54 protein-coding genes and 3 tRNA genes (2 of these 57 only partly in view) are annotated in these 56,260 nt (G+C 62.9%); 21 read left to right on the top strand and 36 right to left on the bottom strand.

Annotated elements, in window-relative coordinates:
* The 4 genes in view from mrdA to ACFOKF_RS10540 are tightly spaced (at most 17 nt apart) and all read right to left on the bottom strand, a layout consistent with a single transcriptional unit that may run on beyond the window.
* Positions 1–563, bottom strand: the beginning of a protein-coding gene (gene mrdA / locus ACFOKF_RS10555) for a penicillin-binding protein 2 (RefSeq protein WP_380795529.1). The gene continues 1,513 nt to the left of window position 1, outside the view; only the first 563 of its 2,076 coding nucleotides appear in the window; its start codon is at positions 561–563; its stop codon lies beyond the left edge, outside the window.
* Entirely contained in the window at positions 560–1,087 is a 528-nt protein-coding gene (gene mreD, locus ACFOKF_RS10550) for a rod shape-determining protein MreD (protein WP_380795528.1), read from the bottom strand. Before mreD ends, mrdA begins: the two co-directional genes overlap by 4 nt.
* Positions 1,084–1,998, bottom strand: a complete 915-nt coding sequence (mreC, locus tag ACFOKF_RS10545) for a rod shape-determining protein MreC (RefSeq protein WP_380795527.1) — start codon at positions 1,996–1,998, stop codon at positions 1,084–1,086. Before mreC ends, mreD begins: the two co-directional genes overlap by 4 nt.
* 17 nt (positions 1,999–2,015) lie before the next feature.
* Positions 2,016–3,062: a rod shape-determining protein gene (locus ACFOKF_RS10540; RefSeq protein WP_298397054.1), complete on the bottom strand. Its 1,047-nt coding sequence runs from the start codon at positions 3,060–3,062 to the stop codon at positions 2,016–2,018.
* Positions 3,063–3,220: 158 nt separating this feature from the next.
* On the opposite strand from ACFOKF_RS10540, the gene mutL reads away from it, so the two are divergent.
* Positions 3,221–5,011 (top strand): DNA mismatch repair endonuclease MutL, encoded by a 1,791-nt coding sequence (gene mutL, locus ACFOKF_RS10535; RefSeq protein ID WP_380795525.1) that lies wholly within the window; start codon positions 3,221–3,223, stop codon positions 5,009–5,011.
* Between the two features lie 26 nt (positions 5,012–5,037).
* Positions 5,038–5,361, top strand: coding sequence for a hypothetical protein (locus ACFOKF_RS10530; RefSeq protein WP_380795524.1), 324 nt, complete (start codon positions 5,038–5,040; stop codon positions 5,359–5,361).
* A gap of 8 nt (positions 5,362–5,369) precedes the next feature.
* On the opposite strand, the gene ACFOKF_RS10525 is transcribed toward ACFOKF_RS10530, so the two are convergent.
* The 5 genes from ACFOKF_RS10525 to ychF all read right to left on the bottom strand — a co-directional run bounded on the left by ACFOKF_RS10525 (position 5,370) and on the right by ychF (position 9,603).
* Positions 5,370–5,996: a LysE family translocator gene (locus ACFOKF_RS10525; RefSeq protein WP_380795523.1), complete on the bottom strand. Its 627-nt coding sequence runs from the start codon at positions 5,994–5,996 to the stop codon at positions 5,370–5,372.
* 87 nt (positions 5,997–6,083) lie between these two features.
* Complete coding sequence (locus tag ACFOKF_RS10520; protein WP_380795522.1) at positions 6,084–6,548, bottom strand: MaoC family dehydratase; 465 nt, start codon at positions 6,546–6,548, stop codon at positions 6,084–6,086.
* 63 nt (positions 6,549–6,611) lie between these two features.
* Positions 6,612–7,892: an alkaline phosphatase family protein gene (locus tag ACFOKF_RS10515; protein ID WP_380795521.1), complete on the bottom strand. Its 1,281-nt coding sequence runs from the start codon at positions 7,890–7,892 to the stop codon at positions 6,612–6,614.
* 81 nt (positions 7,893–7,973) lie between these two features.
* Positions 7,974–8,495: a DNA-deoxyinosine glycosylase gene (locus tag ACFOKF_RS10510; protein WP_380795519.1), complete on the bottom strand. Its 522-nt coding sequence runs from the start codon at positions 8,493–8,495 to the stop codon at positions 7,974–7,976.
* A 7-nt stretch (positions 8,496–8,502) separates the two neighbouring features.
* Entirely contained in the window at positions 8,503–9,603 is a 1,101-nt protein-coding gene (gene ychF, locus ACFOKF_RS10505; RefSeq protein WP_380795517.1) for a redox-regulated ATPase YchF, read from the bottom strand.
* Positions 9,604–9,740: 137 nt separating this feature from the next.
* Between ychF and ACFOKF_RS10500 the strand changes: the two genes are divergently transcribed.
* Entirely contained in the window at positions 9,741–10,172 is a 432-nt protein-coding gene (locus tag ACFOKF_RS10500; protein WP_380795516.1) for a DUF983 domain-containing protein, read from the top strand.
* A 3-nt stretch (positions 10,173–10,175) separates the two neighbouring features.
* On the opposite strand, the gene ACFOKF_RS10495 is transcribed toward ACFOKF_RS10500, so the two are convergent.
* The 3 genes from ACFOKF_RS10495 to ACFOKF_RS10485 form a co-directional block, all read right to left on the bottom strand.
* Positions 10,176–10,556: a hypothetical protein gene (locus ACFOKF_RS10495; protein WP_380795515.1), complete on the bottom strand. Its 381-nt coding sequence runs from the start codon at positions 10,554–10,556 to the stop codon at positions 10,176–10,178.
* 30 nt (positions 10,557–10,586) lie between these two features.
* Positions 10,587–11,270, bottom strand: a complete 684-nt coding sequence (locus ACFOKF_RS10490) for a DUF2490 domain-containing protein (protein ID WP_380795514.1) — start codon at positions 11,268–11,270, stop codon at positions 10,587–10,589.
* Between the two features lie 126 nt (positions 11,271–11,396).
* The gene (locus ACFOKF_RS10485) at positions 11,397–13,025 is read right to left on the bottom strand and encodes an alpha-D-glucose phosphate-specific phosphoglucomutase (protein ID WP_380795513.1); all 1,629 of its coding nucleotides are present in this window, start codon (positions 13,023–13,025) and stop codon (positions 11,397–11,399) included.
* Positions 13,026–13,291: 266 nt separating this feature from the next.
* Between ACFOKF_RS10485 and ACFOKF_RS10480 the strand changes: the two genes are divergently transcribed.
* A complete protein-coding gene (locus ACFOKF_RS10480; protein WP_380795512.1) occupies positions 13,292–14,287 on the top strand; it encodes a hypothetical protein in 996 nt (331 codons plus the stop codon).
* A 4-nt stretch (positions 14,288–14,291) separates the two neighbouring features.
* Here ACFOKF_RS10480 and pth read toward each other — a convergent pair whose 3' ends face one another.
* Entirely contained in the window at positions 14,292–14,861 is a 570-nt protein-coding gene (gene pth, locus ACFOKF_RS10475) for an aminoacyl-tRNA hydrolase (RefSeq protein WP_380795511.1), read from the bottom strand.
* Positions 14,862–14,948: 87 nt separating this feature from the next.
* A complete protein-coding gene (locus ACFOKF_RS10470) occupies positions 14,949–15,563 on the bottom strand; it encodes a 50S ribosomal protein L25/general stress protein Ctc (RefSeq protein ID WP_380795510.1) in 615 nt (204 codons plus the stop codon).
* Between the two features lie 273 nt (positions 15,564–15,836).
* Between ACFOKF_RS10470 and ACFOKF_RS10465 the strand changes: the two genes are divergently transcribed.
* Positions 15,837–17,993, top strand: coding sequence for a TonB-dependent receptor (locus ACFOKF_RS10465; RefSeq protein ID WP_380795509.1), 2,157 nt, complete (start codon positions 15,837–15,839; stop codon positions 17,991–17,993).
* Positions 17,994–18,037: 44 nt separating this feature from the next.
* On the opposite strand, the gene ACFOKF_RS10460 is transcribed toward ACFOKF_RS10465, so the two are convergent.
* Together ACFOKF_RS10460 and ACFOKF_RS10455 are read right to left on the bottom strand one after the other, a co-directional pair.
* Entirely contained in the window at positions 18,038–18,922 is an 885-nt protein-coding gene (locus ACFOKF_RS10460; RefSeq protein ID WP_380795508.1) for a TraB/GumN family protein, read from the bottom strand.
* 4 nt (positions 18,923–18,926) lie between these two features.
* Positions 18,927–19,820: a TraB/GumN family protein gene (locus ACFOKF_RS10455; RefSeq protein ID WP_380795507.1), complete on the bottom strand. Its 894-nt coding sequence runs from the start codon at positions 19,818–19,820 to the stop codon at positions 18,927–18,929.
* Positions 19,821–19,954: 134 nt separating this feature from the next.
* Between ACFOKF_RS10455 and ACFOKF_RS10450 the strand changes: the two genes are divergently transcribed.
* From ACFOKF_RS10450 to ppdK, 3 genes are all read left to right on the top strand, one after another.
* Positions 19,955–20,827, top strand: coding sequence for a glycine--tRNA ligase subunit alpha (locus ACFOKF_RS10450; protein ID WP_380795505.1), 873 nt, complete (start codon positions 19,955–19,957; stop codon positions 20,825–20,827).
* Between the two features lie 116 nt (positions 20,828–20,943).
* Positions 20,944–23,211, top strand: coding sequence for a glycine--tRNA ligase subunit beta (glyS, locus tag ACFOKF_RS10445; RefSeq protein WP_380795504.1), 2,268 nt, complete (start codon positions 20,944–20,946; stop codon positions 23,209–23,211).
* 141 nt (positions 23,212–23,352) lie between these two features.
* Positions 23,353–26,049 (top strand): pyruvate, phosphate dikinase, encoded by a 2,697-nt coding sequence (ppdK, locus tag ACFOKF_RS10440; protein WP_380795503.1) that lies wholly within the window; start codon positions 23,353–23,355, stop codon positions 26,047–26,049.
* 52 nt (positions 26,050–26,101) lie between these two features.
* Here ppdK and ACFOKF_RS10435 read toward each other — a convergent pair whose 3' ends face one another.
* A complete protein-coding gene (locus tag ACFOKF_RS10435; protein WP_380795502.1) occupies positions 26,102–26,593 on the bottom strand; it encodes a hypothetical protein in 492 nt (163 codons plus the stop codon).
* Positions 26,594–26,711: 118 nt separating this feature from the next.
* On the opposite strand from ACFOKF_RS10435, the gene ACFOKF_RS10430 reads away from it, so the two are divergent.
* From ACFOKF_RS10430 to ACFOKF_RS10420, 3 genes are all read left to right on the top strand, one after another.
* Positions 26,712–26,788 (top strand) — tRNA-Arg (locus ACFOKF_RS10430).
* A 54-nt stretch (positions 26,789–26,842) separates the two neighbouring features.
* Positions 26,843–26,919 (top strand) — tRNA-Arg (locus tag ACFOKF_RS10425).
* 54 nt (positions 26,920–26,973) lie between these two features.
* Positions 26,974–27,050, top strand: a tRNA-Arg gene (locus ACFOKF_RS10420).
* 58 nt (positions 27,051–27,108) lie between these two features.
* Here the strand turns inward: ACFOKF_RS10420 and ACFOKF_RS10415 are convergent.
* The 11 genes from ACFOKF_RS10415 to ACFOKF_RS10365 form a co-directional block, all read right to left on the bottom strand.
* Complete coding sequence (locus ACFOKF_RS10415) at positions 27,109–28,557, bottom strand: cobyric acid synthase (RefSeq protein WP_380795501.1); 1,449 nt, start codon at positions 28,555–28,557, stop codon at positions 27,109–27,111.
* Between the two features lie 46 nt (positions 28,558–28,603).
* On the bottom strand, positions 28,604–30,211 hold the full coding sequence (locus ACFOKF_RS10410) for a pilus assembly protein TadG-related protein (RefSeq protein WP_380795499.1): 1,608 nt from the start codon (positions 30,209–30,211) through the stop codon (positions 28,604–28,606).
* Complete coding sequence (locus tag ACFOKF_RS10405; RefSeq protein ID WP_380795498.1) at positions 30,211–30,606, bottom strand: TadE/TadG family type IV pilus assembly protein; 396 nt, start codon at positions 30,604–30,606, stop codon at positions 30,211–30,213. The genes ACFOKF_RS10410 and ACFOKF_RS10405 overlap by 1 nt, the downstream gene beginning before the upstream one ends.
* 264 nt (positions 30,607–30,870) lie before the next feature.
* Positions 30,871–31,740 carry a PAS domain-containing protein gene (locus tag ACFOKF_RS10400; RefSeq protein WP_380795496.1) on the bottom strand — a complete coding sequence of 290 codons (870 nt, stop codon included), beginning with the start codon at positions 31,738–31,740 and terminating at the stop codon, positions 30,871–30,873.
* Between the two features lie 195 nt (positions 31,741–31,935).
* Positions 31,936–32,151, bottom strand: coding sequence for a hypothetical protein (locus ACFOKF_RS10395; RefSeq protein ID WP_380795494.1), 216 nt, complete (start codon positions 32,149–32,151; stop codon positions 31,936–31,938).
* Positions 32,152–32,174: 23 nt separating this feature from the next.
* Complete coding sequence (locus ACFOKF_RS10390; RefSeq protein ID WP_380795492.1) at positions 32,175–33,437, bottom strand: N-succinylarginine dihydrolase; 1,263 nt, start codon at positions 33,435–33,437, stop codon at positions 32,175–32,177.
* Complete coding sequence (locus tag ACFOKF_RS10385; protein WP_380795491.1) at positions 33,434–34,453, bottom strand: arginine N-succinyltransferase; 1,020 nt, start codon at positions 34,451–34,453, stop codon at positions 33,434–33,436. Before ACFOKF_RS10385 ends, ACFOKF_RS10390 begins: the two co-directional genes overlap by 4 nt.
* On the bottom strand, positions 34,450–35,706 hold the full coding sequence (locus tag ACFOKF_RS10380) for a hydrolase (protein WP_380795490.1): 1,257 nt from the start codon (positions 35,704–35,706) through the stop codon (positions 34,450–34,452). Before ACFOKF_RS10380 ends, ACFOKF_RS10385 begins: the two co-directional genes overlap by 4 nt.
* Positions 35,707–35,800: 94 nt before the next feature.
* Positions 35,801–36,076 (bottom strand): acylphosphatase, encoded by a 276-nt coding sequence (locus ACFOKF_RS10375; protein ID WP_380795488.1) that lies wholly within the window; start codon positions 36,074–36,076, stop codon positions 35,801–35,803.
* A complete protein-coding gene (locus ACFOKF_RS10370; RefSeq protein ID WP_380795486.1) occupies positions 36,076–36,858 on the bottom strand; it encodes an NYN domain-containing protein in 783 nt (260 codons plus the stop codon). The genes ACFOKF_RS10375 and ACFOKF_RS10370 overlap by 1 nt, the downstream gene beginning before the upstream one ends.
* A gap of 4 nt (positions 36,859–36,862) precedes the next feature.
* Positions 36,863–37,507 (bottom strand): carbonic anhydrase, encoded by a 645-nt coding sequence (locus ACFOKF_RS10365; protein WP_380795485.1) that lies wholly within the window; start codon positions 37,505–37,507, stop codon positions 36,863–36,865.
* Positions 37,508–37,515: 8 nt separating this feature from the next.
* Between ACFOKF_RS10365 and lipA the strand changes: the two genes are divergently transcribed.
* Together lipA and ACFOKF_RS10355 are read left to right on the top strand one after the other, a co-directional pair.
* Positions 37,516–38,526, top strand: coding sequence for a lipoyl synthase (lipA, locus tag ACFOKF_RS10360; protein WP_380795484.1), 1,011 nt, complete (start codon positions 37,516–37,518; stop codon positions 38,524–38,526).
* Between the two features lie 7 nt (positions 38,527–38,533).
* Positions 38,534–39,004: a type II toxin-antitoxin system RatA family toxin gene (locus tag ACFOKF_RS10355; RefSeq protein WP_380795483.1), complete on the top strand. Its 471-nt coding sequence runs from the start codon at positions 38,534–38,536 to the stop codon at positions 39,002–39,004.
* On the opposite strand, the gene ACFOKF_RS10350 is transcribed toward ACFOKF_RS10355, so the two are convergent.
* Together ACFOKF_RS10350 and ACFOKF_RS10345 are read right to left on the bottom strand one after the other, a co-directional pair.
* Complete coding sequence (locus ACFOKF_RS10350; protein WP_298397165.1) at positions 38,956–39,468, bottom strand: CinA family protein; 513 nt, start codon at positions 39,466–39,468, stop codon at positions 38,956–38,958. The two genes, ACFOKF_RS10355 and ACFOKF_RS10350, sit on opposite strands and share 49 nt — an antisense overlap.
* Before the next feature lie 4 nt (positions 39,469–39,472).
* Positions 39,473–40,654 (bottom strand): bifunctional 2-C-methyl-D-erythritol 4-phosphate cytidylyltransferase/2-C-methyl-D-erythritol 2,4-cyclodiphosphate synthase, encoded by a 1,182-nt coding sequence (locus tag ACFOKF_RS10345; protein WP_380795481.1) that lies wholly within the window; start codon positions 40,652–40,654, stop codon positions 39,473–39,475.
* A 100-nt stretch (positions 40,655–40,754) separates the two neighbouring features.
* Between ACFOKF_RS10345 and dusB the strand changes: the two genes are divergently transcribed.
* The 8 genes from dusB to ACFOKF_RS10305 all read left to right on the top strand — a co-directional run bounded on the left by dusB (position 40,755) and on the right by ACFOKF_RS10305 (position 51,184).
* Complete coding sequence (gene dusB / locus ACFOKF_RS10340; RefSeq protein ID WP_380795480.1) at positions 40,755–41,777, top strand: tRNA dihydrouridine synthase DusB; 1,023 nt, start codon at positions 40,755–40,757, stop codon at positions 41,775–41,777.
* Complete coding sequence (locus tag ACFOKF_RS10335; protein ID WP_380795479.1) at positions 41,774–42,883, top strand: two-component system sensor histidine kinase NtrB; 1,110 nt, start codon at positions 41,774–41,776, stop codon at positions 42,881–42,883. The genes dusB and ACFOKF_RS10335 overlap by 4 nt, the downstream gene beginning before the upstream one ends.
* A complete protein-coding gene (ntrC, locus tag ACFOKF_RS10330; protein ID WP_380795477.1) occupies positions 42,883–44,328 on the top strand; it encodes a nitrogen regulation protein NR(I) in 1,446 nt (481 codons plus the stop codon). Before ACFOKF_RS10335 ends, ntrC begins: the two co-directional genes overlap by 1 nt.
* A 111-nt stretch (positions 44,329–44,439) precedes the next feature.
* Positions 44,440–46,707 (top strand): sensor histidine kinase, encoded by a 2,268-nt coding sequence (locus ACFOKF_RS10325; protein WP_380795476.1) that lies wholly within the window; start codon positions 44,440–44,442, stop codon positions 46,705–46,707.
* On the top strand, positions 46,697–48,067 hold the full coding sequence (ntrX, locus tag ACFOKF_RS10320) for a nitrogen assimilation response regulator NtrX (RefSeq protein WP_380795474.1): 1,371 nt from the start codon (positions 46,697–46,699) through the stop codon (positions 48,065–48,067). The genes ACFOKF_RS10325 and ntrX overlap by 11 nt, the downstream gene beginning before the upstream one ends.
* A gap of 192 nt (positions 48,068–48,259) precedes the next feature.
* Positions 48,260–48,742 carry an RNA chaperone Hfq gene (gene hfq / locus ACFOKF_RS10315; RefSeq protein ID WP_298397177.1) on the top strand — a complete coding sequence of 161 codons (483 nt, stop codon included), beginning with the start codon at positions 48,260–48,262 and terminating at the stop codon, positions 48,740–48,742.
* 63 nt (positions 48,743–48,805) lie between these two features.
* A complete protein-coding gene (gene hflX, locus ACFOKF_RS10310) occupies positions 48,806–50,137 on the top strand; it encodes a GTPase HflX (protein WP_380795472.1) in 1,332 nt (443 codons plus the stop codon).
* A gap of 36 nt (positions 50,138–50,173) precedes the next feature.
* Complete coding sequence (locus ACFOKF_RS10305; RefSeq protein ID WP_380795470.1) at positions 50,174–51,184, top strand: 2-hydroxyacid dehydrogenase; 1,011 nt, start codon at positions 50,174–50,176, stop codon at positions 51,182–51,184.
* On the opposite strand, the gene mazG is transcribed toward ACFOKF_RS10305, so the two are convergent.
* From mazG to metG, 6 genes are all read right to left on the bottom strand, one after another.
* Positions 51,185–51,964: a nucleoside triphosphate pyrophosphohydrolase gene (gene mazG / locus ACFOKF_RS10300; protein ID WP_380795468.1), complete on the bottom strand. Its 780-nt coding sequence runs from the start codon at positions 51,962–51,964 to the stop codon at positions 51,185–51,187.
* A 167-nt stretch (positions 51,965–52,131) separates the two neighbouring features.
* Positions 52,132–53,433 carry an MFS transporter gene (locus ACFOKF_RS10295; RefSeq protein WP_380795467.1) on the bottom strand — a complete coding sequence of 434 codons (1,302 nt, stop codon included), beginning with the start codon at positions 53,431–53,433 and terminating at the stop codon, positions 52,132–52,134.
* The gene (locus ACFOKF_RS10290) at positions 53,430–54,059 is read right to left on the bottom strand and encodes a retropepsin-like aspartic protease family protein (protein WP_380795466.1); all 630 of its coding nucleotides are present in this window, start codon (positions 54,057–54,059) and stop codon (positions 53,430–53,432) included. Before ACFOKF_RS10290 ends, ACFOKF_RS10295 begins: the two co-directional genes overlap by 4 nt.
* The gene (locus ACFOKF_RS10285) at positions 54,059–54,850 is read right to left on the bottom strand and encodes an MBL fold metallo-hydrolase (protein ID WP_380795464.1); all 792 of its coding nucleotides are present in this window, start codon (positions 54,848–54,850) and stop codon (positions 54,059–54,061) included. The genes ACFOKF_RS10290 and ACFOKF_RS10285 overlap by 1 nt, the downstream gene beginning before the upstream one ends.
* Positions 54,847–55,620: a TatD family hydrolase gene (locus ACFOKF_RS10280; RefSeq protein ID WP_380795462.1), complete on the bottom strand. Its 774-nt coding sequence runs from the start codon at positions 55,618–55,620 to the stop codon at positions 54,847–54,849. Before ACFOKF_RS10280 ends, ACFOKF_RS10285 begins: the two co-directional genes overlap by 4 nt.
* Before the next feature lie 4 nt (positions 55,621–55,624).
* A protein-coding gene (metG, locus tag ACFOKF_RS10275) for a methionine--tRNA ligase (RefSeq protein WP_380795461.1) crosses the window boundary here: on the bottom strand, positions 55,625–56,260 show its 3' end. The gene runs 933 nt beyond the window's last position; 636 of the gene's 1,569 nt are visible here — the last part of the coding sequence; its start codon lies off the right edge, out of view — the gene reads right to left on this strand; its stop codon occupies positions 55,625–55,627.

Below are 56,260 nucleotides of genomic sequence, written 5' to 3'. Positions count from 1 at the left end.
TCCGCCGTCGCCGCGCCGACATAGCCCAGCAGATGCCCCACGGTCGCGCCGGCGGGATAGTTGCGCGAAAAGCCCTGGCTGGGCGCCACGCCCGGCAGGTCGGGCAGGCGCACGCTGATCGCGGCATATTGGTCATAGGTCAGCTTGTCGGCCACCTGCACCGGGCGGAAGCCGGCCGACTTTTCGAGATCCTCGCGGATGCGGTCGACCTCGTCCGGCTCCAGCTTCAGCAGGCGGGCCAGTTCGGTGATCGTCGCTTCGGGATTGATCACCCGTTGCGGGATCAGGTCGACGCGAAAATCGGTGCGGTTGTCCGCCAGCGCCTTGCCATGGCGATCGAGTATCCAGCCCCGGCGCGGCGGTATCAGCGTCATGTTGACGCGATTGCTCTCCGACAACAGGCTGTATTTTTCATTCTGGACCACGCTGATCCACGCCATGCGCCCCACCAGCATCGCGCCGACAGCCCCCTGCAACCCGCCAACCACCATCGCGCGGCGCGAAAAGGTGAAGGACTGGGCGGCTTCGGTGACGATCTTGCGCTTGGGCGTCAGAAACTTCATGCCATCACGCGCCAGCGGTCGATCCGCGCGCATTGGCGGACGACAAAGGGAAATAGCAGGATCGTCCAGACCATCTGGGGCGCGACCAGGGAAAAGCTCACATGACCTCCGCCGGTGATCCGTGCAAAGAACCAACCACCGGAAATGCAGAAGATAGTCGCGACGGCGGCAATTAGCCAGTCCTGCCGGTATCCCCGCCACACCATGCGATGTTCGATCCAGTCGATGCAAACCAGCGCTAGCGTCCAGAGGAACACCGCAGAGCCGATCGGCTGGCCGCTCATCATGTCGTCGAACAGACCCAGCGGCAGCGCGATCCACGCGCGCCACAATTCAGGACGCAGCAGTCGCCAGGACAGCAGGATCAGCAGGCCGAAAGGCGGCAGAATCGCGGACTGGGCGATCACCGGCAAAGCGGTCAGGAAGGATCCCAGCATGACGGTGATGACCGGCGTGCCGGCCAGCCGGAACCGGGAAGGGTAACGGCCCAGGCGCGGCACATGGTGCAGATGCGGGTCGATCATGGCGCGGCGGCGTTGCCCGGCGGCGGCCCTTCCGCAATCGGGGGGGCAGTGGGACCGGGCCGGGTGACGGCCTCCTCGAAAATGCGCTCCACCACGACGGCGTCGACGCGTGCGGGGTTGGCGAGCGGCACGCCATAGGCGATCTCACCCTGCGCCCGCACCACAACGGCGACCGGGATATTGGGCTGATAAACGCCGCCAATGCCCGACGTCACCAGCAGGTCGCCGGGCTTGAACGGATTGCGGCCCGCTGTCAGCGCGCGCACTTCGACCGATCCGTCGCCCATGCCGGTGGAAATGGCGGGAATATTGTCGCTGGCCCGGCGCACCGGCACGATATTGCTGGTGTCGGTCAGCAACAGCACGTCGGCGCTATTGGGGCTGGTGATGTGGATGCGGCCGATCAGCCCTTCGGGCGCGCGCACCGGCATGCCTGCGCGGACCCCCTGCCAGCTTCCCGCGTTCAGCCGCGCAAAGCGGCGCGCGCTGGACGAAGAGGAGGCGATCAGCCGTGCGGTCAGCAGGTCGCTGCTATCCTCGTCCACCAGCTTCAGCAATTTCTTGAGGCGGATATTTTCCTGCGCCACCGCCTTCGCCTCGATGATGCGATTACGGTCGGCTTCCACCTGTCGACGCAGGCCAACATTTTGCGACCCGGCGCGCCAATAGGCGACCAGCACTTCGTCGATCGAACTGACGCCGCTCACCATGGACTTCATCGTCACCGATGCCGGACGGCTGATTTCGGCGGCGGCAATGCGCAACGCCGCAAAGCCGGTGGGGTCGAAGATTGCGACCACCACCAGCAGCAAGCCTACGACAGCCCCGGTGAGCGCCACGACATAGCTGGCGAACAAGCTATATTGCGCCCTCCGGTTGATGCCGGGGCGTCGGCTGGGTGGCCGCGCCATATCTCAGGCCCCTTCGATCAGGCGGTTTGCAGCACGCCCCGGAAGATCGGATCCTCCATCGCGCGGCCGGTGCCGATCGCGACGCAGGTCAGCGGATCTTCCGCGATGGTCACGGGCAGGCCGGTCTCGTCGCGCAGTTCATCGTCCAGCCCCTTGAGCAGCGCGCCGCCGCCGGTCAGGACGATGCCCTGATCGACAATGTCGGCCGCCAGTTCGGGCGCCGTGTTTTCCAGCGCGATGCGCACGCCCTCCACGATGGTGCCGATCGGTTCGGCCAGCGCGTCGGCAATCTGACCCTGATTGATCGAGATTTCCTTGGGCACGCCGTTCACCAGATCGCGACCCTTGATGTGGATCGTTTCGCCAACGCCGTCTTCGGGCGGCTGGGCGACGCCGAACTGCTTCTTGATGCGCTCGGCCGTGGCTTCGCCGATCAGCAGATTATGGTGACGGCGCACGAAGGACACGATCGCTTCGTCCATCTTGTCGCCGCCCACGCGCACGCTGGTGGTGTAGGCCAGGCCGCGCAGCGACAGCACGGCGACTTCGGTCGTGCCCCCGCCAATGTCGACCACCATGGAGCCGATCGGCTCGGTCACGGGCATGTCGGCGCCGATCGCGGCGGCCATCGGCTCCTCGATCAGGAAGACCTGGCTGGCACCAGCGTTGCTGGCGGCGTCGCGGATCGCGCGGCGCTCGACGCTGGTCGAACCACTGGGCACGCAGATCACGATTTCCGGCGCGCGCCAGGGGCTATGCTTGCCGCCATGAACCTTGCGGATGAAATGCTTGATCATTTCTTCGGCGACATCGATGTCGGCGATCACGCCGTCGCGCAGCGGACGGATGGCTTCCACCGAATCCGGGGTCTTGCCCATCATCAGCTTGGCGTCGACGCCAACGGCCTTGACCCGCTTGATGCCGTTCAGTGTCTCCATGGCGACCACCGACGGTTCGTTCAGCACGATGCCGCGACCGCGCACATAAACCACCGTATTGGCCGTGCCCAGATCGATGGCCATGTCCTGTGAGGAGAATTTGAAGAGACGCGAGAAGATCGACATGCCTTATCCTGTTTCGCCCGCCGTCCCCGCGACGCGATAAGGGGATCGTCGGAAAGCTGTTCTGCCCGACCGCTGGTTCGTCCTTCTTGCCCCTTGCAGTGCAAAAAATTCGGCTTCGCGGCTCGCGGAAAGCGCTCGCTTGGGCTAGTCCCTAATCAATGTCAATACGCCGTCTGCCCGAACATCTGGTCAATCGTATCGCCGCCGGTGAAGTGGTCGAAAGACCCGCCAGCGCGCTGAAAGAGATCGTTGAAAACGCTTTGGATGCGGGCGCGACTCGCGTCGCCGTTCGCCTGTCCAATGGCGGCCTCGACCGGATCGAGGTCAGCGATGATGGCTGCGGCATGGATTCGGCCGACATGGCGCTGGCGCTGGAGCGGCACGCTACCTCCAAAATGCCCGACGATGCCATTGAAAATGTGGCTACTTTGGGCTTCCGGGGGGAGGCGCTGCCGTCCATCGCCAGTGTCGCCCGCCTCTCCATCGACAGCCGCCCGCGCGGGGCCGATGGCTGGAACCGCACCGTCGACAATGGCCAGCTGGTGGCGGAGGGACCAGCCGCCCTGCCGCCGGGCACCCGCGTCGCCGTGGACCAGCTGTTCGGCAAGGTGCCGGCCCGGCGCAAATTCCTGCGGTCGCCCAAGGCGGAATATGCCGCCTGTCTCGATGTCGTACGTCGTCTCGCAATGGCACATCCGGCCGTCGCCTTCTCGGTCGAACATGATGGGCGGCGGGTGCTGGGCGTGCAGGGCGACGAAGGACGGGAGGATCGCGTCGCGTCGCTCACCGATCGGCAACTGGCCGACAATCATGTGATCGTTAGCCTTGAGCGGGACGGGGTGCAGCTTTCGGGCGTCGCTTCCCTGCCGACCTACAACCGGGGCGTGGGCGATCATCAATATCTGTTCGTCAATGGCCGCCCGGTGAAGGACCGCCTGTTGATCGGTGCGCTGCGCGGCGCCTATGCCGACATGCTGGCGCGCGACCGGCATCCGGTGGTCGCCCTGTTCCTCGATGTTCCGCCGCATGAGGTGGATGTGAACGTCCACCCCGCCAAGACCGAAGTTCGCTTTCGCGATCCGGCGCTGATCCGGGGCATGATCGTATCCGGCCTGCGCCGCGCGCTCGATGCGGAAGGCTTCCGTTCGGTGCAACAGGCCGATGCGGCGGGCCTCGCCGCATGGAAGCCCGAACCCCTGTCGCCGACGCCGATCAGCGCCATGCCGATCTTCGAGGCGGGGGCGTCATCACCCGTCAGCTACAACCAGTTCACGCAATCTTCCTTCGCCGATCGCCGCCCCTCCTTCCTGACGCCACCACCGCAGGCCCGCGCCGAACCGGCCGCCGCGCCCGCGCCGGAAGCGCACAGCTTTCCGCTCGGCGTCGCACGCGGACAGGTGGCGCGCACCTATATCGTCGCCGAAGCGGAAGATGGCCTCGTCATCGTCGACCAGCATGCCGCGCATGAGCGGCTGACGCTGGAACGCATGCGCCGGGCGATGGAGGGGCAGGGTGTGGCCTCTCAGGCGCTGCTGCTGCCCGAAGTGGTCGAACTGGACGAACCGGCCTGCGACCGTCTGGAGGCGCGCATCGCTGAACTCAAGGATTTCGGCCTCGATCTGGAGCGCTTCGGTCCTTCCGCCATGCTGGTCCGCGCGGTGCCGGCGATGCTGGGTCAGTCGGATGTGCAGGGGCTGGTCACGGATCTGGCGGACGATCTCGCCGCCTATGACAGTGCCCTGTCGCTCAAGGAACGGCTGGACCTCGTCGCCGCAACCATGGCCTGCCACGGCTCCGTCCGCGCCGGCCGCGTGCTGAGCGTCGCGGAAATGAACGCCCTGCTGCGAGAGATGGAAGTCACGCCCCGCTCAGGCCAGTGCAATCACGGGCGGCCGACCTGGGTGAAGCTGGGCCATGGGGATATTGAGAAGCTTTTTGGTAGAAAGTGATGTGTAGATCGGCAATTCCGTTCTTATTGGTAGCCATCTTCGCATTGCCGGGCTGCAAAGAAAGCTCGAAGCGGGAAGGCGAAGAGATGATGGCGAAAATAGAAGCGAAAATTGCCATGCCGCAAAGGGCTTGGCCACTGAAGGACTATAGCCGTTATTATTATTGGGCTTCAGATACCGACCATCGCAAGATTTATGGCGTGCTTTCTATAGATCAAAAACCGGGGCGATGGTGGGTTGAAGTCGATGAAGCGCCACAAATCATGGACGGCGGGTGCAGCGTCATCTCGTTGACCTATGATGTTCCATCGGATCGTGTAGTTTCAATTATTTGTAACGGCGAAGCCTGACGTAATTCCTACCGCTCCACCGCCATGCGCACGGCCAGTCCGCCCAGCACCGTGCCCATGAACCAGCGCTGGATCGTCAGCCAGCGCGGGCGGCCGTGCAGGAAGCCGGCGATCGATCCGGCGAGGCAGGCGATGACGGCGTTGACGGACAGGCTGATGACGATCTGCGTTGCGCCCAGAACCAGCGACTGGCCCAATATATGGCCGCGCGCTGGATCGACAAATTGCGGCAGCAGCGACAGATAGATCATCGCGACCTTGGGATTGAGCAGGTTCGTGACCAGCCCCATGGTGAAGAGGCGGCGCGGACTATCCTGCGGCAGGGCGCGAACCTGAAAGGGCGATCGCCCGCCGGGCCGCACCGCGCTCCACGCCAGCCAGAGCAGATAGAGCGCTCCACCAATTCGCAGCACATCATAGGCGAAGGGCACTGCCATCAGCAGCGCGGTGATGCCGAACGCCGCGCTCACCATGTAGAACAGAAAGCCGCAGGCCACACCCAGCAGGGAGATCATGCCGGCCGTGCGCCCCTGCGCAATGGAGCGCGAGATCAGGTAGATCATGTTCGGGCCGGGCGTCAGCACCATGCCCAGCGAGATCAGCGCGAAGGCGAGGAGATGGGCGGTGCTGGGCATGGGCGGCTTTCCCCGATTGCTGGCATGCCGGTCCCTACCGCCAACCATCCGGGCCGCGCAGAGCCACTATGCAGAATTTGGCCCTGATTATGCGGGCCGTGTCCGCCACATGGCGATCGGGATCATGGTCAGCACCGGCTTGTCGTCCTGATTGAAGATCGTCACCTTGTTGTGGACGATGCCCATTTCCGGGCGGCTTTGCGATGCTTTCTTGGCGATGACTTCGTTACGCCCACGCAGCGTATCGCCGGGGCGCACCGGGAGCAGCCAGCGCAGTTCGTCCACGCCCACCGCGCCAAGGCTGGCGGCCTGCCGTCCCGGACGCGCCTGCATTTCCGCCACGAACATCTTCATGAACAGGGCGGTCGTGTGCCAGCCGCTGGCGGAAATCGTGCCGAAATGGGTGGTCGCCGCCGCTTCGTCCGACAAATGGAAGGGCTGGGGATCGAACTCTGCGGCAAAGGCGACCGTCTCGTCGCGCGAGACGGTCAGCGGCCCGAAGTCGAAGCTGTCGCCGATCGCAATATCCTCGAAATAGACAATCTCTTCCATCCTCACCCAACTCCGATTTTGCAATGAATGCGGATGTAGGAGCCGTTTCCGTTTACGTCAATGTTAGGGCTTGACCAGTCCCCGCAATGCCGCCGCATTGCCGTCCGACGCGACCGGAGTCACGCCCAGCAGGCGGGCGAGCAGCGGATAGACATCGACATTGGTGAAGTCCGCAGACGGACGGAAGCTGGTGTTGAAGGCCGGCCCATTGGCGATGAACAGCGCCTGCATTTCGGGCGCACGATCGTCCCAGCCATGGTCGCCGCCGCTGATCGGCTTGGATGGCGTCGTATTCTGAAACACCCAGCCGGTCTCGGCCAGACAGAAATAGGGCGGGATGCGGCGATGCGTGCCATAATGGAAACGCGCCGGAATCTCCCCCTTGCGCCAGCATTGCATATGGTCGCGCGGCTTGAACAGCGCCGCTTCCAGCGCCTTTTCATGGCCCGGAATGGCGGCCAGGCTGGCATAGGGGCCAGTTTCGACGGTGCGATAATCGGCCGGATCGGCGATCTTGTCGAGTATGATCACCCGGTCATTCGCTTTGGCGGCCATGCCATGGTCGGACACGATGACGATATTCGCCGGCTGACCCAGCGCCTTGAGGCCGACAATAAGATCGCCGATATGCGCGTCGACGTCTGCGACCGCCTGTGTCGTCTGCGCCGCATCCGGCCCGTTGACATGGCCGGCGGTGTCGACCTCATCGAAATAGAGGGTGACGAAGCGTGGGCGAATGTCGGCCGGGCGGCGCAGCACGTCCAGCACCCCATTCACGCGCTGCGTCGGGCTGATCGCTTCATTGAACTGCGCCCAGTCGCTGGGGCGCGATCCGTTGCTGATGACATGGGGCCATTCCGCCGCCTTGGTGCCGCCCCAGGCGACATTGGAGCCGGGCCAGAACATGGTGGCGGTGCGCACGCCCTGCTTTTCGGCGGTGATCCAGATCGGCTCGGCCTCGTTCCACCAATAGGGATCATCGCTGGCCATGGTGAACTTGTCCTTGGGCCGGCTGTCATCCTCCATATTATTGGCGACGATGCCGCTGCGATCGGGCCGGTCGCCGGTGACGATCGCCCAGTGATTGGGGAAGGTCTTGGTCGGGAAAGAGGGACGCATCGCGGATTCGACGCCGCCCGCCGCCAGCGCATTGAGGTTGGGCGACACGCCGCGCTTCAGATAATCGGGGCGAAACCCGTCGATCGACACCAAAATGGTCACGGGCGCGCGTTGCTCCGCCTGCGCCGTCGTCGCTGCGGGCGCGGAACGGACGGTCTGGACGGACACGCAACCGCTCAATGCGGTGACGGCGAGCAGGGCGGCGGCAAGGGATCGGATCAGCATGGCGACTCTTGTTTTCAATCTGTGCAATAAACCTCGCTTAGCAGCGATGCTATGACGGTAAAGTGACGTTTTGGTAGGGTTTCATGCCAGCGCGTCGCGCAGCACCATCCACGCCTGCCGCTTCGCCTCGCGCGACAGGCTGGCATAGGCGCCGCTGGAGGAGGGCAGGTCGATCAGCGTCAGGCCGGGCCGCTCGCCCAGTTGCCGCCGCCCATGGGTGGCCGCCGTCTTCCCGTTGAAGCCGATCGCGCGCAGCGCCGGCAGCCGCTCCACGAACAGGCCCAGATCCCGCAACTCCGCGCCCCTTATGCTGCTGTCCAGACTGCCGGGCCGCTCGGCGCTTTCGATCACGTCCCACAGGCCAATGCCCAGCGCGCGCAACCGCTTCAGCCGCATCGCATAGGGCTGTCCGCGCAAGGCTTCCCCCAGCACATCGCCCAGCAAGTCCCAGAAGGCATTGCCGCGATGCGCATAATATTCGCCCTGCTTGATCGAGGCATCACCCGGCAGGCTGCCCAAAATCAGCAGCTTCGTATGCGCGTCCACGCTGGGCGGAAAGGCCGCCTTGCGCTGCGCAGACATTTGTCCCGGACGCAGCGCCATGGGGAGATCAGACGTTGAAGCGGAACAGCATGATGTCGCCGTCCTGCGTCACATAATCCTTGCCTTCGGAGCGCCACTTGCCCGCTTCCTTGGCCCCGGCTTCGCCATTGAATTGGACATAGTCGGCATAGGCCATGGTTTCGGCGCGGATGAAGCCCTTCTCGAAATCGGTGTGGATCGCACCGGCCGCCTGCGGGGCCTTGCTGCCCTTGTGCACGGTCCAGGCGCGGGCCTCCTTCGGCCCGACGGTGAAGAAGGTGATGAGGCCCAGCAGTTCATAGCCGGCGCGGATGATGCGGGCGAGGCCGGCTTCGGTCAGGCCCAGCGCTTCGAGATATTCGGTGCGCTCCTCGATCGGCATCGTCACCAGTTCCGCCTCGATCGCGGCGGACACGATCACCGCCTTGGCGTTTTCGGCGGCGGCCTTCTCGAACACGCGGGCCGAATGAGCATTGCCTTCCGAAGCGGCGTCTTCCTCGACATTGCAGACATAGAGGACTGGCTTGGCCGTCAGCAGTTGCGCCTGCGCGAACAGCCGTTCTTCCTCCACGTCGCGCGGCACGGTGAGGCGGGCGGGCTTGCCGTCGCGCAGCAGGTCGAGCGCCTGACCCAGCACGGCGGCCGCCGCCTTGGCTTCCTTGTCGCCCTGCGCCGCCTTCTTGGCGAGGTTGGGGACGCGCTTTTCCAGGCTTTCCAGGTCCGCCAGCATCAGTTCGGTTTCGACCGTCTCGGCGTCGGCGATGGGATCGACCTTGCCCTCGACATGGGTGATGTCGCCATCCTCGAAACAGCGCAGGACATGGACGATAGCGTCCGTCTCGCGAATGTTCGCGAGGAACTGGTTGCCAAGGCCTTCGCCCTTGGATGCGCCTCGGACAAGGCCGGCAATGTCGACAAAGCTCAGCTGCGTTTCGATGATCTTCGCGCTGCCGCCGATCTTCGCGATCGTCTGGAGCCGGTCGTCGGGCACGGCGACCCGGCCTTCGTTCGGCTCGATCGTGCAGAAGGGATAATTGGCCGCCTGCGCCGCCTGCGTTTCGGTGAGCGCATTGAACAGGGTGGACTTGCCCACATTGGGAAGACCGACGATACCGCAACGAAAACCCATCTGACTGCCTTACAAGATCGAAATGAAGAATTGCCGCGCCCGATAGCGCTTTGTCGCGCGAAAGGCCAGCCTTGGACAAAAGGCGCAATCGACACGGGGCATGACCGGGCGCAAGAGATGCGCAGACAGGAGACGACATGGAAGAGGATGGTCACGCCTATTGGACCGACGAGGCCGGCGGCCGCTGGAAAAAGCGCCCGGCGCACGAAACCGGCGTCCTGGGCCGTTGCCCCCGCTGCGGCGAGGGGCATATCTTCACCGGCTTCCTCACGCTGCGCGACCATTGCGAAGTGTGCGGCCTTGATTACAGCTTCGCCGACCCGGCCGACGGCCCGGCTGTCTTCGTTCAGCTCTTCGCCTGCGTGCCGGGCGTCATCTTCATCCTGATGCTGGAAATCATGGCGCGGCCGCCGCTCTGGGTGCATCTGGCCGTGGGCGTGCCAGTGCTGATCCTGACGACGGTGCTGCCGATGCGCCCGATCAAGGGCTGGCTGGTCGCAGCACAATTCACCACCCGCGCGCAGGAGGCCGGGACGAGCGCCCTCTGGGCGAAACTGCACGAGAAATAGGCCTCACCCCAGGCATCGCAGCAGCGCCGCCCGATGTAGCCGGCGCAACTCGCGATCGGGCGGACGCTGCACCGTCACCTGCGCGCCGCTTCCTTTCGGCGTGATCGTGATCAACAGGCGCTGGACGATATTGGTGACTATGATCCCGTCTCCGGCCTGCAACTGGTGAAGGTTGAGCAGGCTGGGCGGGATCGCCAGCATACAGTCCCTGATCGCTTCGGGCTTGGCGGTGGATGCACGCCGCATCACGACCTGCGTGCTGATGGCCGCCAATGCGCGATAGTCCTGCTGGTCCTCATCTTCCCACGGCCCGGTCGCGATGTGAAAAGCGGAAAAGACGCCGATAAAGGCCAGCGCCGACAGGGTTCTCGATCGCCACGACATGCCTTGTCCTAGGACAGGCCGTCCGCGCCCTCAATGGCGGAAAAACAATGTCACCGACGCCACATGATTGACGCGCGTGTTGCCGCCGCGCTGATTGATGAGCTGATTGAGATAGCCGACCTCCAGTGTGGAGGCGCCGGGCAGACCCAGTTCCGCGCCAACGAAGCTGCGCAACTGATCGAAGCCGCTGCGCGCGCCCCAGTCGGTGTCGTTGAGTGCGGCAAAGCCTTCGGCATAGACCAGCGCATTCACCGCATCGCTATTCGCCTTCAACGGCTTTTCGTAACGGAGCATCTCGCGCACCCGCCATCCCATATCGTCGCCATTGGACCGCCAGCGTTGCTCCAGCCGCGTGCGGGAGGACAATTCGCCGCCCAAAGGCTTGCCCATGATCCAGCTGATCTGCTGGAAACTCCGCTCTTCATTGGCGTCCTTGCCGCCCTCGATCGGCACGACGACATGGGCGAAGCCCTGATACAGGGTCAGAGAGGGTGAGAATTTCCATCCCAGCGCGCCGCGAAACAAAGCCTGATCGACCCGCGACACGCCGTCGCCGATGCGTGGCTGGATTTCTGCGAAATAGACGATCTTGTCCTTCACCGATCCCATCGCCGTCAGGTTGAGCCAGAATTGCTCATCCTCGCTGGTGGCGGCATGAACCGGGACAGCAGACAGGGCGAAACAGGCGGACAGGCAAAGGGCGAGGCGGCGCATGGAGTTCCCGGAAACAGAAAAGGACAGGCAACCGACGCGTGCGGCTGCCTGTCCCTTCTACGGCGGATGCGTTTCCGCCTTGTTTCCCGGTTGTGAGTTTATGTCCTCACGCAACCGATCCTTGCATCAGGTGATGACGCTGGGCTGATCCATTCCGGTATAGCCGGCAATGTCGGCCACTTCCTGCGCCGCGGCGATCAACGGCGCGAGCGCCACCTCCGTTTCCAGTCCCAGTTCGCCGTCCGGCCCGACATAGCGTTCGATATAGACGCGCAGCGTCGCGCCCTCCGTGCCGGTGCCCGACAGGCGGAACACCACGCGCGACCCGTCCGTAAACAGGATGCGCACGCCCTGATTTTTGCTGACCGACTGGTCGGTCGGATCCGTATAGGCGAAATCGTCGGCGCTCTTCACCACGCCGCCGCTGTTGGTCGTGCCGGGCAGGCTGTCTAGTTTATCACGCAGCGCCGCCATCAGCGCATCGGCCTTGTCCTTCGCGATCGCTTCATAATCATGGCGCGCATAATAGTTGCGGCCATAGGTTGTCCAATGATCGGCCATGATCGTCGCGACGCTCTGCTGGCGCACGGCCAATATGTTGAGCCAGAGCAGCACCGCCCAGATGCCGTCCTTCTCGCGCACATGGTCGGACCCGGTGCCTGCGCTTTCCTCGCCACAGATGGTCGCCATGCCGGCGTCCAGCAAATTGCCGAAGAATTTCCATCCCGTCGGCGTTTCATACAGCGGCAGGCCCAGCTTCTCCGCCACCCGGTCGGCCGCGCCGCTGGTCGGCATCGAACGCGCAATGCCCTTGAGGCCCGCGGCATAGCCCGGCGCCAGATGCGCATTGGCCGCGAGCACGGCCAGCGAATCCGATGGCGTCACATAGCAATGCCGGCCGATGATGAGGTTGCGGTCGCCATCGCCATCGGACGCCGCGCCGAAATCGGGGGCGTCGGCCGCCATCATCCGGTCGTACAATATTTTGGCATGGACCAGATTGGGGTCGGGATGATGATGGCCAAAGTCGGGCAGCGGGGTGCCGTTCATCACCGTCCCGGCCGGCGCGCCGAGCCGTCCTTCGAAAATCTCGACGGCGTAAGGCCCCGTGACGGCGCTCATGCTGTCGAAGGCGAGGGTGAAGCCGCCTGCGATCATCGCCCGGATCGCGCCGAAATCGAACAGGCTTGCCATCAGGTCGGCATAGCCGGCGACCGGATCGACCACCTCGACCGTCATCCCGCCCAACAGGCTGCTGCCGATCGCGTCGATGTCCACGTCGGGCCCGTCGAACAGCTTGTAGCTGTCGATCGCCAGAGATCGGGCGGCGATGGCGTCCGTCACCTTCTCCGGCGCAGGGCCGCCATTGCCGATATTATATTTGATGCCGAAATCCTCGTCCGGCCCGCCCGGATTGTGGCTGGCCGACAGGATGAGGCCGCCAAAGGCGCCCGATGAGCGGATCAGATGCGATGCCGCCGGCGTCGACAATATGCCGCCCTTGCCCACCAGCACCCGGCCAAAGCCATTGGCCGCCGCCATCTTCAACACGGTCTGGATCACTTCGCGGTTCAGATAACGGCCGTCGCCGCCCACAACCAGCGTCTGCCCTTCATAGCCGTCCAGGCTGTCGAACACCGACTGGACGAAATTTTCGGCATAATGGGGCTGCTGAAAGACGCGGACCTTCTTGCGCAGGCCCGATGTGCCCGGCTTCTGGTCGGTAAAGGGTTGCGTCGCAACGGTCTGGATCACCCGATTTTTCCCCTCTGTGGCAAGAACGCCCGCGCCTCTATGCCCCGGCAATGCGACGCGGGGCAATGCACTAGTTTCAACTGGTCGCACGCAAGCAACCGATGATCGCTCATCTTGCATCTTCTGTCATCGTCATCATCCTGCATTTGCGAAATAATTTTCGATGGCGGAGAATATTTGCCGAAAATCGGGGCTAACAGCCTTTGTGTCTATGCTGCATTGCGGCGTCATGTTGTTATCATGGCGTATCGATCAGGAGATTCGTCATGCCGACAGGGGACAATCACTCCAAATCTTCCGACATGCCGCTCACCGGCTTCGAACTGCCCAAATGGCTGGTTGAACCATCGGTGCGCGCCTGCCGCCTGTTCAACACGATGCTGGACAATATCTTCTACGACGTGCCCGGCCTTCAGTCCGAACTGGCGGAGAAGGATCGCGTCGCCGCCGGCATGGGGGAAAAGCTGCCCTCGCGCATGGTCAGTTTCGATGCGCTGTCCGATCCGGAAGGATCCTTGCTGCTGATCGACGCCAGCACCGCGCCCTATGTCCATAAATATAAGGATGTGGAGCAGTTTCTATCCTCGCCTTATGAAGAAACGCGACAGGTGATGATCGCCACCATCACCGGCGTTGGCAGTTCCGCCCTGGGCAGCGCGGCGCTGGCATGGGATATATCGGTCGCCCTGCAACAGCCGGTGCTGGCCATCGTCCCCGGCTATGGCGTGGCGGATGTCGTACTGCAATCGCTGGGCGGCTGGTTCGGCTATGGCTTGTATGACTGGTTGCAGGCCAAGAGCCTGGTGCAGAACAGCCTGGCCAATGTCGCGCCGCAAACCGCCAGTATTGGTCGTCAACTCGCAGCCTCCACGCCCGAAGCCAAGACAGTGCATGGCGGCCCGGTGTTCCGCCACGGATCAGGATCCGCCGATGTGCTGCACGCCATATTGAAGGATCGGGATCGGCCGCTGCGGCTGCTGATCGGGCATAGCAAGGGCGCATTGCAGATCGGCAACGCCATCCAGTCGCTCTCGCCCGATCGGGTGCACGGGTTGAATGTGGTGACGCTGGGCTGCCCGATCGCGGAAAATGTGACGGGCGTCGCCTATCACCAATATCTGGGTTTGTTCGATGCGCTGGGCCAACTCAACATGTGGGGCCATATGCCCAGCAAATGGGTGCCGACATGGCACAGCACCAACCCCATGCTGCCGCCCGCCATGCAGGCGGGGCCGCTGACGCAACAGGCTCTGGCGAACTGAGCGATCAGTCGGCCAGCCGGCGCGACACCTCGTTCATGAACCGCACGTCGTCATTCTTCGCCAGCCATTCGGCCTCCGCGCCGATGGCGGCCAGCATGTCGGTCAGCGCGTCCATCTCGCTCTTGGCGTAATTGCCCAGCACATAGCCATGGACCTTGTCCTTGTGCCCCGGATGGCCGATGCCGATCCGCACCCGGCGGAAGTCCGCGCCGATATGCGCGTCGGTCGACCGCAGGCCATTATGCCCGGCATTGCCGCCGCCGCGCTTCACCTTCACCTTCATCGGCGCCAGGTCCAGTTCGTCGTGGAACACGGTCACGTCCTGCGGCGTCAGCTTGTAGAAGCGCATCGCCTCGCCGATCGACCGGCCGCTTTCGTTCATGAAGGTGGCGGGCTTCACCAGCAGGACTTTCTGCGTGCCGATGCGGCCTTCCTGCACCCAGCCCTGAAACTGCTTCTTGGGCGGGGAGAAGCGATACATGTCCGCGATCAGGTCTGCGACCATGAAGCCGACATTATGCCGGTGCATCGCATATTGCTGTCCCGGATTGCCCAGGCCGGCCCAGATTTGCATCGGTAAAGCTCCAAAGAAAAATCCCGCCCGCCGGGTAGGCGAGCGGGATCTGAATTTCCAGCCTGTAAAGGCTTGCCGTCGAAAGGCTTATTCGCCTTCGGCCGGGGCTTCCGCGTCGCCTTCGGCGCTCTTGAGAGCCGAGGGAGCAACGATGGTCGCGATGGTGAAGTCACGATCGTCGATCGCGGTCTTCGCACCCTTGGGCAGGGTCACGGCGCTGATGTGGATCGAATCGCCGACTTCGAAGCCCTTCAGGTCGACAACGACGTCTTCGGGGATTTCAGCGGCGTCGACGACCAGTTCGACTTCGTGACGGACGACGTTCAGCACGCCACCCTTCTTCAGGCCCGGCGAAGCGCCTTCATTTTCGAAGCGCACGGGGACTGCGACGGTCACGGTGGCATGTTCCGAAACGCGCAGGAAGTCGGCGTGCAGCGGACGGTCGGTGACGGGGTGGAAAGCCACGTCCTTGGCCAGGGTGCGGACGGTCTTGCCGCCGATTTCGACCATGATCACCGAATTGAAGAAGTGGCCGGTGCCGAGCTGCTTGTTGAGGAGCTTTTCCTCAACGTGGATCGACTGGGGTTCTTCATTGTTACCATAGATGACGGCGGGTACGCGGCCCTCACGGCGGAGAGCGCGGGAGGCTCCCTTGCCTGCCCGATCGCGTGCCTCTGCCGACAGCGTAAGCTGCTCGCTCATTGCGTGTCTCCAAAAGCTAATTGATGTACTTTCCCGCCACGCCTCCAGGGATGACCATCGCGGGAAGGCGGCCCTTTAGCAGAAAAGGGCGGAAAGGCAAGGGGCGGGAAGCGCGATGGCTTCGCCTCCGGCCGAAACCCGTGCGCAGGGCGCGCCGCCGCAAAGCTTCAGCGCTGCTCAACGATCCCGTAGCACAACTCGATTGTCGAAATTGTCTATCTAATTAGTAGGCATTTCAAAGGGCCGCGAGGGGCGGGCCGTCCGGGAACCAGCATGAAATCTTTCTCTCACTTCTTGGCGCATGGCGCATCGGCGGCCATCGCGGCAGCCGCACTTGTTCAGGTCGCACAGGCGCAGGACGCGCCGGCCGACGATGCGGCGGGCGGCGGCGAAATCATCGTCACGGCCGAACGCCGCGCCACCGATCTTCAAAAGACCGCGATCGCCATTTCCGCCTTCACGCCTGACCTGCTGGAACAGCGCAACATCACCAGCGTGCGCGATCTGGCGGGGCAGGTGCCCAATTTGTTCGTGGCGCGCACCTCGATCAGCCACACGACGCAGACCTTCTCGCTACGCGGGGTGGGGGAGAGCGATCCCATTCAGGAGCCGGTGCTGGCCGTCTATGTCGATGACGTCTATGTCCCCCGCCAGATCGGATCGATGAGCGAGTTTGTCGATCTGGAGCGGGTGGAGTTGCTGCGCGGGCCGCAGGGCACGCTTTACGGTCGCAACAGCAGCGCGGGCGCGCTGCGCCTCATCACTCGCGATCCCGACGATACGACCCATGTCACCGCCGAAGCGGGCTATGGCAGCTATAATGATGTTCAGTTGCGCGCACTGGTCAGCGGCCCGATCGTCAAGGATGCGCTGTCGGCCAGCATCTCCTACATTCATCGTTCGCGCGACGGCGTGACCTATAATCCCACGCTTGGCCATGATGTGAACCGCATCGATCTGGACGGATGGCGCGGCAAGCTGCGCTTCACCGGCATTAACGATCTCGACGCGCAACTGACGGTCAATGTCATCCGCGACCGCAGCGACAGCCGCTCCTACATCCCGGTCAATCAGCCCGGCGGCACGTTCAGCCGTCGCCGCTCCTATTCGGAGGTGGAGCCGCTTCAGCATCTCGACGCGCTCAACGGATCGCTGCGCCTCATCTACACCCTTTCGCCGCAGCTTTCGGTCAAGTCGATCACGGCGGCGGGCGGCTTCAACCTCAACCCCGTCTATTATGAAAATGACGGACAGGCGGCGCTGATCCAGAAAAACCTGATCCATTATAATGACAAGTTCATCAGTCAGGAGGTGCAGCTGAACGGCGATCTGGGCGACGTCAGCTTCACCAGCGGCCTCTTCTACTTGCATGAACGCTTCTTCGTGGAGCGTGACGGTTTCAGCCGCACTGGCACGGCCGCGACCGCGCCGGTCAATAAACAGCGCGCCCACAACATCACCTATACCGACGCCTATGCCATATTTGGCGAAGGCACATGGCAGGCGAACGCCATCTTCAGCCTGACCGCCGGCATTCGCGGCACGATCGAGAAAAAGCGGTTCGTCTTCGACAACAAGGTGATCGACGACGATCGCAATGTCGTGGCGCAATCCATCGCCGGGGAGGCGGAAAAAACGTGGAAGGCGCTGACCCCCAAAGTCTCGGTGCAGGCGCAATGGACGCCCAACCTGCTCAATTATCTGACTTGGTCGCGCGGCTTCAAATCCGGCGGCTTCGACAATCGGGCCACCCGGCTCGATCTGGCGACGCTACCCTTCAACCCGGAGAAAGTGACCACCTATGAAGGCGGGTTGAAGGCCAGGCTGTTCGGCCGCGCGCTGCGCAGCAATCTGGCGGTCTTCTATAATGATTATAAGGATCTTCAGGTGTCCTTCTACGACCCTGCCTATGTCGGCAGTCGTCGCGGCAATGCGGGCAAGGCGCATAGCTGGGGCGTGGAACTGGAAAACGACCTGCGGCTGACCGATGCGCTCAGCCTTCAGGCATCGGGCGGCTATCTGAAAGCCGTCTATGATGATTATAAGGGCGCGGGCGGCAATGGCGTGGATGCCGATGGCAATCCGCTGACCAACGCGCCCAAATGGTCGCTGTCGGGCGGCGCCACCTATGATCTGCCATTGGGCGCCAGCGGCAGCCATCTGCGCCTGTCGGCCAACGCCCAATATCAGAGCAGCTTCTATTCCAACGCGCTCGCCCGCGCGCAGGATCGGGTGCCGGGCCAGACTTTCGTCAACGGATCGATCAGCTGGGTTTTGCCGGACGATCGCTTCCAGTTCGCGCTGACGGGCAAGAACATATTGGGCGCAAACAAGCCGGTCAGTTCGACCTGGATCCCCTCCACCGGCGTCTATTATAAAAATTACGCCGATCCCGCGACCGTGCTGGCCAGCATACGCTTTGCCTATTGATCGGCCATGGGGCGGGGCACATAAAATGGCCCCGCCCATAGTCTTTACTGAACCCGCGTCACCGTAAAACCCTTGGCCTCCAGCAGGTCGATCAGATTTTCGCGCCCCGTCAGATGCCCGGCGCCCACCGCGATGAAGGGTTTGCCCGTCATCGGCTCGATCGCCTTCACCCAGTCGCGGTTGCGCTGCACCAGCACCGCTTCCTCGACCATCGGGTCGGGCTGCTCGCCAATCTGGTCTTCCTTGGCGATCGCCTCCATGTCGCCTTTCAGCCAGGCTTTGAGGATGCGGTCATACAGCGCCTTCATCCCCTTGGCCTCATGGATGGTCTGCACCAGCAGGCGCGATTGCGCCGCTTCGGGCAATGTGTCGAACGCGCCGAACTGCCGCTCCACCGTCTCCAGCCCCCCGATCGGCTTCTTCGCCTTCTTGAACGTGGCGATCAGCACCGGCTCCACGCCATCGCTTTGACTGACGCCCAGATCCTGCTGGCTGGCGGCCGACAACAGCATCGCCGCCGCCCAGCTTTCATAGCCGGACAGCAATTGCGAACTGGTGCCGCCGTCGCTCATCGCCTTGAGCAGCGGCGCTTTCTCCTCTTCCGGCACGCGCCGTTCCAGCGGCGGCAGGCCGGGGCTGCGCCCCATCTTCTCGAACAGGCCCAGCGTCTTCTGCTCATCCTGAAGGTCCGCCGCTTCCAGCACCAGCCGGTCGGACCCGGCCATGGCCTCCTTTATCGCCGGCGTGTCCCAGGCGACGCCTTTGGGCAGCACATGGATCGTCCCGAACAGCCATCCCTTGAATGCGCCGCGCTGCACCTGCCACAGCGCCGGGCCGCCCTGCGCAGGCGCTGGTTCGGGCGCCTTGCCGCAAGCCGCCACCAGCACCAGCGCGAATAGTGCAAGAAAGCGTGTCATCAGGCGCATCATCCCCTTACTCCTTCACGCGGCGGGTGCGGATGCCCAGCGCCTTCAACTGATTCTGCACGCTGCCTTTGCCGGCCAGATGGCCCGCGCCCACCGCAATGAAGACGCTGCCCGGCTGCTCCAGCCGCGCCTTGATCCACTTGGCCCAACTGGCGTTGCGCCCGGTCAGCAGCACCTGCGCCAGTTCCGGCGTGGTCTCCAGCGACTCGTTCATCGACTTCGCCAGCCTGTCGGGCTGCCCCGCCTGCCAATAGGTCAGCAGGTCGGCAAATTCCTTCTCCATCTCCGGCAGGCCGTCGACGGTCGCATTCAGAAACTCCACCTGCTGCGCCATCGGCAGTTCGGCGAAGAAGCCGACCTGCTGCTCCACCGTCTCCAGCGCGCCCAGCTTTTTGCCGGCATCCTGCGCCGCCTTGCGCAAAATCTTCTCCGCGCCCAACTGGTTGCTGTAGCCCAGCTTTTCCAGCGGCGCGACGGACAGGGCCATGCCGCTCATCCACGGATTGAACATGTCGAATGTCCGCCAGGGCAGGCCGTTCGCATCCATCGCCGCCTGATATTTTCCCCGCGCATCCGGCTCCAGCCGGTCGGACAATGTCACCCCGTCCTTGGCCAGCGCCATCTGCGCCATGGTCGCGCCCATCGCGCTTGGATCATCCGGCTCGATAATCTCCAGCACCAACTCGTCCGATCCGTCGAAAGCCGCCTTCACCTTGCCGTCGAACCAGTCGATCCCCGGCTTCATCACATGGACCGTGCCGAACAACCATATGGTCGTGTCGGCATCCTTCACCTGCCACAAAGCAGGGGTGGCCGTGGCGGCAGGCCGGGCTTCAGCCGCGCCGCCGATCATCAGCAACGCGGCGCTTAAAGCCCGCAACAGGGCAGGGATCATCTTCATGCCTCCCTCAATGGGGAGCGGGCGGGCCGACGGCAAGCGACTTAACCCTGTTTCCCGCCGCTTTTCCTTGACCACCCGGCGGCCATGCGCCAAGGCGCGGACCAATCAAAACCGTCATATTCGAAGGACCATCCGTGGCCGAAGGCAAAGTGCTTTCCTTCCAGGACCTGATCCTGACCCTCCATGCCTATTGGGGGAAACAGGGCTGCGTCATCCTCCAGCCGCTCGACATGGAAGTGGGCGCAGGCACCTTCCACCCGGCGACCACGTTGCGCGCGCTTGGTCCCAACGCCTGGAACGCCGCCTATGTGCAGCCCAGCCGCCGCCCGACCGACGGTCGCTATGGCGAAAATCCCAACCGGCTTCAGCATTATTACCAATATCAGGTGATCATGAAGCCCTCGCCTGCAAACCTCCAGGAACTCTATCTGGGTTCTCTGGTCGAAATCGGCATCGATCCGCTGGTCCACGACATCCGCTTTGTCGAGGATGACTGGGAAAGCCCGACGCTGGGTGCCTGGGGCCTTGGCTGGGAAGTCTGGTGCGATGGCATGGAAGTCACCCAGTTCACCTATTTCCAGCAGATGGGCGGCTTCGATTGCAAGCCGGTCGCGGGCGAACTGACCTACGGCCTTGAACGGCTCGCCATGTATATTCAGGGCGTCGACAGCGTCTATGACCTCAAATTCAACGATGCCGGCGTCACCTATGGCGACGTCTTCCTCGAAAATGAGCGGCAGATGTCGAAATGGAATTTCGAGGTCGCCGACACCGAAAAGCTGTTCCGCTGGTTCCGCGATTGCCGCGCGGAATATGATCGGTGCATCGAAAATGGCGTGCCGCTGGCGGCCTTCGAACAGGCGATCAAGGCCAGCCACACCTTCAACCTGCTTCAGGCGCGCGGCGTCATCTCCGTACAGGAACGCGCCAGCTATATGGGCCAGGTCCGCGACATGGCGAAGGGCAGCTGCGAAAAGTGGATGGAAGTGAACGGGTGGGCCGCATGAGTGGGGAGGGCGCTCTTATCCCACAGCCGTTCGTGTCGAGCGAAGTCGAGACACGCGCGCGCCAACTGCCCTCCACGTCTCTCGACTTCGCTCGAGACGAACGGAAGAATTGATCCATGACCGATTTCCTCCTCGAACTGCGCTGCGAAGAAATTCCCGCACGCATGCAATTGAAGGCGTCCGAAGACCTCGCCCGCCTCTTCACCGAAGAACTGGCCAAGGCCGGCCTCAAGCCCGCGTCCATCGACAGCTTCGTCACGCCGCGCCGTCTCGCGCTGATCGCGCGCGGCCTGCCGCTGGAAACAGCCGCAGTCAGCGAAGAATTTAAAGGCCCCCGCACCAGCGCGCCGGCGCAGGCGCTGGAAGGCTTTCTGCGCAAGACCGGCCTGACTCAGGATCAGCTGGAGGATCGCGACGGCGTCTGGTTCGCCGTGGTGAACAAGCCCGGCCGCGCGACCGCCGACGTTCTGGCGCAGGCTGTCCCCGCCGTCGTCCGCGCCTTCCCCTGGCCCAAATCGATGCGCTGGGGCGCCGCCAGCCAGACGACCGAAAGCCTGCGCTGGGTTCGCCCGCTCAAGGGCATCGTCGCCATCCTTGGCGAAGAGCTTGTCGAGATTGAGATTGAAGGGCTGCGGTCGGGCTACGCCACGCTTGGCCATCGCTTCCACCATGCCGGTGAAATCACCATTGGCGGCGCGCATGACTATGCCGAAAAGCTGCGCGCCTGCCATGTGATCGTCAGCCATCAGGAACGGCAGGCGATCATCGCCGCCAGGGCGGACGAAGCCGCCGCCGCCCATGGCTATAGCGTGATCGAGGATAAGGGCCTGATCGCGGAAAATGCGGGCCTGACCGAATGGCCGGTGCCGCTGCTGGGCGATTTCGACCCGGCCTTCCTTGAGGTGCCGCCTGAAGTCATTCAGCTAACCCTGCGCATCAACCAGAAATATTTCGTGCTGCGCGACGCGGCTGGCAAGCTGGCCCCCGCCTTCATCTGCACCGCCAATATCGAGGCGAAGGATGGCGGCGCGGCGATCGTCGCCGGCAACCGCAAGGTGCTGGCCGCGCGTCTCTCCGACGCCCGCTTCTTCTGGGAACAGGACCGCAAGACCAGGCTGGCCGACCATGCGCAAAAGCTGGAGCGTATCACCTTCCACGAGAAACTGGGCACCGTAGCCGACAAGGTGGAGCGCGTCGCAAAGCTCGCCCGCTGGCTGGTGGAAGAGGGGATCGTCGGCTCCAGTGCTCTTGCGAACGCAGGAGCCCAGGGCGACGAAGCGCAATCTGGCACTAGGCTCCTGCTTTCGCAGGAGCACAAGGAAGAATTGGCGGATTTGGCCGAACAGGCCGCCCGCCTCGCCAAGGCCGACCTCGTCACCGAAATGGTCGGCGAATTTCCGGAATTGCAAGGCGTGATGGGCGGCTATTACGCCCGTGCAGAAGGCTTGCCCGATGCCGTGGCGGACGCCATCCGCGACCATTATAAGCCGGTCGGGCAGGGTGATGAAGTGCCGACCGCTCCGCTGACGGTGGCGGTGTCTCTGGCGGATAAGCTGGATACGTTGACGAGCTTCTTTTCGTGGAGCTTGTTGCCAACAGGTTCCAAAGATCCCTTCGCCCTTCGGCGAGCGGCACTTGGGATCACCCAGTTAATATTGGGTAATAATCTAAAAGTTCCACTCTCGCCAATTTGTCACTACCATGCAATGACAGTTGCATTGCAGGTGACACGTGCTGATTTGGATCATTGGCAAGGGGTTTTGACGGATTATCCAGAATTGTCATTCGAGAAATTGAACGAATTGAACCAGCGATTATCGAAAGATAATCCCGAAAAATGGAAGGACTTCAAACTTCCGCAACAGACGACAGATGCGCTTCTCGATTTCTTCGCCGACCGCCTCAAGGTCCAGCAGAAGGAAGCCGGCGTCCGCCACGACCTGATCGACGCGGTGTTCGCACTTGGCGGCGAAGACGATCTCGTCCGCCTGCTCGCCCGCGTGAAGGCGCTTCAGTCCTTCGTCGCGACCGACGATGGCGCGAACCTGCTCGCCGGCTACAAGCGCGCCGCCAACATCCTCAAGAAGGAAGGGGTGGACAGCGCCGACGCCATTTCGCTGTCCTATGAACCGGAAAAGGCGGAGGCTGACCTGATCGCAGCGCTGGACGCTGCCGAACCCCGCGCGGCACAGGCGGTCGCGGCCGAGGAGTTTGAGGGCGCCATGGCCGCGCTCGCCACGCTCCGCGCGCCGATCGACGCCTTCTTTGACGCTGTCACGGTGAATGACGCCGATCCGGCGAAGCGCACGACTCGCCTCGCGCTGCTGGCGCGGGTGCGTGATGCAGTGCACAATGTTGCCGACTTTTCGAAAATTACGGGATAAGGAAACGAAATTACCAGTTTGGCGGGAAATATGCGAAGTTAAGCGCGTTATCTCCTGTTCTAATCTATCGTAAACCGCTAATTGCGGCATTATTATTGCAACGCACAATCACGGCAATTCAGTGCAGGGAGAGCCGGTACTATGGTTATGACGGAAGAGGCCCAGATGAGCAGCACCACGCGTTATGTCTATCGTTTCGGCGGCGGCGTGAATGACGGGGGCAAGGGCGACAAGAATCTGCTGGGCGGCAAGGGCGCCAATCTGGACGGCATGGCCGCCATCGGCCTGCCGGTGCCGCCGGGCTTCACCATCACGACCGAAATGTGCACCCGCTATTACACCGATGGCGGCGTCTATCCCGACAGCCTGAAGGCCGAAGTCGCCAACGGCATTGCCCATATCGAAGCCGTCACTGGCAAGGCGTTTGGCGATGCGGCCGATCCGCTGCTCGTGTCGGTCCGGTCGGGCGCGCGCATCTCCATGCCCGGCATGATGGACACCGTCCTCAACCTTGGCCTCAACGACGAAACCGTGCTCGGCCTTGCCGCCGCATCGGGCGACGAGCGTTTCGCCTGGGACAGCTATCGCCGTTTCATCCAGATGTATTCGGACGTTGTTCTGGAACTGGACCATGGCGCGTTCGAGGAAGCGCTCGAAATCGCCAAGGAAGATAATGGCTACACCCTCGACACCGAACTGACCGCCGACGACTGGAAGGCGCTGGTTTCGGAATATAAGGCGTTGGTCCAGAAGCTCTGGAACAAGCCCTTCCCGCAGGACGTGCATGATCAGCTCTGGGGCGCCATTTCGGCCGTGTTTGGTTCGTGGCAGGCCGACCGTGCAAAGGTCTATCGCCGCCTGAACTCGATCCCCGGCGACTGGGGCACCGCCGTCAACGTGCAGGCGATGGTCTTCGGCAATATGGGCGATACGTCGGCCACCGGCGTCGCCTTCACCCGCGATCCCGCCACCGGCGAAAACGCCTATTATGGCGAATATCTGATCAACGCCCAGGGTGAAGACGTCGTCGCGGGCATCCGCACGCCGCAATATCTCACCAAGCAGGCGCGTGAGCGGGCAGGGGCCAAGCCGCTGTCGATGGAAGAAGCGATGCCGGAAACCTACGCCGAACTGGCGCGGGTGTTCGACATTCTCGAAACCCATTATCGCGACATGCAGGACATTGAATTCACGGTGCAGCAGGGCAAGCTCTGGATGCTCCAGACCCGCTCGGGCAAGCGCACTGCCAAGGCCGCGCTCAAGATTGCGGTCGAAATGGCCAATGAAGGCCTGATCACGGAAGAAGAAGCCGTCGCCCGCGTCGATCCCGCCGCGCTGGACCAGTTGCTCCACCCGACCCTCGATCCCAAGGCGCCCCGCGATGTGCTGACCAAGGGCCTGCCCGCCTCGCCGGGCGCGGCCAGCGGCCTCATCGTGTTCGACGCCGACACCGCCGAACGCCGCAACGAACTGGGCGACGCCGTCATTCTGGTGCGCGTCGAAACCAGCCCGGAAGACATTCATGGCATGCACGCGGCCAAGGGCATCCTGACCGCGCGCGGCGGCATGACGTCGCACGCCGCCGTGGTCGCGCGCGGCATGGGCCGTCCCTGCGTGTCCGGCGCGGGCAGCCTGTCGATCGACAATGCCAACAAGATCCTGCGCATCGGCACCCGCGAACTGAAGGAAGGCGACATCCTGACCATTGACGGCGCCACCGGCGAAGTCATGGCGGGCGAAGTGCCGACCGTGCAGCCCGAACTGGCTGGCGATTTCGGCATCCTGATGGCCTGGGCCGACAAGGTTCGTCGCCTGAAGGTCCGCGCCAATGCGGAAACTCCGCTCGACTGCCAGACCGCGCGCGATTTCGGTGCCGAAGGCGTGGGCCTGTGCCGCACCGAACATATGTTCTTCGACGCGGCCCGCATCACCGCCGTCCGCGAAATGATCCTGGCCGACAGCGAAAAGGGCCGTCGCGCCGCGCTCGACAAGCTGCTGCCCGAACAGCGGGACGACTTCGCGCAGATCTTCATGGTGATGGCCGGCCTGCCCGTGACCATCCGCCTGCTCGATCCGCCGCTGCACGAATTCCTGCCGCATGGCGAGGCGGAGTTCGAAGAAGTGGCCAAGGCAGCCGGCGTCGGTGTCGAGGCGCTCAAGCGTCGCGCAGCAGAACTGCATGAATTCAACCCGATGCTGGGCCATCGGGGCTGCCGCCTTGGCGTCACCTATCCCGAAATCTACGAAATGCAGGCCCGCGCCATCTTCGAAGCGGCGCTGATCGTGAAGCAGCGCAGCGGCGAAGCGCCGATCCCCGAAGTCATGATCCCGCTCGTTGCGACGAAGAAGGAGCTGGAACTGATGAAGGCGATCGTCGATCAGGTCGCCAAGGATGTCTTCGCCGAACAGGGCGCATCGGTGGACTATCTGGTCGGCACCATGATCGAACTGCCGCGCGCGGCGCTCAAGGCCGGCGAGATCGCCGAAGTCGGTGAATTTTTCTCCTTCGGCACCAACGATTTGACCCAGACCACGATCGGCATCAGCCGTGACGATGCCGGTCGCTTCCTGACCCAATATGTCGACAAGGGCATTTTCGCCCGCGATCCGTTCGTCAGCATCGATGTGGAGGGCGTTGGCCAGCTTATCGAACTGGCGGCCGAACGCGGCCGGGCGACCCGCCCCGGCATCAAGCTCGGCATCTGCGGTGAACATGGCGGCGATCCGGCCTCGATCGCCTTCTGCGAACAGACCGGCCTCGATTATGTCTCGGCCTCGCCCTATCGCGTGCCGATCGCCCGTTTGGCCGCAGCGCAGGCGGCTCTGGCGAAGAAGTAGAAGGAAAGGGCGGGAGGCAACTCCCGCCCTTCTTCGTTCAGTGGCTATCCGTTCAGGCCGATCCGGTCAGCCGGCTGAATAGACCCGGCTTATGCCCGCGTTCCAGTTCCGCCGCCTGGCCACGCCAGTCTTCATGCGCGATCGTACCGGGCTTCAGCCCCAGCCGCGCCTCCAGCGTCGCCTCCTGTTCTGCATTGATCGCCGCAATCTGACCATAGCGGTGATAGCCGGCCTCGTTCAGCGCAACCTCCTGCGTCTGGCTTATGCCATTGATTCGGCTCAGATCATCGCGACCATGCACGGCGCCTCCAACGGCGGTAGCGGTGCCCGCACCGATCGGGCCGGACTGGCGTTCCAGTTCGGCGATGCGTGCATTGGCGGCCTCGATCCGCGCATCGCGATCCTTGATGGCGGCCCGTTGTACAACCTGCTCGTCGCGCCAAAGCCGTCGATATTTGCCGCGTCCGCTCATCATCAGGCCCAGCAGCCAGCCAACCGCCAACGCGATCAGCAACAAAGCCAGTTGGTTCAGGGTGAAGCTCATTTTCCGCGTCCTCCTGACCGATTGAACGTGGAAAGGGCAATAAAAGTTGCCCCGCCAAAAAAGTGCAAAAAAGGAGCTTGCCCAATCGTCCGGTCGCTTCTATCAGCGCGTCTCCAACGCACCCGTAGCTCAGCTGGATAGAGCATCAGACTACGAATCTGAGGGTCGGACGTTCGAATCGTTCCGGGTGCACCATTGGAAACAGTGTCGGAGGACAGGGCTTATAGCCTTCTCTCTTGCAAGCAATATGCACCCGTAGCTCAGCTGGATAGAGCATCAGACTACGAATCTGAGGGTCGGACGTTCGAATCGTTCCGGGTGCACCATTGCAAGCAGTGTCGGAGGACGAGGCTTACAGCCTTTTCTTTCGCAAGCAATATGCACCCGTAGCTCAGCTGGATAGAGCATCAGACTACGAATCTGAGGGTCGGACGTTCGAATCGTTCCGGGTGCACCATTCTCCAGAAATCAGGCGGCCATTGGTCGCCTTTTTCTTTGCCTGCAAGTCTGTGCCTTCATCCCAGCGCCAGTGCGATCATCGCATCGATGTCGACATGCTTTTCCAGCAGCGCAGCGATCTCATCCAGCGCATCTTCGACCGATCGATCATAGTCGTCGCCAGCCGATTCGCCGCCCACCCGCCGCAACAGCGCATCGCGCAGATCCGTACTGGCCAGCAGTCCGTGGACATAGCTGCCCATCACCCGCCCGTCACGGCTGACCGCGCCGTCCGGCCGCCCATCCAGCAGGGAAAAGGGCCGCTCGCAATCCGGGCCGCTCGTGCGCCCCATATGCATTTCATAGCCGCCAAACGCCGCCTCAAACGCGCGGCCCTGCACGGCTTCCAGCGTCTTCGTGCCGCTCAATATCGTTTCCACATCCAGCAGGCCCAATCCCTCGATCGTGCCCGCCGGCCCCTCCAGCCCGTCGGGGTCCGCAATGGTGCGGCCCAGCATCTGGTATCCGCCACAGATGCCCAGCACTGCGCCGCCACGCCGATGATGCGCCTTGATGTCTATGTCCCAACCCTGCGCGACCATGGCCCGCATATCGGCCACCGTCGCCTTGGAACCGGGCAGGATCACCAGTGCCGCCTCCGCCGGGATTGGCTGTCCCGGCCCGATCATGCGCAGGTCGACCGCCGGTTCCAGCTTCAGCGGATCAAGATCGTCGAAATTGGAGATGCGCGGCAACACCGGGCAGGCGATCACCAGCGGTGACTGCGCGGAAAAGCGCCGCTGCTCCAGCACGACGGCATCCTCGCTCGGCAGGCGAGCGACCGCATCCAGCCATGGCACAACACCAAAACCGCGCCAGCCCGACAGCGCTTCGATCTGCGCATAGCCATCTTCGAACAGCGCCGGATCGCCCCGAAACTTGTTGATCAGGAAACCCTGGATCATCGCGGCATCCTCTGGATCGATCACCGCTCGTGTGCCAACAACGGCCGCGATCACGCCACCCCTGTCTATATCGCCGACCAATACCACTGGCACGTTGGCGGCGCGGGCGAAGCCCATATTGGCGATGTCGCCGCCGCGCAGATTGATCTCCGCCGGCGATCCCGCGCCTTCGACAACCACGATGTCGCACTGGGCCTTCAACCGTTCATAGCTTTCCAGCACCGCGCCAAGCAACTGGCCGCGCGCCGACCGAAAATTGCCGGAGCCCAGCGCCCCGCGCACCTTGCCATGGACGATCAGTTGCGACGTCCGATCGGCCTGCGGCTTCAGCAGCACCGGGTTCATATCGGTATGAAGGGGCACGCCACAGGCGATCGCCTGCAACGCCTGCGCTCGGCCAATCTCTCCGCCGTCGCTGGTGACGGCCGCATTGTTGGACATATTCTGCGGCTTGAACGGTCGCACCCGATAGCCCCGCTGCACCAGCGTCCGGCATAACCCGGCGACCAGCACCGATTTGCCCACGTCCGATCCGGTTCCCTGCAACATGATAGCGCCCATATGCTGCTCCTGACGGGGCTTGCCCAACAGCGCAAGGGGCCAGGCGTCAGGCGACGATGGAGGCGATGCCGCAGCGGCGCTGGTGGACGCGCACTTCCGCGGTGCCCACGCGCACCCCCAAAGTGGCGGTGACGCTGTTCAATACTCCGTCCAGCAGCGGCGCGGTGGTGCCCAGAAGAGCGCCGACCAGCGGGCTTAGCGGGCTGTTGCTGACGGTTATGCCCAATACCGACACCTGAACCTGCGTCTTGCTGGTCAGGCTGGCGGCAATGCCCTGGGTCAGATCCTGGGTGCTGACGGTCTTGGCCTGCTGCGCGCTGATTTCCGAAGGAGAAAAGAAGACAGTCTGCGCATGCGCGCCCCCCAATGCTATGTTGGTGTAGGCCGTGATGCGCGTGCCCAGCGTCTGCGCTAGAAGCGCTGCGCGCGGATTGGCGGGCGTCGAGAAGTTGGTAAGCGCGTTCACATCGACATCGGCCAGCGCGGCCGATCCCACCGATGGCGTCACCGCCAGCGTCACGCCGCCATTGTCGCCACATGTGATGTCCGACAGGCGCGCTTCAGCGGCCGCCAGTTCGACATAGAGCGGTATCCTGACAGACGCGATGCCGGCCAGAACGGAAGCAACCGTGCTTTCCAGATAGATGCGAGTTTGCGCCGTGCGCAGCACCACATCCTTTTTCGACGTGACGCTGATCAGCGGCGATCGGCTCTGGCCTTCACCCGTCACCAGCATCAGCCGCGTGCTGGTCAGGCCAGGCACGCCCACATGCAGGTCCATGGGAACGGCCGTGCCCGAAGGCGGGCTGAGCACCATGCGCAGCAGGGAAAAGGCATCGAGCAGGATGTTGGGCTGGCCAGCGCCACTGGTCGCATTGCGCATCGGCCCCAGATCGACAATGTCGCTCAGCCTGACCGTTCGCCCCGGAATGCGATTGGCAAGCGTCAGCAGCGTCGTGGCGGCCGGACTGCCGGCCACCGTATCGGCCATGGCGGATAACAGAACGGACAAGGGAATTTGCTGATCGAACAGGGCGCCATAGGCGTCGCCATCACGGCCGGTCCGCACCTTCAGCGCGTCTGCAATGCGGAGCAGATCCAGATTGGCGCTGACCAGCCCATTATAGTCCATCACCGACAGGTTAAGCTCGGTTCCGGCCAGATTGGACAACAGCATATTGGGCACGCCGCCGCTCAACGAAGCGAGGCCAGTGCCCAGCGAGAAAGCGGCGGCATCGCTGCGGGCGGCCACTGCTCGGGCGGCCAGATCGACCCCGTCGCGACCGACCAGCAATCGCCCGAAGAAAAGCGGCGCGCGCCGTTGCACTTCCACCCGCGTCGCGCCTCCGGTGACGCCAGCCTGAAAGCGATTTTCCACCGCGACGGTTGAATCGGCGACATAAGCGCCGCTTTCCAGGCGGGAGAGTGCGACGCCATTAACGCCGCTCTGGCTGACGAGCCGTTCTGCCGCCGTGCGGCCGCCTTGGGCGGCGGCAAGGGCCGTGGCGTCGGCAATGCCCTGCAATTGGCGGCGGGCGAGATAGACTGATCCCAGGTCGACGGCGACGGTCGCTGCGCCAGCCAGCATGAACAGCGATCCGGCGATCAGCACCGTGGCGCCACCGCGTCGACTGGTAAGAAGTTTCCTGTGCATCAGGGGGTGCTCATCAGTACAACAGCGCTGCGTTGCAGAACGCCGCCCGGCAAGCGGAAGGGAATGGCGGAAAAGAGCGGAGCATTGGACAGGTTATAGCTTAGCGTCACCGTATAATGGCCGCTGCTTTCCGTCGTGCTGACGCTGATCGTCTGCGCGGCCGGGGCGGGAAATGCGCTGCGACTGACAGTCAGGCTTTGGTCGACCAATGCGCGGCGCTCCGTCGTGGTAAGGCCGGCCACCGAGGCTCGCGCCGCATCATTGGCTGCCTGTTGCAGGCTGTGGGCGGTCATGAACCAACTGCCAAAACCCAATATGCCCATTAGCAGGGTGATGAGCATCGGAACGGCAAAAGCCGCTTCCACCAATGTGCTGCCACGGCGGTCACGAGCCAATCGCGACAGGCTGAGTGGCAGAAATCCCCTGCAATGTTCGTTTTCCCATCCCATGCCAGCAGACTAAAGCCCGTCGGCCAACAATCCATGTTCGGATGTTCAAAAATAAACTGCGCAATATACGCAGCAATTGCCGATCAATATGATCGAAAGGCCATGTTAGTGGAGGAAAATCTGACAGCTATGCATTGAGCCTGTCATGTCGATACATATTTTACATGTCAGCAGGGCGAGAATTGGCAATTGGGATTTGGATTGAAAGGCTCAGGATGTCGCCGCAATGTCGGCATTGGGGATGATCACCATAACGGCTCCCTCGGTTCCGTAAGTTCCCTGAAGCTGCACCAGGCTGGCATCGACGGATACAAAATCCCCTCGATTGCTCAGAAACTGGGTCGCGATCCGGCGGTCGCCCTGACCATTCAGCACCTGTTCCAGATTTTCGCGAAGATCACGTCGCGCGGGCATGGCGATCAGGTCGGCCAGGGGCACGCCGATCAGCTTTTCACACGGCAATCCCATCATCGTGCAGAAGCTGTCATCGACGGATTCGACAAAGCCTCGCATCGATATGCGTACATAGCTGACCCCGTCATGCAGAGCCATGGCCTTGAGCAGCGCGGTCTTTATGTCCGCCAACCGATGATGCTGCATATCGTCGGTAATGTCGCGCAGCAGGATCGCTATGCCGGCCCCAAATGGAAATGTTTCGAAATGAAGCCAGCTATCCTTGCGGAACGGCGATGGAATATCCGCCGCGCTCGCTTCGCCAGATGCCAGCGTATGGCGGATATGAGCCTCCGTCACCGCTCCGGCAAACTCGGGAAATGCTTCGAACAGCGACTTGTTTTCCAGTTGCCGATCCCAGCGCTTGGCCATGGAAAGGGCGACAGGGTTAGCGAAGTCGATGACGAGATCATTTCTACAGAGGATAAGGCCCTGATGAATTCGGTTCGCCAGATCCTGCGTGCGGTCGCGGACATCGGTCGGGCCGGTTACGCCGGTCAGTTGGGCATAAGGCTCCATCCCCATCAGGATGTGCGTCTCACGACCATGATGCGTAACCAGCACCGGCTCCCTGGCGCCGATTTCCCGCCAGTGCGCAAAATTCCGCACCAACTCTGCGGCAGTCACGCTTCGACTCCGTCGAGAGTCCGGCATCCGCGAATCCCCTTCTAAATTTCTTGATCTAGATTAACATGTTAATGCATTTTGTTGTCAAGCCGTAGCATGTCCCCCAACAGCTACTGCTGTTGAACGCGCAAATGACTGCATTGTTTCATCCGCTATGGATGAAAGAAGATATGGATTAGCAATCGCGCAATTCAGTCAGATGCCGCGCTGATATTCGATTGCGTCGATGATCTTGCCACCCGCCATGAATACGGCGCCGGAACAGGCCAAAGCCAGTAATTGCCCGCCAATGCCGGGATATTGCTGCATATAGACAGCGCCCCTCTCCGTCGCGCCCAGCGCCAGCGCATAGATGACCATGAACGCCTCGAACTTGGTCTTGATGATGAAGAGGCTCTTGATGCGTTCCATGGGTGTCCGGGGCCCGGCTGTTGTCAGGGAGACAAGTCGCCTGAAAGTTGCAGATGGTCAACAAGAGTTAACCATGCCTGCTCGATCCGCGCAATCAGGCGCGTGTCGCCAAGATCCTCTGGCGCAATGGTTTCTGGCCAGAAATCGGACACGATTCGGGCAATGCCGTCCAACCGTTCCTCATCCACCAGAAAGCGCGGGTCGATGTCCGCCGGATCGGCCACCACCCGTAAGCGAAGGCAGGCAGGGCCGCCGCCATTGGCCATCGACTGCCGCACATCCACCGGCGCCAGCCGCCGGATCGGTCCATTGCCCGCGACCATCTGCTCCAGCCAAGCCCAGACGGCCGGTGTCTGCTGCGCCTCGGTCGGCAGCACCAGCGCCATGCCGCCGCCATCGGGCAGGGTGACGAGTTGCGCATTGAACAGATAGGATTTGATCGCATCGGTCAGGCTGACCGCGCTAGCCGGCACTTCTACGATCTCTACGCAGGGCAGGATGGCCCGCAGCGCGCTATAGAAAGCCGCCTTGTCCGCAAAGGCCAGTTCATGGGTGAACAGGACATGCTCATTGGCTACTGCCACCACATCATTGTGGAAGGCCCCGGCGGCGATCGCCTCCACCGATTGTTCGACAAACAGGGTGCGCGCCGGGTCAAGGCCATGGATACGCGCGATCGCCTTGCTCGCCTCCACATGCTGGCGTGCCGGGAATGCGCCGCCAGACCGGCCATAGACAAAGATTTCAACACCTTGTTCGCCATGGTTTTGCGTCAGTCGCATATGATTGGCCGCGCCCTCGTCGCCAAAGGGCGCGGGGATCGGATCATGCACGGCAAAGGCGCGTTCATCGGAAAAGGCGATGCGCAACTGCGCCAGCGTCTGCGGCCATTCATGGCTGCGATGCGGCATGGTGACGAGGTTCGCGACGGTCAGGTGGGTGCGCCCGTCCGCCGTATCACTTGCGGGAGAAACGGTTGCGGCATTGGCCGCCCACATGGACGAAGCCGACATGGCGGCCGCGCGAATATGCGGATCGGCATTGCCGACATCGGTGCCCAGCTTGCTCAACCAGGTGACGTCCGGCCGCCATTGCGGCAGGAAAACGCCCTGCGTCAGCCCAAGCCGGATGTTGCCGCGCATCTTCTCCAGCCCTTGCAGGGCGGCGGCGCGGGGATAGGAGGCTGCGCCCGCATTGCGCGCTGACGCCAGATTGCCCAGGCTCAACCCCGCATAATTATGGCTAGGGCCAATGATGCCATCGAAATTGATTTCCCTGACGCTCATGCCCGCCCCGCCATGGTGAAGCTGTCCCCGATCTCGATCTTCAGTCGCGCGGCGCTGGCCGCATCGAGCGACACGGCGCCATCGCCATCCTCCTGCACGAAACCCCAGGTGCAGCGATAATCCGCCAGCGTGCCGGTGGCGATCAGCATCCGATCGCCGCCCTTGTCGTGGGTGGCGGACAGCGTGATGTCACGCGCCGCCGCGATCGTCTTCAACTGGTCGATCTGCCCCACCATCGTCGGCCCGCCATCGAAAATGTCGACATAGCCGGCATTGTCGAAGCCTTCGGTTTCCAGCATCCGCATCGCCGCCCGGCCATTGGGATGGGGCAGGCCGATGACGGCGCGCGCGCTGTCGGTCAGCATCGCGGTATAGATGGGCGTCTTGGGCATCAGGTCAGCGATGAACTGATTGCCGTTCACCGCATTAAACTCGTCCGCCTCCTGGAAACTCATGCCGAAGAAACGCCCGGCCAGCCCGTCCCAGAAGGGCGATCCGCCCGCTTCGTCGATCACGCCGCGCAATTCGGCCAGCACCTTGTCGCCAAAGCGGCTGCGATGGGCGCGGATATAGAGATAGCGGCTGCGCGCTAGCAGCAGCCCCAATCCTTCCGCCCGTTCGCGCGGATGCAGAAACAGCCCGCCTACCTCCGCCGATCCTTCCAGATCGGTGGTGAGCGACAACATCTGCGCGCGGAAGGTGCGGCCCAATTCCCGGCTATGCTGGGTCAGAACGCCCAGCCGATAGGAATAGAAAGGCCAGCTTTGCCCGACGGTGGAGAATATCTGGCATGTGCCGCGCACCTGCCCGGTTTCGACATTTTCCAGCACCATGACGATCAGTTCGTCCTCAATGCCGTTGCCCTGCCGCGCCAGCGCGGTTTCGGTCCGTTCCAGCTTGGCGGCCAGCGCCTTTCGGTCAGGCGGCAGATTGGTGAAGCCACCGCCGGTCAGCTTGGCCATTTCATACAGCGTCTGCAAATCGTCTGCGCGCGCGATGCGCATGATGAAGCTCAAGTGGTCATCCCCTCTATCTTGTCCTGCCCTGATTGAAATTGGCCCGGCCGAAATTGCCCCTGCGCAATCCGCCATATGGCCAGCGCCGACAATTGCGCCCGTTCGGGCAAGCTGTCCGTCAATAGAAATTCGGCATCGCTATGGATGCTGCCGCCGCGCACCCCCATCGTGTCCACCACCGGCACGCCGCAGGCGGCGATATTATTGCCGTCGCACACGCCGCCCGTATCACGCCAGCCAATGGCCAGCCCCAGATCGGCGCCGCATTGCCGGACCAGTCCGAACAGGCGCTCGGCCTTTTCGTCCATGGGCTTGGGCGGGCGACCAAAACCGCCGTGCAGATGCAGGCTGACGTCATGATTGCGCGCGACGTCCGCCATCTCTCGATCGATCAGCGCCCGGGCGACGATCTCGTCCTCCGGCGTGCGCGGGCGGAAATTGACTCTCAGCACCGCATGATCGGGCACGACATTATTCGGGCTGCCGCCGTCAATCCTGGCGGGGTTGCAGGAAAAGCCGATCCCGCTCCCGGCTTTCAGACGCAGCGCCAGATCCGCCGCCGCCAGCAGGGCGTTGCGGCCTTCTTCGGGATTGCGGCCGGCATGGGCGCTGCGGCCGATGACGATGATCGAAAAATTGCCGCTGCCTGCGCGCGCACCGGCCAGCGTGCCATCGGGCAGGGCCGGCTCATAAGTGAAGGCGGCGATCTTTCCGGCGGCTGCCTCCCTGAGCAGCGCGGCAGAGGAGGCGCTGCCGACTTCCTCATCGCTGTTGATGATGACGTCATAACCGATCTTCACCGCCGCGTCAGACGCTTCGATCGCTGTCAGCGCCGCCAGCATGACGGCAATGCCGCCCTTCATGTCGGCGACGCCGGGGCCATTCAGAACACCCGGTTCCAGCCATTGCTGCTGCTGAAAGGGATGATCGGCGGCAAAAACCGTATCCATATGCCCGGTTAGCAGCAAACGGATGGGGGCATCGGGCCGCACCGAAAGATGAAGGTGGCGGCCATGGATGATGGTCTGGATGCGTCCATCGGCCAGCACGGTGTCGACCGGGGCAGGATCGATCAGGCGCAACGCGCCGGGCAAGGCGGAGAAGGCGTCCGCCAGATGGTCCGCCATCTGGGCCAGCCCGTCCAGATTGCGCGATCCGCTATTGATCGCCGCCCATTGCTGCACCTGCCGCAGCATCGGCGCCGCCGCTGCACGGTCCAACAGGCTCTGTTCGGCAGGGGACAGAATAGTCATGAGGAAGGTCTAACAGAGGCCAGTCGCGGCCTCCACCCCTTGCGACAGCTTCTTGCACGATCGTGTAACTTTTGTTCGCAAGGGCGGCGACGGTTCAGGCGGTCGCCCGCTGCGCAAATCCGCTCATTCCCTCGACGGGTGCATCTTCGACATCGATCCGCGCCACATTGGCGGCCGGCGGGCCTTGCTGCGCCAATGCGACGAAGCGGTCGATTATGTCGGCATCCCCTTCCAGCATGGCTTCAACGCTGCCATCCATCCGATTGCGGACCCAGCCGGCCAGCGCCAGATCGCGCGCGGTCGCCACCGTCCATCCGCGATACCAGACGCCCTGCACCCGGCCATGGATCATCAGGTGGCGTGCGATCATCACTTGATCCGCTTGATCCAGGTCTGGCCGCCCTCGCGGACTTCGGTGATGAAATTGGGAATGGCGGCCACCAGATCCGACAGGCGCTTGAAGCCATAATTGCGCACGTCGAAGCTGGAGCGATTGCCCACGCGCTGCCCGACTGGACCCAACGCCACAAAGCCCCGCTCGTCGCGCTTGGCTTCGTCATAGGCGTCGATCAGCAGGCGCACGACTTCGGGGTCGACTGCCGGCTCCTGCTGCGCCTTGGCCGGGGCAGGGGCGGCGGGGGTAGCCGTCTTGGCGGCAGGCGGCTTCGCCTTCGTCACCTTTGCCGCCGGCTTGGCAACCGCCACTTGCGCCGTCTTTAGCGCGCCGACGTCAATGAAGCGCGTACAGGCGCGGCGGAATCCCTCCGGCGTATTGGCCGTGCCAAAGCCATAGACCGGAATGCCCTCTTGCCGGATGCGTGTGGCCAGCGGGGTGAAGTCGCTGTCGCTCGACATCAGGCCAAAGCCGGTGATCCGTCCCGACGCCATCAGGTCCATGGCGTCGATCGTCATCTTCATGTCGGTGGCGTTCTTGCCCTTGGTCAGATCGAACTGCTGCTGCGGCTCGATCGCCTGCGCGATGGAGAGGGCCGCCCAGTTTTTGAGCGTCCCCTTGCTCCAATTGCCATAGGCGCGGCGGACATTGACCGTGCCCAGTTCCGCCAAAATGGTCAGCACCGGGTCAAAATAATCCGCCGATGCATTGTCGGCATCGATCAACAAGGCGACATTGCCGCTCTGGATGCCGGCCATGGGTTCAGGTCGCTGCGGGGCTGAAGGCGCCGGTCGATTCGTCCAGCAAATGCAATTGCCCGTCCGCGATCGCGAAGAAGGAGCCGATCAGCTTCAACTCGCCCGTCTTTTCCTTCGCCCGCACGCAGGGGAAGCTGCGCAGATTGGCCAGGCTGACCTTGACGCCTTCCTGCTCCATCGCGCGCTCGGCATCGCGGTCGCGCCGCTCGCCATATTCGCCGATCACCACTTCGCGCGCGTCATCCAGCAGGCTGATCCAGTTATGGACGAAACCGCCTTCGCCCGGGGCCGCATCCTTCAGGTCATGGCTCAGCGCCGCCTTGCAGCCGCCGCATTTGCCATGGCCCATCACGACGATTTCGCCCACCTTCAGCACCTGCACCGCAAATTCCAGCGCCGCCGACACGCCATGATGGCCCGGCGTCGTTTCGAACGGAGGCACCAGCGCGGCGACATTGCGCACGACGAAGATTTCGCCCGGCGTCGTGTCGAATATCTGGGCCGGGTCGACTCGGCTGTCGGAACAGGCGATCACCATCACCCGCGGGCTTTGCCCTTCATTAAGTTCATCCCAGCGCTGGCGCTGGCGCGCCCAGCCGGTTTCACGAAAGCGGCGATAGCCTTTGAGCATGTCGGTAAAGTCGGTCATGGGCAAAGATGTGCCGCACAAAGTCAGGACTGGCAAGAGCGGCCCGGCATCGCTATCTGGGGCACATGAACGACATCAGCCCGATCCCGACGCCGGAAAAGCCCGTCAACACCCCGGAGCGCGCCCGCAAGCCCGACTGGATTCGCGTCAAGGCGCCGACCAGCAAAGGCTATAATGAAACGCGCCAGCTGATGCGGTCCAAAGGTCTGGCGACGGTGTGCGAGGAAGCGGCCTGCCCGAACATCGGCGAATGCTGGACCAAGAAGCATGCCACGGTGATGATCCTGGGTGATGTATGCACCCGCGCCTGCGCCTTCTGCAACGTCAAGACCGGCATGCCGCGCAAGGTCGACGTCAATGAACCGCAGAATCTGGCCGATGCCTGCGCTGAAATGGGGTTGGAACATATCGTCATCACCTCGGTCGATCGCGACGACCTACCCGACGGCGGCGCATCGCAGTTCGTCAAGGTGATCCAGGCGCTGCGCCGCACGACGCCCAACACGACGATCGAAATCCTGACGCCCGATTTCCGCAACAAGCATGAGCGCGCGGTCGAAATGATCGTCGCCGCCCGGCCGGATGTCTATAACCATAATCTGGAGACGGTGCCGCGCCTCTACCCGACCATCCGCCCCGGCGCGCGCTACTACGCCTCGCTGCGCCTGCTCGAATCGGTCAAGAAACTCGATCCGTCGATCTTCACCAAGTCGGGCATCATGCTGGGGCTGGGCGAGGAGCGTCTGGAAGTCCATCAGGTGATGGACGACATGCGCTCTGCCGACATCGATTTCCTGACCATGGGGCAATATCTTCAGCCCACGCCCAAGCACGCCAAAGTCATGGAGTTCGTCACCCCGGCCGCCTTCAACGCTTATGCGGCGATCGCGCGGGCGAAGGGCTTCCTGCAAGTCGCGTCCAGCCCGCTGACGCGCTCCAGCTATCATGCCGGCAAGGATTTTGCCGAAATGAAGGCGGCACGCGACGCAAAACTCGCGAAGGCGGCGGCGAAGGTCTGATCTTTCCATGCCCAGGCATCAAGAGACCCGCCAGCTTCCCTATACGCCGACCCAGATGTTCGACCTTGTGTCGAATGTCGCCGCCTATCCGCAGTTTCTGCCCTGGGTGAGCGCGATCCGCGTCCGCTCGGATGGCGAGAGTGAGATGATCGCCGACATGATCGTCGGCTTCAAGGGCGTGAAGGAAAGCTTCACCTCGCGCGTGCACAAGCATCGCCCCGACCATGTCCGCGTCGATTATCTCGACGGCCCCCTGAAGCATCTGCACAATGAATGGCGCTTCCGGGACGACGGGCAGGGCGGGGTGCTGGTCGATTTTGAGGTCGAGTTCGAATTCAAGAACCGGCTGTTCGAAATGCTCGCTGGCCAGTTTTTCGACAAGGCGCTGCGCAAGATGATCGGCGCGTTCGAAACCCGCGCCGCCGATCTTTACGCCCCTTCGGGCAGCAGCAGTTCCAACGCACACAGCGCCGCCTGAAGGCGCACGCCGCCCCGGCCGTTATTTTCGAAATGATGCATGTCGGCCACGACCTTGTCGGGGCTGGCGCCGCGCTCTGCGCGCGCGAAGACGACGGTGCCGACCGGCTTTTGCTCGCTGCCGCCGCCCGGCCCGGCAATGCCGGTGATGGCGACCGCGACATGGGAATGGCTCTTGTTGAGCGCGCCCTGCGCCATGGCCCATGCGGTGGCGATGGACACCGCGCCGAACGTATCCAGCACATCATGCGAAACCTTTAGAAGTTCCGCCTTCATGTCATTGGAATAAGTGATAAAACCGGCATCGAATACGTCCGATGAACCCGCAATTTCGGTAAGCGCAGCCGATACAAGGCCGCCGGTGCAGCTTTCCGCCACCGACACCGTGCGCCCGGCGCGGCGGTTGGCGATGATCACCTTTTCGGCGAGTGCGACCAATTCGGCCGGTAGGACAGTGTCGATCATCGGATCAGGATAGCGCGGGAAGGGAGAGGGTGGCAACCGCCTGCGCGGCAATGCCTTCGCGGCGGCCGGCAAAGCCCAGCCGCTCGGTCGTCGTCGCCTTCACGCTGACCCGGTCGACCGACACCGACAAAATTTCGGCGATCCGCGCGCGCATGGCGTCGCGATGCGGGCCGATCTTGGGCGCTTCGCAGATGATGGTCAGGTCGATATGTTCGATCCGGCCGTCCCGCGCCGCCACCCGGTCGCGCGCATAGGCCAGGAAACGGTCGGACGATGCGCCGCGCCATTGCGGGTCGGATGGCGGAAAATGGCTGCCAATGTCGCCCTCCGCCAGCGCGCCCAGCATGGCGTCGACAATGGCATGGATCGCCACATCGGCGTCGCTATGTCCGGCCAGCCCCCGGTCATGCGGCACCAATATGCCCGCCAGCCAAAGCTCTTCATTCGCAGCAAGTCGATGCACATCATAGCCCATGCCCACCCGCGTCGAACGCGGCGTCGCATGGCGCGCCTCCGCCCGGTCGAAATCCTGCGGATAGGTCAATTTCTCAAGCCTTTCATCGCCTTGCACCAAAATGACGTCATGGCCCCAGGCGCGCAATATTTGCGCATCGTCGGTCGCCTCGCGCCCTTCGTCCCAACCGCGATGGGCCGCCAATATGCTGTCGAAGCGAAACGCCTGCGGCGTCTGGACGCGATGCAGATCGGCGCGGTCCACGCCATCATGCATGACATGGCCCGTGCCGCGCACCAGCGTATCGGCGACGGGCAGGGCAGGGATCGCCCCTTCCGCAGCGTCCAGCGCCTTGAGCAGCCTGTCGATCACCACGCCCGGCAGGAAAGGGCGCGCCGCATCATGGATCAGCACAATATCCGCGCCGTCAGCCGCCGCAATCGCCTCAAGCCCCGCCCACACGGACCCGCGCCGGCTGTCCGCTCCGGTGACGAACATCGCTGCCCGATCGCCCAGCAAAGCGCGCGCTGTCGGCTCCTGCCCGTTGCTCAGCACGATATGGATCGCATCGATGGCGTCATGCTTCGCCAGCGCGTCATAGGCATGCGCCAGCACCGCCTTTCCCGCGATCATCCGAAATTGCTTTGGCGCCTCGCCACCGGCCCGGCTTCCCTGGCCAGCGGCGACGATCAGCGCGACGATCCTGCGGTTTGCTGTCATGGCCCGGCGCATAGCGGGTCATGGGACGGACCGAAAGGGGGCATGCCTTGCCGCCATCGTCCTTTTCCGCTAAAGGCTGCCTGTTTTTTAGGCAGTATTTCGAAACACACTCATGCGCACCCTTGCTCCCATCGCCATCGGCCCGATCACCATCGACATGCCGGTCGTCCTCGCCCCGATGACGGGCGTCACCGACATGCCCTTCCGCACGCTGGTCCGTCGCTATGGCTGCGGCCTCAACGTCACGGAAATGATTGCGTCGGCCGCGATGATCCGCGAAACGCGCCAGTCCCTGCAAAAAGCCGCCTGGCATCCGCTGGAAGAGCCGGTGTCTATGCAATTGGCGGGTTGTTCGCCCACGGAAATGGCTGAAGCCGCCAAGCTCAACGCCGATCGCGGCGCCGCGATCATCGACATCAATATGGGCTGCCCGGTGAAAAAGGTCGTCAATGGCGACGCCGGCAGCGCCCTGATGCGCGACCTGCCGCTCGCCGCTTCGCTCATCAAGGCGACGGTGGAGGCGGTCGATGTGCCCGTCACGGTCAAGATGCGCATGGGCTGGGACCATAGCAGCCTCAACGCCCCCGAACTCGCCCATATTGCCGAGGATCTGGGTGCAAAGCTCATCACCGTCCATGGCCGCACCCGCAACCAGATGTACAAGGGGTCGGCCGACTGGGCGTTCGTGCGCACGGTCAAGGATGCGGTGAATCTGCCGGTCATCGTCAATGGCGACATCTGCTCGATCGAGGATGCCGACGCCGCCCTGGAACAGAGCGGCGCGGATGGCGTGATGATCGGTCGCGGCGCTTATGGCCGGCCCTGGCTGATCGGTCAGGTCATGGCTTGGCTGACTGATGGGACGCGCCTGCCAGATCCAACGCTGTCTGAACAATATCAGGCGATTATAGGGCATTATCATGCAATGCTCGAACATTATGATAATTACACGGGCGTCAACATGGCCCGCAAGCACATCGGCTGGTACACCAAGGGCCTGCCGGGATCGGCCGAGTTCCGCCATGCCGTGAACCAGGAGCCGAGCGCCCAGACCGTGCTGGACATGCTCGCCCGCTTCTATGAGCCGCTGATCGCCACCGGCCTGCATCCCGCGGAGCTGCGCAGGGCTGCATGAGCGGCGCTCTGACGTCCGTTCCGCCGCTTCGCATGCAGCAGGACGGACCATCGCTGGGCGAACAGATGACCGCGCTGCCGGTCGCCACGCTTATCGTCAAGCCGGACAACAGCATCGCGGACGCCAATGTCCGCGCCGAAACCCTGCTCAACATGGCCCGTTCGGCGATTATTGGCAGCGATGTTGCCCGCACTATCCGCATTGCGGAGGCAGGGGCGCGTTTCGACATCTGGCATAATAATAAGCCGATCGCAGCCTATGACATCAAGGTCCATGCCGGCCGCACCGCCGAAATGGAGGTGGACCTGATGATCGCGCCGATCGTGGATCATGATGGCTGGCGCGTCGTGTCGCTCCATGCCCAGAGTCAGGCACGCAAGATCGGCCATCGCGGTTCGGCCGGCGGCGCGCGATCGGCCATGGGCGCCGCCGCCATTTTGGCCCACGAAATCAAGAACCCGCTGTCGGGTATCAGAGGCGCGGCGCAGCTTCTGGAATCCAGTCAGGGTGGGCGTGACGCAGCTTTGACCCAATTGATCTGCAACGAAGTCGACCGGATCGCCGCCCTGATCGACCGGATGCAGGATTTTACGACCGATCGCACCCTGGAATGTCGGCCTGGGAACATCTATCCGCTGATCGACCGGGCGGCCGGTATCGCTGCTGCTGGATTTGCAAAAAATATAAAGATCATAAAACATTATGATCCATCATTGCCATTTTCCAACATCAACGATGATGCGTTGGTGCAGGTGATGATAAATCTCCTGAAAAATGCGGCAGAAGCGCTTGATAATACGGACAAGCCCCGTATTCGCGTTGAAACCGCTTTCCGCCACGGCGTGTCCGTCGTGGTCGGCGACGGCAAGGGCAGCGCGGTGCTGCCGATCGAAATTCTCGTCATCGACAATGGACCCGGCGTGCCCGAACATATTCTCGACCATTTGTTCAATCCCTTCATCACCGGCAAGCGCGACGGGCAGGGGCTGGGGCTGGCGCTGGTGGACAAGCTGGTCCGCGACATGAGCGGCTTCGTGCAATATTCCCGTGATGTGGAGGCAGGCGAATCCACCTTCCGCATCCTGCTGCCGATGGGTATGGCCTGATGGCGGCGACCGGCACGATCCTGGTCGTGGACGACGATCCCGCCATTTGCGTGGTGGTGGGCGAAGCGTTGCGCCGGCAGGGCCATAAGGTGAAGACCGCCGCCTCCATCCGCGAGCGGGCGACCCTGATGGAAAGTTTCGCGCCCGATGTGCTGATCACCGACGTCATGCTGCCCGATGGCGACGGACTGGACGGCGTGGCCGACATTATCGAAACCCGGCCCGACCTCAACGTCATCGTGCTGTCGGCGCAGAACACGCTGAACACCGCGATCCGCGCCACCGAAAAGGGCGCGTTCGAATATCTGCCCAAACCCTTCGACCTTAACGAACTGACCCGCGCCGTGGCGGATGCGCTCGGCACGCGCCAAAGCGCTGGGGAGGCGGGTGAGGAGGGCGGCCTGCCCCATGACGGCCTGCCACTCGTTGGCCGCTCGCCGGCGATGCAGGAAGTCTATCGCACCATCGCCCGCGTCCTTTCCAATGATCTGTCCATATTGGTGTTGGGCGAATCGGGCACGGGCAAGGAATTGGTGGCCGAAGCGATCCACAGTCTGGGCCAACGCCGCACCAAGCCTTTCGTGCCGATCAACATGGCCGCCATTCCGCGCGAACTGATCGAGGCGGAACTATTCGGCTATGAAAAGGGCGCCTTCACCGGCGCCCATGCCCGCACCGCCGGCAAGTTCGAACAGGCGCAGGGCGGCACTTTGTTCCTCGATGAAATCGGCGACATGCCGATGGAGGCGCAGACCCGCCTGCTCCGCGTTCTCCAGTCTGGCGAAGTGACAACGGTCGGCGGGTCGAAGCCGGTGCGGGTCAATGTCCGCATCATCGCGGCCACCAACAAGGATTTGCCGCAGTTGATCGAGGAAGGGCGCTTCCGGCAGGATCTTTATTATCGCCTCAATGTCGTGCCCATCGCTCTCCCGGCGCTGCGCGAACGGCGCGAAGATGTGATCCTGCTCGCCCGACATTTTCTGGAGCGCGCCGCTCAGGAAGGCTTGCCGCGCAAGGCGTTGGCCGATGACGCCGCGCAATTGCTGATGGTCTGGCACTGGCCGGGCAATGTGCGCGAATTGCAGAATATGATGCAGCGCCTGTCGGTGCTCAGCCGCGAAAATGTCATCACGGCGGACATGTTGCGAAACATGCTGCCGATTGATGCCGTGCCTGCCGACTATGCTGCTCCCGCCGATCAACTGGCGCATGCAGTGCGCGACTGGGCGAAGCGACAGGTCGGCATTGGGCTGGGCCAGCCGCAACGCAGCCTGCACGACGATTTGCTGGCCGTCGTCGAGCCAATTCTTTTGCAGGAAGTGCTGGCGAGTGTGGACGGCAACCAGATTCGGGCCGCCGGTCTGCTGGGCATCAACCGCAATACCCTGCGGAAAAAGCTGACCGACTATGGGCTTGATCCGTTGCAGTTGCGCCTGAATGATTGATCCTGATCAGTCGCAAATCAGGACGAACCGACGGACTGCGTCGACCAACGACATGCCTGACTATAAAATACTGTGTTTGAACGGGCACGGGGTTGTTGTAACAAAGCCACTATGAGCGGCGCGACGACAATCCCCCGGCGAGCATCGGCATGGCGGAGGCATATTCCGCTTTTCCTGCGCAAGGGACGCCTGGCTGCGCTTGCGGAAGGAGTGACGCTGGCGGTGCTGCTTGCGATGGCGGCGCTGACCTATCACCTCCTGTCTGGCGGTCGGCAATCCGACACGCTGCTGACGCCGCCCATCGTCGCCCTGTTGCTGGTGGCCAACCTGTTGCCGGCGATCGCTCTGCTGATGCTGGTGGGGCGCCGCGTGGCCAAGCGTCGCGCCGCGCAATCCGCCATTGGCAGCGACGGCCAATTACACGTTCGGCTGGTCGCCATTTTCTCGATCGCCGCCAGCGTGCCGACCATATTGGTCGTCATCTTTGCCTCGCTGCTGTTCCAATATGGCGTTCAATTCTGGGCGTCGGACAGCGCGCGCGGCATGCTCCAGAACGCCAGCGACCTTGCGCGCGGCTATTATGAGCAGAATTTGAGCGAGGTGCAGGACGAAACCATCACCATGGCGGGCGACCTGCGTGCCTATCTGGGCCAGTCCCCGGTCTCCAGCCCCAAATTCGCCGAAGGCTATCTCTATCAGGTCGTCACCCGGAAACTGAACCGCTCCTCCATCATAGAGGTTGGCAAGGACGGCATTGCCCGCACCGCCGCCGCCGTGGAGCCGGACAAGCGCGCCGCGTCGGACATATTGACCCCGGAAATCGTCCGCCGTCTCGCATCGGGCGAAGCCGCGGTAGTGCAGGCCCGGCCCAACCAGATCGAAGCCGTGACCCTGCTCTATCCGGGCAGCAAGATTTACCTCTACGTCACCCGCAGCGCCGACACATCCTCCTTCAGCAACGTCGCGCGCGCGCAGAAGGTGATTGCCGACTATGACGTCTTCGCCGCCCAGTCGCGCGCCTTGCAGTTGCGCTTCAACATCGCGCTATTCCTGGGATCGCTGCTGCTGGTCGGCATCGCCGTCTATATTGCGCTGGCTGTCGCCGACTGGATGGTGCGCCCGGTCAATGAACTGGTGACGGCCGCCCGGCGCATTACCGCAGGCGATCTGTCCGCCCGCGTCACCAGTCCCCAGACCCGCGACGAAATCGGCACGCTCGCCTCCGCCTTCAACCGCATGACGCAGAGGCTGGAGGCGCAGACCGGCGCGCTGGTCGCCGCCAACAGTCAGCTGGACGAACGCCGCGCCTTTATCGAGGCGATCCTGTCGGGCGTCACCGCCGGCGTTCTCTCCGTCGACCTCAAGGGCGAGATCCTGCTGCTCAACAGTTCGGCCGCCGCCATATTGGTGGAGGAGGGGAACGATCCCGTCGGTCGTCCGCTCGCTGAAGTGTCCCCGGAACTCGCGGATTTCGTCGCATCGGACGAAGATTCGGGCATCGTGCAGGTACGCGCTCATGGCGATCTGCGCACGCTTGCGGTCAAATTGTCGCAGGACGGCTCGCGCCATATTCTGACCTTTGACGACATCACCCAGCAATTGTCCGATCAGCGCCGCGCCGCCTGGTCTGACGTCGCACGCCGCATTGCGCATGAGATTAAGAACCCGCTCACCCCGATCCAGCTCGCCGCAGAACGGCTCCAGCGCCGCTATGCCGAGGAAATTACCAGCGACAAGGCGACCTTCACCCGTCTGACCGGCACGATCGTCCGTCAGGTGGGCGATCTGCGGCGGATCGTCGACGAATTTTCCTCCTTCGCGCGGATGCCCAAGCCCGTGTTCCGGCGTGAGGCGATCGGCGACATCGCCCGGCATGCGCTGTTCCTGCATGAGGTCGCGCATCCCGACATCCGCTTTGAATATCAGGCCGACGCGCCCGATCTGGAACTGGTCTGCGATCGCCGCCAACTGGGGCAGGCTTTGACGAACATTGTCAAGAATGCTGTGGAAGCCATTGAACCAAAAGGACAACCGGACGAAGGTGGTCCGCGCGGCCATGTCCGCATGACGCTCGCGCAGAAGGAAGGCGATCTGATCATCACCGTGCGCGACGACGGCATCGGCTTGCCGCCCGAACGCAACCGGATTTTGGAACCTTATATGACGACGCGGACCAAGGGGACGGGTCTTGGCCTCGCCATCGTCAAGAAGATTGTCGAAGAGCATCTGGGGGAGATACGCTTCGACGATGCGGAAGGGGGCGGCGCATGCGTCACCCTCCGCTTCGCAGCGGGGGCGCTCGAAAAAATGGAAGAGGGACAGGTAATCGCCATGCCCCAGGGTAAAATGACGGGAAAAGTGACAGCCAATGGCGCTTGATATTCTGATAGTCGACGATGAAGAGGATATTCGCGATCTGGTCGCGGGCGTCCTTGAAGATGAAGGCTTCACCACCCGCACCGCCGCCAACAGCGACAGCGCGATCGATGCGCTGGACTCGCGCCGCCCCTCGCTGGTGCTGCTCGACGTCTGGCTTCAGGGGTCGCGCATGGACGGGCTGGAATTGCTGGACGAAATCAAGCGGCGCGACCCCAGCGTGCCGGTGCTGATGATTTCGGGTCATGGCAATATCGACACGGCGGTCGCCGCAATCCGCAAGGGCGCGGCCGATTTCATCGAAAAGCCGTTCGAGGCTGACCGGCTGCTTCACCTCGTCGCCCGCGCGACCGAGACGGAGCGGCTCCGCCGCGAAAATCAGGTGCTGCGCGCCCGCTTCGGTCAGGATGATGAACTGACCGGCACCTCCGCCTCGATCAATGGCGTGCGCGCCACGATCAAGAAGGTGGCCGGCACCGGCAGCCGCGTCCTCATTTCCGGCCCCGCCGGCGTCGGCAAGGAAGTCGCCGCGCGCATGCTCCACAGCTGGAGCGGCCGCGCGGATTCCCCTTTCATCATCGTCGCCGCCGCGCGCATGGACCCCGATCGGGTGGAAGAGGAGCTATTCGGGATAGAAGACCCCAGCGGCCTCGTTCGCCCCGGCTTCCTGGAGCAGGCGCATGGCGGCACCCTTTATCTCGATGAAATCGCCGACATGCCGCTGACCACGCAGGGCAAGATATTGCGCGTCCTCACCGATCAGAGCTTCACCCGCGTCGGCGGCCAGCGGCAGGTGAAGGTTGATGTTCGCGTCATTTCCTCGACCGCGCTCAACCTTTCGGCCGAAATCGAGGAGCGTCGCTTCCGCGAGGATCTCTTCTATCGCCTCAACGTCGTGCCGCTCGCCATCCCGCCCCTGTCGGAACGGCGGGATGACATCCCGCCGCTGGTCGAACATTATCTGGCCCGCTTCGCCGCCGATCGTCGCGTGTCGCCGCCCGAAATCGCCAGCGACGCCATGGCCGCGCTTCAGGCCAATGAATGGCCGGGCAATGTTCGTCAGTTGCGTAATGTCATTGAACGCACGATGATCCTGGCGCCCGGCGACCGCATCGGCCGGATCGAACTCGACATGCTGCCTTCTGAACTCACCAGCGGCGGCGGCGGGGAGGGGATTGGCCAGTCCGCCATCATGGGCGCGCCGCTCCGCGAAGCACGGGAAAGTTTCGAACGCGAATATCTGCGCATCCAGATCCGTCGCTTCTCCGGCAATATCTCGCGCACCGCCACCTTCATCGGCATGGAACGGTCGGCGTTGCACCGGAAGCTCAAATTGCTGGGCATTACCGAAGGCAAGGAATGACGGCTCTTCTGCAAGGCTTTGATGGCAAAGCTTTGCAGAAATGCGCCGAAACCTTTCTCCGGCCATGGACGCCTCTTCGCAATTGCGGTAGAACTGCCCCGCGCCTCCGGTCCGCGGAGGCAGGCAAGACACCCTGCTTAAGGGTGCGAGAGCGGGTAACGTCCCGCCAAGAATATAGGACTGGCGAAGACCATGGCCGATAAAGTGAACAATCTTCAGGACATTTTCCTGAACAGCCTGCGCAAGAGCAAGACCCCCGTCACCATGTTCCTGGTCAAGGGCGTGAAGCTTCAGGGCATCATCACCTGGTTCGACAATTTCTCCGTGCTGCTGCGCCGCGATGGCCAGTCGCAGCTCGTTTACAAGCATGCGATTTCCACCGTCATGCCGGCCCAGTCGATGGACCTGACGGAACTGCGCAAGACCAGCGACGGCAACGGCCGCTCCAAGCTGCTTCAGGAAATCTTCCTGTCCGCCGTCCGCAAATCGGGCAGCCCGGTGACGATGTTTCTGGTGAACGGCGTCATGCTTCAGGGCGAAATCGCCGCCTTCGACCTGTTCTGCATGCTGCTCGAACGCGACGGCATGGTCCAACTCGTCTACAAGCACGCCATTTCGACGGTCCAGCCGCTCCATGCGCTCGACCTGACTGGCGAGAACGAACAGGACGATTGATCGCCTGCGTTGCCGGTCCGCTGATCCAGTGGACCGGCGCGTCGCGAGATGCTTTAAGCCGCCATGGCCATATTCAACCGCGACTCCGATGATGAAGTGGCGCGCGGCGCGCGCGCCGTCGTCGTTCATGCCGAAACCCATAATGCCGACCGTCGGGATAGTGACGCCCGGCTGGAGGAAGCGCGAGGCTTGGCCCTCGCCATCGGCATCGATGTGCGCGCGGCGCAGGCGTTCCGCGTGCGCGATCGCAAGCCCGCCACCCTGTTCGGCAGCGGTCAGGTGGATCAGATCGCCACCCTCGCCCGGCAGGAAGAGGCCGAACTCATCATCGTCGACAACAGCCTGTCGCCGGTGCAGCAGAGCAATCTGGAAAAGGCGTGCGAGGCCAAGGTGATCGACCGCACCGGACTGATCCTGGAAATCTTCGGCGAACGCGCCGCCACCAACGAAGGCCGGTTGCAGGTCGAACTTGCCCATCTCGATTATCAGGCCGGCCGCCTTGTCCGCAGCTGGACCCACCTTGAGCGGCAGCGCGGCGGCTTCGGCTTCCTTGGCGGCCCCGGCGAAACCCAGATCGAGGCGGATCGCCGCATGATCCGTGATCGCATGGCCAAGATCCGCCGTGAACTGGATCAGGTCACGCGCACCCGCGGTCTGCACCGCGCCCGCCGGCAACGTGCGCCTTGGCCGGTGATCGCGCTGGTTGGCTATACCAACGCGGGAAAATCCACCCTTTTCAATCGCCTGACCGGCGCTGACGTCATGGCGGAAGACCTGCTCTTCGCCACGCTCGATCCCACCATGCGCCAGATTGCGCTGCCCGGCCTCGACAAGGCGATCCTGTCCGACACGGTGGGTTTTGTGTCCGATCTGCCGACCCAACTCATCGCCGCCTTCCGCGCCACGCTGGAAGAGGTGCTGTCCGCCGACCTCATCGTCCATGTCCGCGACATTGCGCACCCGGATACGGAGGCGCAGCGCGACGATGTGCTCGATGTGCTGGGTGAACTCGACGTCGTGGGCGAAAATGCGGACGAGGAAGCCCCGACCATCATCGAGGCATGGAACAAGCTCGACCTGCTTGGGCAGGAAGAGGAAGCCCTTGTCCGCGAGCAGGCGGCACGCCGGGATGACGTCATCATCCTGTCCGCCCTGACCGGCGAGGGGGTGGAAACGCTTCAGCGCGCGATCAGTGACCGGATGACCCGCGGCGCAAAAGTCTATGGCCTACGCCTGCCGGTGGCGGACGGGGCGGCGCTCGCCTGGCTGCATGAGCATGGCGAAGTCCTGTCGACCACCATCGAGGAGGAAGAAACCCGGGTGGAAGTGCGCCTGTCCGACGCCGCCTTTGCTCGCTTCGCCAAGCGCGGACAGGGTATAAATCACGACGCCTAACGGCTATTCTGGCTCCCACGCCATGGGAGCCAGATCGTGAAAGTCGCTGTTTTCAGTACCCATCCCTTCGACCGCCGCTTTTTCGATGCGGCCAACGCCGCATCGGGCGACGCGCAAAGCTTCACCTATCTGGAAGCCCGGCTGGACATGCAGTCCGCGCCGCTGGCCGCCGGGCATCAGGCGATTTGCGCCTTCGTCAACGACCGGCTCGATCGTCCGACGCTGGAGATATTGGCCGGGCAGGGCGTTCGCCTGCTGGCGTTGCGCAGCGCCGGCTTCAACCATGTCGATCTTCAGGCCGCCGCTGAACTCGGCCTCGCCGTCGCGCGCGTGCCGGCCTACTCGCCCGACGCCATCGCCGAACATACGGTGGCGATGATCCTGACCCTCAACCGCAAGATCCACAAAGCCTATAATCGGGTGAGGGAGGGAAATTTCGCGCTCGACGGCCTGCTGGGCTTCGATCTGCGCGGGCGGACTGTCGGCGTCGTGGGGACGGGCAAGATCGGCCTCAATGTCGCCCGGATCATGCGCGGTTTCGACTGCACCGTGATCGCGCATGATCCTTATCCCGATGAAGCGGGCTTGTCGGCGATTGGCGGCGCCTATGTCGACTGGCCGGACCTGCTCGACCGTTCCGACATTATCTCGCTCCATTGCCCGCTGACGCCCGGCACCCGCCACCTGATCGATGCCGCCGCGATCGCCCGGATGAAGCCCGACGTCATGCTCATCAACACCAGTCGCGGCGGCGTGGTCGATACGCGCGCTTTGATCGACGGGCTGAAAAATGGCCGGATCGGTTATGTCGGCCTCGACGTTTATGAAGAAGAGGAGGGGCTTTTCTTCTCCGACCTGTCGGATCAGCCGATCCGCGACGACGTCTTTGCCCGGCTGCTGACCTTCCCCAATGTGCTGATCACCGGGCATCAGGCCTTTTTCACGCGGGAAGCGCTGACCGGCATCGCCGAAACCACCATCGCCAATATCGCCGCGTTTGAAACTGATGGCGCGCCGCTCTATCCGGTCACGGCGCAGGGCGGTTAATCACCCCGCCTTTTCCTGCACTTTCGCCCGTTGCCACAACTCTTCCTGTTCATCGAGAGAAAGGGCCGCAAATTGTTCGCCGGCCATGTCCTCCATCGCCCGGAACCGCCGGTCGAATTTGTGATTGGCCTTACGCAAAGCCGTTTCAGGGTCGATCTTCAGATGCCGTGCGAGGTTGACCACGGCGAAAAGCAGGTCGCCGACTTCTTCTTCGCGATGCTCCTGGCTTTGCGCCTCGCGCACTTCGTCCAGTTCCTCGATGACCTTTGCAATGACCTGGGCCGTATCGGGCCAGTCGAAGCCGGTGCGCGCCGCCCGCTTCTGCAATTTCTCGGCGCGCAGCAGGGCGGGCAGGGCGCTCGCCACGCCGGCCAGTGCGCTCGGGTCCGGTTCCTTCTCGGCGCGCTCGGCCGCCTTGATGGCCTCCCATTGGGCATGGCCATCCTCGCGGCGCGCGCCTTCGTCAAAGACATGCGGGTGACGGCGGATCATCTTCTGCGTGATCGCGTCGATCACATCCTGCAACGCGAAATGGCCGGCTTGCTCGGCCATGCGGCTGTGGAACGCCACCTGAAGCAATAGGTCGCCCAGTTCGTCGCGCAGGTCGGCCATGTCATTGCGCTCGATCGCATCAGCAACCTCATAGGCTTCCTCGATCGTATAGGGCGCGATGGACGCGAAATCCTGTTCGATGTCCCATGGACAGCCCGTATTGGGATCACGCAACCGCGCCATGACATTGGCAAGCGGCATGATGTCGGCGGGACTGGCTTTAGACATGGTGGAAACCCGAACTGAAATGGACGTAACGCCGCGATAGGGGCTGCGCGGAGGGCTGAACAGCCCCTATCGGCATCCCTTATATAAAGTCCGATAATAAGGATTATGTTAAACTTATATCCCTATTACGCATGTACGTCAAACTGTCGCTTTCGCTGTCTCACCGCTCAATCCTCCCGGATCAGGCTGTGCTTTCCCGTGTCCCGCATCTTCACATAGACGATCAGCGAAATGGCGATCATCACCGTGACATAGATATAGAAAGCCTGCTCCATACCGGCCTGCTTGAACCACAACGCCACGAACTCCGCCGTCCCGCCAAACAGCGTATTGGCCAGCGCATAAGGCAGCGCCACGCCCAGCGCCCGGATATGCGCGGGAAAGAGTTCAGCCTTCACCACCGCATTGATCGATGTATATCCGGTCACGATCACCAGACCCGCCATCACCAGCAGACCGGCGATCAACGGATCCTTGGTCGTCGCCAGCGTGGCGAAGATCGGATAGGTGCAGACCATTCCCAGAACGCCGAACCCGATCATCAGCGGCTTGCGCCCGATCCGGTCGGATAATGCGCCCGCGACCGGCTGAAGCAGCATGAACAGGAATAGCGTGACGGCATTGATCTGCGACGCCGTTTCCCGGCTCAGGCCGCTCGTATTGACCAGGAATTTCTGCATGTAGATGCTATAGGCATAGAAAGCGATCGTCCCGCCGGCCGTGAGCAACATCACCGTCAACGTCTCGCGCGGATGGTTGGTGATCAGTTCGACAAAGCCGGATTTCGGCGCGCCCTCGGCCTTGGCTGCCGTAAAGCTCTGCGTCTCGGCCAGCCCCCGGCGCAGCCAGAAGACGATCACCGCCAGCGCTCCACCGATGAAAAACGGAATGCGCCAGCCCCACGCATCCAGTTGCGCCTCGCTGAGCGTCGCCTGCAACAGCAGCAGCACGCAAATCGCCACCAATTGCCCGGCGATCAGCGTCACATATTGAAAGCTGGAGAAAAAGCCGCGCCGGTTCTTGCCCGCCATTTCCGACAGGTAAGTGGCGCTCGCGCCATATTCGCCGCCGATGGAAAGCCCCTGCATCAGCCGCGCCAGCACCAGCAACAGCGGCGCCGCCACGCCGATCGTCTCATAGCCGGGCGTGATCCCGATCAGCAGCGATCCCGCGCACATCAGCGCCACCGACAGCGTCAGCCCGCTCTTGCGTCCATGACGATCGGCATAGACCCCCATCAGCCAGGCGCCGATAGGCCGCATCAGGAAGCCAACGGCAAAAATGCCGGCCGCGCTCAGTAACTGCGCGGTGCGGTCTTCGCTCGGAAAGAAATGCGGCGCAAAATAAAGGGTGAAGGCGGCATAGGCGTACCAGTCATACCATTCCACCAGATTGCCGGTGGACCCGCCGATAATGGCCTTCAGCCGCTGCGCCTGCGTCGGCGCGCCCGAATTCATCGAGGCCGTCATGGCGTCAGCACCATTTCCCCATTTTGCACGCCCCAGCTTTTCAGCCGGGACAAAGTGTTCATGCCGATCACATTCACCTCACCAAAGGCTGGCGAAACGACCACCGGCAAATCCCTGACGCGGATCGGGCCAATGGCCAGCGTAGCAATATTGGATCGCCGCGCCTCCACTTGCCCATTGGCGGTGGACATGATGACGGCAGGCGCGGCGACGTCATAATTCAGCCCGGCGGCGCGGGCGGTGGTCGCCGACAAAGCGGTGAAGGTCGCGCCGCTATCGATCAGGAAGCGCGCCGGCGTGCCGTTGATTGTGCCCTCCACCCAATAATGGCCATCGGGCGCAACCGGAATCCGCAGCACCTGCCCGTCGGCCCGCGCCTTTGGCAGTATTTCGGGGCTATCCTGCGGCGCCGCGACGCCGCCCTGCTCCGCCCAGCGCCCGGTCAGCCACCCCTGCCCCTGGGCGAACTGAAAGATGAGCAGAAGGCCGGCAAAGATCGCAACCCATATCGCCACCATGCGCCACAGGCTGCCCCAGGGCAAACGCCGGCCGATCAGAGAGGATGCGACCAGCAGGATCGCCAGCACATACCAGATGGTGGATGCCGCCTGATCCGTGCCGCCCATCAATCCCCCCGCTCTTTCGCATCCAGTGTCACGACCATGCCGTCATAGCCCGGCTCCACGCCTTGCGGTAGAGTGCGCCGCAATGTCGCATAGTCCATGCTTTGGTCCATATGGGTCAGGATGGCGCGACCGGGGCGGGTCGCGGCGATCCCGTCCAGCGTCAGCGCCAGATGCGGATGGGTCGGATGCGGTTTGGCCCGCAGCGCATCCACCACCCACACGTCCAGCCCATCATACAGCGCCAGCATATCGGGCGTCAGCGCATGAAAATCCGTGGCATAGCCGATCGATCGTCCGCCATGGGAAAAGCGAAAGCCGGTCGACCAGATATCGCCATGGGGCTGGTCGACACAGGCAATGTCGATATCGCCGATCCGCAATTTGTCGGGCAGGACATGCGCGTCGATCGTGGGATGATAGCCATTGGCGCCCTCGAACGCATAGCTGAAGCGCCGCTGTAACAGCCGAAGCGTCTGGATACGCGCATAAGCGGGTACGGGGCTGCGACGGTGATGATAAAGTTGCCGCACATCATCCAACCCATGGGTGTGATCGGCATGATCATGCGTCCAGAGGATCGCGTCGATATGGATGACGTCCGCCGCCAGCAACTGCGCCCGCATGTCGGGCGAGGTGTCGATCAGGATGCGGGTCGTGGGGCTTTCGACCAATATGGAAACGCGGGTCCGCCGGTTCTTAGGCTCGGTCGGATCGCAATCGCCCCAATCATTGCCGATCCGGGGCACGCCCGACGATGTGCCGCTGCCCAGGATCGTGAGCTTCAGGCTCATGCGACCTTGGCAAACAGGGTGCGGAAATTGGCGGAGGTCGCCGCCGCCAGTTCTTCCATGCTTTCCCCGCGCAGATTGGCCAGGAACTGCGCAGTGTCCGCGACAAAGGCCGGCTCACAGCTTTTCCCCCGATGCGGTACAGGCGCCAGAAAGGGCGAATCCGTTTCCACCAGCAGCCGGTCGATCGGCAATCGCGCAGCGGTGTCCTGCAAATCCTTCGCGCTCTTGAAGGTCACGATGCCCGAAATGCTGATGTAGAAACCCAGTTCCATCGCCCCATCGGCAAAAGCGCCGCTGGCGGTGAAGCAATGGATTACGCCGCTGTAGGCGCCCTTCTCCATTTCCTCGCGCATGATGCGCAGCGTATCTTCTTCCGCTTCGCGCGTATGCACGATCAGAGGCAGGCCCGTCTCGCGGCAAGCGGCGATGTGGGATTGGAAGCTCTTCTGCTGCCGTTCCCGATCGCTATGGTCATAATAATAATCAAGGCCGGTTTCGCCGATGCCCACGACGCGCGGATGCGCCGCGCGCTCGACCAGCTTGGCGGTGTCGACATGGGGATGCTCGTCCGCCTCATGGGGATGAATGCCGACTGTCGCCCATACGTCCGGTTCGCGCACGGCGGTATCCAGCACCGCATCCCATTCGCTTTCGCGCGTGGCGATATTGAGCATCAGCCCGACGCCGCGTTCGCGCGCCCGGATCAGCACATTGGCCTGATCCTCGATCAAACCTTTGTAATTCAAGTGACAATGGCTGTCGATCAGCATCGGTTCAGACTTCCGCTTCCGCCAGTTCAAGACGCGGGAAGAGCGGCTTGGGCGCGGCAAGCACGAAACCGCTTTCGGCCAAAGCCGAATACCAATGACCGCCGATCGCCTCATAGCTGCGCTTGTCCGTCGGGACGCCCATATGGTCGAGCAGCGCGGTCGCGCTGGCAGGAATGACCGGCAGGATCGCGACCGCCAACTGGGCGATGGCGATATAGAGCGTCGCCAACACCGTCTCCATCCGCTCGGCATCGGTCTTGCGCAGCGCCCAGGGCGCCTGCGCATCGATATATTGGTTGCAGGCAAAGCAGGCGCGCAGCCATGCCTCGATCGCCACGCTCGGCGCCAGTTCGGCGAAGGCGGCGGGCATATCGGTGCGGATCGTCTTGTCCAGCAGCGCGAAAAGCTCATTGTCCGCCGCATCATGGCCGTGGATGGCCGGCAGAAGACCGTCCAGATTTTTGGCGATAAAGCTCAGTGTGCGCTGCGCCAGATTGCCAAACGCATTGCCCAGATCGCTGTTCGCGCGCTGGACGATCGCTTCCGCGCTATAGCTGCCGTCATTGCCGAACGTGACTTCCGACAGCAGGAAATATCGGAGCTGATCCACGCCGAACCGATCGGCCAGTTCCATCGGATC

Origin of the sequence: Sphingobium rhizovicinum (assembly GCF_042647625.1) — a bacterium.
GTDB classification, from domain to species: Bacteria; Pseudomonadota; Alphaproteobacteria; order Sphingomonadales; family Sphingomonadaceae; genus Sphingobium; species Sphingobium rhizovicinum.
This window is presented reverse-complemented; position numbering and strand designations above follow the sequence as displayed.

Bases quoted from the DNA above. Each gene is read 5' to 3' on its own strand.
- ACFOKF_RS10500 (WP_380795516.1), top strand. From the start codon at position 9,741: ATGGAAGAGGATGGTCACGCCTATTGGACCGACGAGGCCGGCGGCCGC.
- hfq (WP_298397177.1), top strand. From the start codon at position 48,260: ATGGCCGATAAAGTGAACAATCTTCAGGACATTTTCCTGAACAGCCTG.
- ntrC (WP_380795477.1), top strand. From the start codon at position 42,883: ATGGCGGCGACCGGCACGATCCTGGTCGTGGACGACGATCCCGCCATT.
- ychF (WP_380795517.1), bottom strand. From the start codon at position 9,603: ATGGGTTTTCGTTGCGGTATCGTCGGTCTTCCCAATGTGGGCAAGTCC.
- ACFOKF_RS10380 (WP_380795490.1), bottom strand. From the start codon at position 35,706: ATGACTATTCTGTCCCCTGCCGAACAGAGCCTGTTGGACCGTGCAGCG.
- ACFOKF_RS10540 (WP_298397054.1), bottom strand. From the start codon at position 3,062: ATGTCGATCTTCTCGCGTCTCTTCAAATTCTCCTCACAGGACATGGCC.
- ACFOKF_RS10325 (WP_380795476.1), top strand. From the start codon at position 44,440: ATGAGCGGCGCGACGACAATCCCCCGGCGAGCATCGGCATGGCGGAGG.
- mreD (WP_380795528.1), bottom strand. From the start codon at position 1,087: ATGATCGACCCGCATCTGCACCATGTGCCGCGCCTGGGCCGTTACCCT.
- ACFOKF_RS10410 (WP_380795499.1), bottom strand. From the start codon at position 30,211: ATGCACAGGAAACTTCTTACCAGTCGACGCGGTGGCGCCACGGTGCTG.
- ACFOKF_RS10290 (WP_380795466.1), bottom strand. From the start codon at position 54,059: ATGGGCGGCACGGATCAGGCGGCATCCACCATCTGGTATGTGCTGGCG.
- dusB (WP_380795480.1), top strand. From the start codon at position 40,755: ATGCGCACCCTTGCTCCCATCGCCATCGGCCCGATCACCATCGACATG.
- ACFOKF_RS10465 (WP_380795509.1), top strand. From the start codon at position 15,837: ATGAAATCTTTCTCTCACTTCTTGGCGCATGGCGCATCGGCGGCCATC.
- ACFOKF_RS10355 (WP_380795483.1), top strand. From the start codon at position 38,534: ATGCCCAGGCATCAAGAGACCCGCCAGCTTCCCTATACGCCGACCCAG.
- ACFOKF_RS10335 (WP_380795479.1), top strand. From the start codon at position 41,774: ATGAGCGGCGCTCTGACGTCCGTTCCGCCGCTTCGCATGCAGCAGGAC.
- ACFOKF_RS10415 (WP_380795501.1), bottom strand. From the start codon at position 28,557: ATGGGCGCTATCATGTTGCAGGGAACCGGATCGGACGTGGGCAAATCG.
- ACFOKF_RS10395 (WP_380795494.1), bottom strand. From the start codon at position 32,151: ATGGAACGCATCAAGAGCCTCTTCATCATCAAGACCAAGTTCGAGGCG.
- lipA (WP_380795484.1), top strand. From the start codon at position 37,516: ATGTGCCGCACAAAGTCAGGACTGGCAAGAGCGGCCCGGCATCGCTAT.
- ACFOKF_RS10285 (WP_380795464.1), bottom strand. From the start codon at position 54,850: ATGAGCCTGAAGCTCACGATCCTGGGCAGCGGCACATCGTCGGGCGTG.
- ACFOKF_RS10525 (WP_380795523.1), bottom strand. From the start codon at position 5,996: ATGCCCAGCACCGCCCATCTCCTCGCCTTCGCGCTGATCTCGCTGGGC.
- ACFOKF_RS10375 (WP_380795488.1), bottom strand. From the start codon at position 36,076: ATGATCGCACGCCACCTGATGATCCATGGCCGGGTGCAGGGCGTCTGG.
- ACFOKF_RS10390 (WP_380795492.1), bottom strand. From the start codon at position 33,437: ATGAGCGTCAGGGAAATCAATTTCGATGGCATCATTGGCCCTAGCCAT.
- ACFOKF_RS10435 (WP_380795502.1), bottom strand. From the start codon at position 26,593: ATGAGCTTCACCCTGAACCAACTGGCTTTGTTGCTGATCGCGTTGGCG.
- mreC (WP_380795527.1), bottom strand. From the start codon at position 1,998: ATGGCGCGGCCACCCAGCCGACGCCCCGGCATCAACCGGAGGGCGCAA.
- ACFOKF_RS10515 (WP_380795521.1), bottom strand. From the start codon at position 7,892: ATGCTGATCCGATCCCTTGCCGCCGCCCTGCTCGCCGTCACCGCATTG.
- ACFOKF_RS10470 (WP_380795510.1), bottom strand. From the start codon at position 15,563: ATGAGCGAGCAGCTTACGCTGTCGGCAGAGGCACGCGATCGGGCAGGC.
- ppdK (WP_380795503.1), top strand. From the start codon at position 23,353: ATGGTTATGACGGAAGAGGCCCAGATGAGCAGCACCACGCGTTATGTC.
- ACFOKF_RS10455 (WP_380795507.1), bottom strand. From the start codon at position 19,820: ATGAAGATGATCCCTGCCCTGTTGCGGGCTTTAAGCGCCGCGTTGCTG.
- glyS (WP_380795504.1), top strand. From the start codon at position 20,944: ATGACCGATTTCCTCCTCGAACTGCGCTGCGAAGAAATTCCCGCACGC.
- ACFOKF_RS10490 (WP_380795514.1), bottom strand. From the start codon at position 11,270: ATGCGCCGCCTCGCCCTTTGCCTGTCCGCCTGTTTCGCCCTGTCTGCT.
- mutL (WP_380795525.1), top strand. From the start codon at position 3,221: ATGTCAATACGCCGTCTGCCCGAACATCTGGTCAATCGTATCGCCGCC.
- ntrX (WP_380795474.1), top strand. From the start codon at position 46,697: ATGGCGCTTGATATTCTGATAGTCGACGATGAAGAGGATATTCGCGAT.
- ACFOKF_RS10370 (WP_380795486.1), bottom strand. From the start codon at position 36,858: ATGGCCGGCATCCAGAGCGGCAATGTCGCCTTGTTGATCGATGCCGAC.
- ACFOKF_RS10495 (WP_380795515.1), bottom strand. From the start codon at position 10,556: ATGTCGTGGCGATCGAGAACCCTGTCGGCGCTGGCCTTTATCGGCGTC.
- mazG (WP_380795468.1), bottom strand. From the start codon at position 51,964: ATGTCTAAAGCCAGTCCCGCCGACATCATGCCGCTTGCCAATGTCATG.
- pth (WP_380795511.1), bottom strand. From the start codon at position 14,861: ATGCAAATCTGGGCCGGCCTGGGCAATCCGGGACAGCAATATGCGATG.
- ACFOKF_RS10480 (WP_380795512.1), top strand. From the start codon at position 13,292: ATGCCGACAGGGGACAATCACTCCAAATCTTCCGACATGCCGCTCACC.
- ACFOKF_RS10350 (WP_298397165.1), bottom strand. From the start codon at position 39,468: ATGATCGACACTGTCCTACCGGCCGAATTGGTCGCACTCGCCGAAAAG.
- ACFOKF_RS10345 (WP_380795481.1), bottom strand. From the start codon at position 40,654: ATGCGCCGGGCCATGACAGCAAACCGCAGGATCGTCGCGCTGATCGTC.
- ACFOKF_RS10365 (WP_380795485.1), bottom strand. From the start codon at position 37,507: ATGACCGACTTTACCGACATGCTCAAAGGCTATCGCCGCTTTCGTGAA.
- ACFOKF_RS10280 (WP_380795462.1), bottom strand. From the start codon at position 55,620: ATGCTGATCGACAGCCATTGTCACTTGAATTACAAAGGTTTGATCGAG.
- ACFOKF_RS10295 (WP_380795467.1), bottom strand. From the start codon at position 53,433: ATGACGGCCTCGATGAATTCGGGCGCGCCGACGCAGGCGCAGCGGCTG.
- ACFOKF_RS10460 (WP_380795508.1), bottom strand. From the start codon at position 18,922: ATGATGCGCCTGATGACACGCTTTCTTGCACTATTCGCGCTGGTGCTG.
- ACFOKF_RS10510 (WP_380795519.1), bottom strand. From the start codon at position 8,495: ATGGCGCTGCGTCCGGGACAAATGTCTGCGCAGCGCAAGGCGGCCTTT.
- ACFOKF_RS10520 (WP_380795522.1), bottom strand. From the start codon at position 6,548: ATGGAAGAGATTGTCTATTTCGAGGATATTGCGATCGGCGACAGCTTC.
- hflX (WP_380795472.1), top strand. From the start codon at position 48,806: ATGGCCATATTCAACCGCGACTCCGATGATGAAGTGGCGCGCGGCGCG.